Source organism: Petralouisia sp., assembly GCF_056822245.1.
In genome coordinates, this window is record NZ_JBQIOP010000028.1 from 1 (window position 1) to 53,373 (window position 53,373).

Genomic DNA, 53,373 nt, shown 5'->3' on the forward strand with positions numbered 1-53,373 from the left:
GAAAGTATGTGAAAACTAAGGAACCGCCGTATACGGAACCGTACGTACGGTGGTGTGGGAGGTCGGTAGATAAAATAATTATCTACCTCCTACCCGATTTCACAGGAAAGTGCGTCCTGTGAAATAAAAACGCTCCGCGTGGATCGCACTGCGGCGGTAAGGAATTATGCTGCAGAAGCAACCCGCCGCAGGCGGAAAATCCTGCTTTGCAGGATTCTTTTTTAGGAGGAAATTTTCATGAGAGAATATGCAACACAGATGGAAGCAGCCCGCAGGGGCATTGTAACAGAAGAACTGAAAAAAGTAGCTGCAAAAGAGCGGATGACGCCGGAAGAGCTGATGCCGTTGGTGGCAGAGGGAAAAGTGGCAATCTGCGCCAATAAGAATCATACATGTATCGATCCGGAAGGAGTAGGCTCCATGCTGCGCACCAAAATCAACGTGAATCTTGGGGTATCCAGGGATTGCAAGGATTACGACGTGGAAATGGAAAAGGTTATGGAAGCAGTCAATATGGGGGCTCATGCCATTATGGACCTGTCGTCCCACGGGGATACCATTCCATTCCGGAGAAAACTGACCTCAGAATGCCCCGCTATGATTGGAACGGTGCCGGTGTACGATTCTGTCATTCATTATCAGAGAGATCTTGCCACATTGACGGCTAAGGATTTCATTGATGTGGTCAGGCTGCATGCAGAGGACGGCGTGGACTTTGTAACGCTTCACTGCGGCATTACCAGAAAAACCATTGATCAGATTAAAAAACATAAACGGAAAATGAACATTGTATCCAGAGGGGGCTCTCTGGTATTTGCCTGGATGAGCATGACAGGGGAGGAAAATCCCTTTTACGAGTATTTTGACGAAATTCTGGAAATCTGCCGGGAATATGATGTAACCATTTCTCTGGGAGACGCCTGCCGCCCGGGCTGTCTGGCGGACGGCTCGGATGTGTGCCAGATTGAAGAGCTGGTGCGTCTGGGCGAATTGACCAAACGGGCCTGGGAGCAGGATGTGCAGGTGATGGTGGAAGGGCCGGGACATATGCCGATGGATCAGATTGCAGCCAATATGAAGATGCAGCAGACTATCTGCATGGGCGCGCCCTTTTATGTGCTCGGGCCCATTGTGACAGATATTGCGCCGGGATATGATCATATTACCTCAGCCATCGGCGGAGCCATTGCAGCCCAGAATGGCGCAGCTTTTCTGTGCTATGTTACGCCGGCGGAGCATTTGGCGCTGCCCAACGTGGAAGATGTAAAGCAGGGAATTATGGCTTCAAAGATTGCAGCCCATGCGGCAGACATTGCAAAGGGCGTCAGAGGGGCCCGGGAACTGGATGATAAAATGGCGGATGCCAGGCGCGCTCTGAACTGGGAGGCTCAGTGGGAATGCGCCATGGACCCTGAAACAGCAAAGAAAATTCGGGAGGACCGGAAGCCGGAGCATGAGGACACCTGTTCCATGTGCGGAAAGTTCTGTGCTGTAAGGAGCATGAATAAAGCGCTGTCCGGAGAATATATTGATATATTATAACAGGAGGGCATATGAAGGTAAATATTAGAAAACTGGCAGTTGCAGGCATGATGACTGCCTTAGGCGTCAGCCTGTCAGCATTTTCCATTCCCATCGGGGCTTCCAGATGTTTTCCCATCCAACATCTTTTAAATGTACTGGCCGGGGTGTTTCTGGGACCTTCCTATGCCGTGGGATTTGCCTTTTCCACCGCTCTGATTCGGAATCTGATGGGAACCGGAAGCCTTCTGGCATTTCCGGGCAGCATGGCCGGGGCTTTTCTGGGAGCTGTGCTGTTTCGGTATACGGGAAAAATATGGACGAACTTTTTGGGAGAAATTATGGGTACAGGAGTTATCGGAGGAATGCTCTGTTATCCGGTGGCCAGTTTGCTGTTGGGAAATCAGGAAGCTGCGCTGTTTACGTATGTGCTTCCCTTCTTTATCAGTACGGCCGGGGGATGTGTGCTGGCGGCAATTTTGCTGGGCGCCATGTACCGGTCCGGCACAGTTTCTTATCTGCAGGGAATACTGAAAGGGGCAGAGCAGTGAAAGCGAGGAATCCGGGAGAAAATTTGTTTGAATACGCGCCGGAGCAGATAGCGGAAGTATTTGTGAGAATCCGGGCCCGTAACTATCTGGTTCATATGATTCCCAATACGGTGTCCGCTCCTCTGTGCGCCGACGGTCTGGCTGCGTTGGGAGCCCGGCCCCTGATGGCGGTAGCTGCAGAAGAAATGGCGGAAATTGTATCTCAGGCGGACGGCTGCGTGATTAATCTGGGGCAGATGACGAAAGAAAAGCAGAAAGCAGCCAGGATCGTGCTGAAACAGGCGGCAGAAGCAGGCCGGCCTCTGGTGTTAGATCCGGTGGGGTGCGGAGCCTCCCGGTTCCGGATGCAGGCAGTGCAGCAGCTTTTGGCGCTGCCCTGGCAGGGAATCCTTAAGGGAAACCGCTCAGAACTGTACAGTATTCAGCAGCAGAAATTAACCAGAGAAGGGATAGATTCTTTAGAGGAACGTTCCCTGCTCCATCAGATTTCCACGGGCAGGGTATATCTGGTTACCGGAGAAACCGACGAGATTCTCTGGAAAGATAAAATGATACAGATTCCCCACAGGGCAGCGAGCCATTGGAACATGGTAGGCACCGGATGCCTGGCAGGAGCAGTGACAGGCGCATGCTGCTGCGCAGCCGGAGAAATGTGCAGAGAATCTATGGGGAAGATATCTTTGGAATCTCTGAAATTAGCCGCTGTATCAGCAGCTTTGGGTATGGCATTCGCACTGGAGCAGGCAGGAGCAGCCGAAGGATACGGGACAGCCAAATCCGCGCTGCTGAATGCCCTGGGACAGCTGTCAGCCAAACATTTTTCAGACTGGCTGCAGACTCTGAAATAAAAATTATGACCTGAAATAAAAAGCAAACCGTAACGAAAGGAGATCGCAATGAAAAAGTGGCTGTACCTGATTGCAGACTTTTCTTATGGAGAAGCCAGAATAGAAGCCGCCCTGAAAGCCGGCATAGATTATATTCAGCTGCGGGAGAAGGACATTTCTTCTGCAGAATATCTGCTGCGGGCCAAAAGAATGCGGGAAATAACCGATAAATACCGCACCAGGCTGATTATCAACGATCGGCTGGATATCGCCCTGTTAAGCGGGGCAGACGGAGTCCATTTGGGACAGGAGGATGTTCCGGTGAAGGACGCCAGAAAGCTTCTGGGTGCCCGGGGAATCATCGGAGCCACCGCTAAAACGCCGGAGCAGGCAAAACAGGCCATGGAAGCCGGAGCGGATTATCTGGGCAGCGGCGCATGGTTTTTTACAGAGACAAAGAAAGATGCCGTTCCCATTTCAGAGGAGACATATCTGCAGATTCTGCAGTCCGCGCCCATTCCAAATGTGGCAGTGGGAGGCATTAATGCAGAAAACGGCAGAAAACCCCTTTCTCTGGGAGCCGGCGGCCTGGCAATTTCTGCAGGGATACTGAAAGCAGAGGACCCGGAAGCGGAAGCCCTTAAGATACGGCAGCTGTTAGAGCAAAGAGAATCTGCAGAAACGGAGGACTGAAGGTGAAAACAGTGCTTACAATCGCAGGAAGCGACTGCAGCGGCGGCGCCGGCATTCAGGCAGATTTAAAGACCATTGCGGCCCACGGCCTGTATGGAGAGAGCGTAATTACAGCGCTGACAGCGCAGAATACATTGGGGGTAGCGGATATTATGCCGGTATCCCCTGATTTTTTGGAAAAACAATTGGAATGCGTATTTACGGATATAGCGCCGGACGCTGTGAAGCTGGGTATGATTCCGGGAATTTCCCAGATGAAAGTCATAAAGAAAAGCCTGGAACACTGGCAGGCAAAGCATGTGGTGATGGACCCGGTGATGGTGTCCACCAGCGGCAGAAATCTGATGGAGCCGGAGGCTCTCGCTTATTATCAGAAAGAACTGCTGCCCCTGGCAGAGATTTATACCCCCAACTTGCCCGAAGCAGAACTGCTGCTGAAAACAACTGTAAAAACAAAGGAAGAAAGGGTTGCGGCGGCAAGGGAGTTTGCGTTACAATACAAAGGTGTGTTATATTTAAAAGGCGGCCATGACCAGCTTTTTGCAGATGATTTACTCTGTCTGGAGGGAGAGCCTCTGTGGATTTTTGGAGAACATATTGACAATCCCAACACCCACGGGACAGGATGCACTCTGTCTTCTGCTATTGCCTGCGGACTTGCCCGGGGGCTTGGAGCAGAAGAAAGTGTAAGGAAGGCCAAGGAATATATTACCGGGGCCATTGCAGACGGAATGAATCTTGGAAAGGGAAACGGCCCGCTGAACCATATGTACCGAATCAACCGCTGTCTGCCTGAAATTTAACAGGCGGTACAGAGGATGCTGAGCAGCGAAGAAACTGCAGCAGTGCATGATGGTGATTACAGGAAAGGAGATTTTGCAGATGAAGAAGAAATTGCTATTGTTTGGATTGGGAATCTGTCTGCTGTTTACTGCCTGTTCCGGGAAAAATGCAGCGGAAAATACAAAGCAGCAGGAAGAAAAAACAGATGATAAGCAGGAAACAAAGCCAGAGAAGGAAGAGGAAAAAGAAGAAAAAGAGGAAACGGACTTTCCGGAAGAAGCCGGCGTGGAATTGACCAAGGCTCCGGAAGTGTCGTTTGTAGATTATTCGAAAAATATTACCGATGAAAAAACGGGTACGCTGCTTCTTTCTGTTACGGAAAACTGCCCTGTGGTTTCCATTCCGGAGAATGAGGCTGCGGCCGAGAAAATAAATATGGCTTTTGATCAAAAGCATTCAGAAGCGCAGGCTTATATTGAGGAAGATACAGAACTGGCAAAAAACGCTTATGAGGGATTGTCAGAGGAGGAGAGGAAGGACTGGTCAGGCTACGGATACGGCGCCACTTACAAAATGGTCTATGCTTCTACCAGGATCTTGAGCATTGAAGCCCAGAATTATCAGTGGCAGGGAACGCCTCATCCCAATACCTGGACTTCTTCTTATTGTTTTGACGCCTCCACCGGAAAACTTCTGTCCCTGTCAGATATTTTTACAGACAAAGCAGAGGCCGGAAAAATAGTGGAAGAACATATTTTGAAAAAAATTACAGAGGACCCCTATAAAGACGGCTTGATGGAGGATTATGAAAGCTTTGTGCCGGATGTTCTGACAGAGGATGTATTTTACTTGAATGACAAGGGCCTGGTGGTGATCTGCAATCCCTATATACTGACTACTTATGCGGCAGGAATTATTGAGATTGAAGTGCCTTATGATGCATTGAAGGATGTAATGAACGAGAAATATATACTGGACTGATAAGGGAATCATTATGGAGAAATCGAATCTGACAACCTTGTGTTATGTGGAGCAGAACGGAAAATACCTGATGCTCCACCGGGTAAAAAAGGAACGGGATGTCAATAAAGACAAATGGATTGGAATCGGCGGACATTTTGAACCGGGAGAAAGCCCGGAGGAATGTCTGCTTCGGGAAGTGAAGGAGGAGACCGGTCTTACGCTGACCGGTTATTCTTTCCGGGGAATCATTACCTTTTCTGCAGCGGGATGGCCGGTAGAATATATGTGTCTTTATACCGCGGACAGTTTTGAGGGAACACTGACAGAATGCAATGAGGGGACCCTGGAATGGGTAGATAAAGAACAGGTGCTTTCTCTGAATATCTGGGAGGGAGATAAAATATTCTTCCGTCTGCTGTTGGAGGACGCGCCCTTTTTCTCATTGAAGCTCAGCTACGAGGGCGACCTGTTGACCCAGGCGGTACTGAATGGACAAAGACTGACCTTGTGATGCTCAACATAACAGATAGGGTTCTACGGCCCGCTTCCAGTGGTCTGCCAGCCGTTCCAGATTCCAGGCGGCATTGGCAGGACTGGTGGAAGGAAGTTTGTGTATGGCGGCATACCGGGAAAGATCTGCCGGCAAATGGGAGCTGCCGGAATCTGGAGATAAGCCTGCCAGTGAATGGGAGCTGCCGGAGCCTGCGGATGGGGCCGCCAGCATGGGCACCGTGTATTTTTTGTAAAGTTCACATGCTTTGCTGCCGTTTCCAAAGACTGCCTGAATGGAAGTCTGCCTCAGCAGGCCGGGAATGTCGGCAGGAACCACATTCCGGATGCTGCTGTCGGAAGAACCGATGATATCGCAGCTTAAAATAACGTCCCAAAGGGCGATTCCATGAGACAAAAGAAGATGCTTTTTCTCCGAAACAGACGAAGGAACCGGCTCGCCGGTTATGACCGCCAGAACCTTCCAGAACCGGTTCTGGGGATGGCCGTAGTAGAAATGCTTTTCTCTGGATTTTACAGAAGGGAAGGTGCCCAGAATCAGAATTCTGGAATCTTTCTGAAAAACAGGATCAAATTCATGGGTGAGCCTCTGATATTCTGACATGGGCAGTTCCTTTCTGTGTAGTTTTTTGTGATACCTGGCGCAACAGTCCTTTTACTCGCCGTGTTTTAATGAAAACCGGCTGATCAGTCCTTTTAAATTCTGTGCCTGGGCCGCCAGTTCTTCACTGGAGGAGGCGCTTTCCTGTGCAGTCATGGAATTAGTAGTAACTGCCACAGACATTTGTTCAAATCCTGTGTTAATCTGTTCAATGGCCGCTGCCTGTTCTCTTGCCGCTTCTGCAATCTCTGCAATAATGTCGTTGATTTCACTGGTATTGCTTACTACATGGGTAAGGGACTCGGCTGTCTCGTTGGCAATATTTGTGCCGTTTTCCACTGTTTCAATGGACTTCAAAATCAACTGGGCAGTGTTCTGCGCTGCTTTTGCGCTTTCTTCCGCAAGGCTTCGCACTTCCTCTGCCACAACAGAGAAGCCTCTTCCGGCTTCACCGGCCCGCGCCGCTTCAATGGCGGCATTTAATGACAGCAGGTTGGTCTGTTCTGCAATATCTTCAATGTTTCTGATAATGTCGCTGATCTTGGAAGATCCGGCTTTGATATCAGCCATGGCATTGATCATGGACTGCATCTGCAGGTTGCAGGTTTCTACGTTTTTCTCAGCTTCCAGGGAGCGGAGATTTGCCAGAGAGGCATTTTCTGCCGTAAGCCTTACCTGTTCGGAAACATTTGCAATGCTTGCGGTAAGCTCTTCTAACACGCTTGCCTGGTCGGTGGTGCTGTCTGCCAGGTTTTTAGCCCCCAGTGAGGTGCCGTCTGAGTGATCCGCCACAAGATCGGCAGCGCTGTTCATCTGCATCATGGTTTCATTGAGGGAGCCCACAATGGTGTCGATGGATTCCTTTAAGCTGACGAAATCTCCGGTGAAGCTGGCCTCTGTCTGAATGTCCAGATTTCCGTCCGACAACTGTGCAAGTACCCTGGTAATATCAGAGATATACAGATTCAGGCTTTGAATGGTCTCATTCAGGTTATTGGAAAGAATGGTAAGCTCATTTCCGGTGTTGATGATTTCAACCGGTGTTTTCAAATCGCCTTCCGCAAGCTTAACCAGACGTTCTGTGACAGAATCCACCGGATGAATAATGTCTTTGATTTTACGCGCCGTCAGGGAGATATTTACAGCTAAAAGCAGGATGCCGATGATACTGTTGACAAGTACGGAAATCAAAACGATAGATGTAAATTCCCGATGGGGCGCAGTAATAATCAGACGCCAGTCCCCGTGGCCTTTGACCGGGCAGTAAGCGGCAAACATACTTTTCCCGTTCTGGCGGTAAGTGATTGTGCCTGATTGCTCCGTGGAAAGGATTTTCTTGGTTGCCTTAGCCAGAGAAGGATTTTTCCCGTCTGTCTGGGTGACAGCATTGGACTGATCTGCAATTTTCTGCTGATCCTTATGGAAAATAACAGTGCCTTCTTTATTTATAATATAGGCGTGGCCTGTTTTTCCGAATGTGATTTCTCCGATTTTGTCATTGACGGAATCAACCAGATCCACAATATAGACAGTGCCCACAATTTTGTCGTCATTGTAAACCGGCGCGCCGCTGATAATAATGATATCGCCGTTGAGGCGGTTGATAATCGGCTCGCCCACAAAGACATCTCCTTTGGATGCTGTCTGGAAATGAAGCTGGTCGTTAAAGTCGAAATCCCCGTAATTGGAATAGCCCTGTCCGTTTAACTCCACAAATCCCACTTCATCATAGTTATTCTGGGAACGGACATTTTCCATGGCTTCTAATTTTTCCTCCTTGGAAGCGCTAGTGTCCCGGATGGTTTCTAAAGAAGCCACATTCAGCGCATTTACTTCCAGAGTGTGCAGCGTCTGCTCCACCGCGGAAGAGGTTGAGTTCAGCGCCACATTCGCCATTTCATGAAGCGTGTTCATATTGCTGAAATACATAAACACGCCGGATACAATAATCAGCGTAATGACTGACAGCAGAAACAGCCGGGTAACCTGGGTAACCAGAAGCTTCTGAAGACTCTGATCCTGATTCTGCTTCTTTTCCGGTTTTGCCGGGTTGGAAATCTGTTTTTTCATCTTTTTCATCTTTGGCCTCCTGTTTTTTATCAGTTCCTGGCTGAGTGAAACGCCGCGGCCCTACGAACGGAACTGTTCAAATTCTTTGAATTCAGAATAGCATTTCAGGGGTGTGCTGTCAATGTGAAATCTTGCTCAGGAAGTGTTTTTCAGCAGTTGCAAAGTTTGGAAAATCCCTATATAATCAAGCTGTAACGGAAGGGAGAAAAGCAATGGTAAAAAACAGAGGAAAACGGCTGACCAGATATGCAGAAGATTATGTGGTGTTTGATTTGGAGACTACAGGAGTTCGTCAGGGACTGGATCGGATTATAGAGATATCTGCCGTAAAGGTGCGGGGCCATAAAGTAACGGAAGAATATACAACACTGGTAAATCCTGAAATGCATATTCCGAAAGGGGCCACGGCAGTCAACGGCATTACGGACGATATGGTAAGGGATGCGCCGAAGATGAAAGAGGCGGTGGAAGGATTTTTGGCTTTTATTGGAAACGATATTCTGGTGGGCCACAATATTCATACCTTTGATTTGAATTTTATCTGTGACGCAGCCATGGAAACCCTTGGGGCAGAAGTGAAAAACGATTACGTGGACACCTTATACCTGGCAAGAAAATGCCTGCCGCAGCTGTCCCATCACAGACTGGTGGATGTGGCGGAGCATTTCGGGCTTAGCACTAAGGGAGCCCACCGCGCCCTGAACGACTGTATGATGAATCAGGGCAGCTATGAAGAACTGGGGAAAATCCTGCGGACCATGCAGCCGATATCTTCCGACGTCCGCTGCCCCCTCTGCGGTGGGGAGATGGTGAAGCGAAAAGGAAAATACGGGGAATTTTATGGATGCAGCAGTTTTCCAGGCTGCCGCGGGACCCGGAAATTATAGCGGCTTTCGGGATTGCCGCAGAGCCGGAAAAACATATAGTTTTCCAGGCTGCCGCGGAACCCGGAAATTATAGCGGAATTTTAGGCTGCCCCAGGACCGGGAAGATAGGAGAATATCATGTTTGGAAGAAAGAAAAAGCAGCATTCGGAAATACAGCCTTATAATCCCATAAAGCAGACGCCTGTCATCCGTGCCAGCATTTGCACCGGAGAGCAGGTGGCCGGATTTAAGGATAAAGAAAGCGGGAAATTTGAGGAAGCCATGTTAATCCGGGGCGAAGGGGATTTGCAGGAGTTCTGCAGCCGTTTCGGAGTAAACCGGGAAGATATTAAGAAAGTGTGGTAAGAGATGAAATCATTAGTGATTGCAGAAAAACCAAGCGTGGGCAGGGATATTGCCAAAGTGCTTGGATGCAGCAAAGCCGGCAATGGATTTATGGAAGGAAAAGACTATGTGGTAACCTGGGCCCTGGGCCATCTGGTGGAGCTTTCCGATCCGGAAAGCTACGGAGAACAGTGGAAAACCTGGAACATGGAAACGCTGCCCATGATGCCCCAGAAACTGGAAATCCAGGTGATAAAGAAAACCGGAAAACAGTACCAGACTGTAAAAACCCAGATGTACCGCAAGGATGTGGGCCAGATTATCATTGCCACAGACGCAGGCCGGGAAGGGGAACTGGTGGCCCGTTGGATTATTCAGAAAGCAGGGGTGAAAAAGCCAATGAAACGGCTGTGGATCTCTTCTGTGACCGATAAGGCCATCCGGCAGGGATTTGCCCATTTAAAGGACGCCGGGGAGTACCAGAAATTATACGAAGCCGCCGTAGCCCGTGCCGAAGCAGACTGGCTGGTGGGGCTTAATGCCACCCGTGCCCTTACGGTCAAGCATAATGCGCAGCTTTCCTGCGGCAGAGTACAGACGCCTACCCTTGCCATTATTGCCGGGCGGGAGGCCCAGATTCGGGGATTTAAACCCCAGCCCTATTACAGCCTGAAGGTAAAGGGAAACGGAATCTGGTTTCAATGGAGATCCGGGCAGAATCACACAACCACCGATTCCCGGGAGGAAATTGCCAGAATCAGCGATAAAGTGAGAAACAGCTCCGGCGTGGTGGAGGATGTGAAGAAAAAACAGCAGAAGTCTTACGCGCCCCTTTTGTATGATCTGACTTCTCTGCAGCAGGACGCCAACAGGCTCTATGGCTTTTCCGCCAAGCAGACTCTGGATTATATGCAGCGCCTCTATGAACATTATAAAGTGGTAACTTACCCCAGAACCGATTCCCGGTATCTGACCCAGGATCTTGTGGAAACGCTGCCGGAGCGGATCAGGGCATGCCGGGGCGGAATTTATGGGCCGGTCTGCGCGAAACTGCTGAAATCTTCTGTAAAGGGAAATAAATCTTTTGTGGATGATAAGAAAGTGTCGGATCATCACGCCATTATTCCCACAGAACAGGGCATCAGCCTCAGTGAACTGGAATACGGAGAGCGGAAAATCTATGAACTGGTGGTCTCCCGGTTTCTGGCGGTTCTGCTTCCCCCCTGCGAGTATGAACAGACGGAAGTGACCGTACTCTGCCAGGGAGAACGTTTCACAGCCAGGGGGAAAATCGTCCGTCATCCCGGCTGGCAGGAGATCAGAAGCCTTCAGAAAGAGGAAGGAGCCTTCCAGGACGAACCGGAAGAGGACGAACTGTGGGGCAAAGGCCGCAAGGAGGAAGTGTTAGAGCAGATGCCGGAATTTGCCAGAGGGCAGAAAATTCTGTTTGGAGAGGGGAGCATCAGCGAAGGAAAAACAAAGCCGCCGCTGCCGTTTACCGAGGCTACCCTGCTTGCCGCCATGGAAAATCCTGTGAAATATATGGAAAGCGCAGACAAAAGCCTGAAAAAGACATTGGGAGAAACGGGAGGTTTGGGAACAGTGGCCACCCGGGCCGATATTATTGAAAAACTGTTTCACAGCTTTATGCTGGAAAAGAGAGATCAGTATATCCATCTGACCTCTAAGGGCAGACAGGTGCTGGAGCTGGCGCCCCGCGGCCTGACTTCTCCGGAGCTGACGGCAAAGTGGGAGCAGGAGCTTTCCGACATTGCCTGCGGAAGAGCCAAAAAGAAAGATTTTGAGGCGAAAATCCGAAGCTATACGGCAGATATTGTCAAAGACATTGCAGCTTCCTCCAAAACATACCGCCATGACAACCTGACAGGAAAGAAATGTCCGGAGTGCGGCAAGCTGATGCTGGAGGTCAATCACAAAAACGGCCGGATGCTGGTATGTCAGGACAGGGAATGCGGCTATCGAAAGACTTTGTCGAAAATCACCAATGCCCGCTGTCCCCAGTGCCATAAAAAAATGGAACTGATCGGAGACGGGGAGCAGAGACGTTTTACCTGCGCCTGCGGGTATCGGGAGAAACTTTCCGCCTTTGAAAAGCGGAAAAAGGAAAGCGGCGGCGGAGTGTCCAAAAAGGATGTGAACCGCTATATGAACAAGATGAGACAGGAGGCAAAGGAACCGGTTAACAATGCGTTTGCCGATGCCCTTGCCAAAATAAAGTTATAAATAGTAAACCCTCATCATGCACTGAGTTCAAATTTCTGAACCATCTGATTCAGCATTTCCGCCTGGGAGGCCAATTCCTGGGAGGTGGCGGAGGTTTCCTGGGAAGCTGCGGAATTGTCCTGAATTCCATGGGCAATTTCCTCAATTCCCATGCGGAGCTGATTCATGTTTTCCGCCTGGGCCACTGCGCTGTCTGCAGTTTCTTTGATCATTTTATTCACGTTGCCGATGGCGCTGACGGATTCTTTCAGAGATTCCATGGCGCTGCCGGCAATGGCATTTCCTTTCCGGATTTCTTCCATAGAAATGCCAATCAGTTCCTTGGTGGTATTTGCCGCTTCAGAACTTTCTAACGCCAGTTTTCCGATTTCATCTGCAACTACAGCAAAGCCTTTTCCTGCTTCCCCGGCGCGGGCGGCTTCAATGGAAGCGTTTAAAGAAAGCAGGTTGGTCTGTGAAGCGATGTCCTCAATGGTCTGGATGATGCCCACAACCTGTTGGGAAGTTTCATGTATCTTGTCCATGGCGTTCATCATCTGTTTCATTTTTTCCTGATTTTCTTCAATGACGGCGGCAGCCTGTTCCGTTGCCTTTGCAGACGCTTCCGCCTCCCTGCGGCTGTTGTCCACCTGTTCAGCGACTGTGGCGGTGGTTGCCGTCAGCTGCTCAATGGAAGCGGCCTGCTGCTCTGCGCCTTCCGCCAGAATCTGGGAGGCGGATGCAAGTTCCGAAGCCCCCACAGATACGTGCTGGGAACTTTCATTGATTCCCACCATAACCTGATTCATGGAATCGGAAATATTTAAAAGGGCAGTTTTTATTTTCTGAAATTCTCCTGCGTAATCATTTTTCAGGCTGATGTTCAGATTTCCGTCGGCAACCTGTGACAGCACCTCCGCTGTCTCGTCAATGTATACAATATATTCCTTCAGACGGCTGACAGTTTTTTGGATGGACTGTCCCAGCTCTCCGATTTCATCCTGACTGGTAATATGAAGAGTTACATCCAGATCCCCGGCGGCAAGCTGCTGGGCCGTATGGTTCAAATCCATGATGGGCCTTGTGAGACTGGCAGAGCTTTTTCGGATACTGAATGCAATCAGGGCAATGCCTCCTGCGAAAATAAGAATCAGAGCCAGAACCATGGCAAACAGCGTCGCATAATATTCAGAGGACGGCAGGCTGCTCAATACGATATATCCGGTATCTCCGGCATGCTGCAAAAAGCCGTATTTAGGAGTTCCGTCTGTTTTGAATCTTAAAAATACATTTTTACTGGAAGCGGCTGCTTTGACAGCGTTTTCTGAGATGTTGATGTCTTTGATATTCTGCTGAATCATATCGTTCTGGGGATGGTACACAATCATGCCGTCTCCTGATAACAGCAGAATGTATCCTTTGCGGCCGATTTTATATTCACTCATGAGTTTTGTCATTTGATCCAGAGTGATATCCATGCCCACTGCGCCCAGAATATCTCCGGTCACATCGTCATACACCGGCGCGGCTGCGCTTAAAACCATTTTTCCATTGGTGGAATCCACATAGGGTTCTGTTAAAATGGTCTGTTTTGTTTCAATGCAGCTGTACCAGCTTCGGCCTGTAATGTCCCAGTCCTCCTCATTGGTCAGACCGTCAGACTGAAGAAAGGAGCTTGCGTCCAGATCGGAAATCCATACAGCCATAACGTTGTCGGAATCGGAGGCTGCAATATTTGCCAGATTATTTAAAACAGCCTCTTTCTGCGCTGCCTGGCTGATGTTGCCGCCGGCTTTTGTCTCTCTCATAACCTGCTTGATTTCCGGATTTGCGGCAAGCTGTTCCACGCTTTTTGTATATTGTTCCAAAAATCCGGTTAACTGGTTTGCAGTTGCCCTGGATTCCTGAATCAGTTCCGTTTTTCTTGCTGAAATGCTCAGCCATGCGACCATGCAGATTGCAACCGCAGCGATCAGCAGAAATACCAGAATAACGCTTCCGCCAATCTGACGGAGTATTTCATCTGCAATTCGTTTCTTTGAAATTGACGACTTCTTTTGTTGTTTCATAAAAACCTCCCAAATATAAACCAATCCATTCTGTTCTATGGTTTTATTATAGACCTATTTTCCGGTTAGCACAATGAAAATTTCAAATCTCTGAAATTGCAGATCAAAACGGAGCGTTGGCACTGGTTTATTCTCAGCAGCTGCAAGTACCATTTATTTCGTTGAAAGGGTACATAGAAGAACGGGCGATTAATATCGCTAATTATATAATTGAGGAAAATGCTACCGTAAAGCAGACAGCGAAGAAGTTTGGAATCAGCAAGAGTACGGTGCATATGGTATTACTCCGGCGGTTAAATATCCAGTATCTTACTTGCCCAAACCTTCATCTGCTTTGTTACATCAATGACATTGGATTTCAGAAATCCTTTCATATTTTCAGCGTCACATCCACATAAAACTCCGAGCCGCTGTTGGAAGCCTGTGCCGATCCACCGTATTTTTCCGCGGCGGTAGCGATGGAAATAAGTCCGGTTCCTTTCCCGCCATGCTTTGTGGAACGATAGCCATCCTTCCCCTTTTGTACCCTGCCGTCAAAACTGTTGGTGGAAACGATGTACAGCCTGTTGCCGTGGCGAAGCTCCGTGGTCAGACAGAAATAGCGCCTGTTTTCCGGTATGGTAAGGCATCCGTCAATGGCGTTTTCCATCAGGTTTCCAAACAGGGAGGCCATGTCAAGCTCGGTGGCAGGCAGAGGTTCCGGCAGCTCAATGCGCCAGTCCGTATCTATGCCTGCAGAAACAGCCATTTCGTAGTAATAACCAAACAGCGCATTCAGTGCTGCATTGGCGCAGAGATTTACAGGCGTGTTTTCAGAAAGGCTGATTTCATATTCTGCAAGGTGTGCCCGGATGTTGCCGATATCGCCTTCTTCCGCAAGGGCGGAAAGCAGGTGTACGGAATGGCGGAAGTCGTGGCGCAGCCTGGCAGTCTGGCGCATATGCTCCTGCAGTGTCCGGTACTGATGGGACTGCATCTCAAGGAGCTGAGTGTGTTCCTTGAGTCTGGCATGATCCAGTATGACCGTCGTACCCCAGTAGAAAAGCAGATAGATTGCTGTAAGGAATGCAAACAGACACCCCTCTAACAGTGGGAAAAGGTAGAACATACGCCCTGTATGGAGAGTGCGGTAGGACTTGGGGACAGCAAATATATTGAAGATAAGTAATATCGCAGACAATGCGACTGTCGAGTACCATATTTTGGGGAGGTTCAGGCAGTCAACCATCCGGAAAAAATATCGGCAGGCCGGCCATGCGAAAGAGGCTGCGACCAGGCAGGAAAGCCCAAGCCGGAAAAAAGCCGCTTCCATGGAGAAATCTGCAGCGCCCGACAATGGGTGCAGGTAAGAGTCAAAGGCATAGGCAAACTGCGCAGGGAAGGTCTGTACGGCACAGACGCCCACATAGACGGCAAGGCATTTTGACAGGCTGGCCGTTACGGTGCGGCGGTATAGGAAAAAGAACAGGATAAGGGACGGCAGGAGGATGACGTTTGCATCAACCCGCAGCATGGCACAGAGAAATGAGCAAAGAAAAGCGTATGGGAGCAGGACAGCCGTGCATAGTGCGGCCGTCTTAAATGGTGTATGCCTCATCTGGTTCTTCATTGTATAATAGCAGGATGCTGCAAAAGGCAGCAGTATCAAAAACTGTGGCAGCGCCGACAGCCATCTGTTCATATCCATGTTCGGTCTCCCTTTCTGATGCCGTTTGGCACAGAACGTCCGGCAAAGTGCGCCTGGCGCTCACGTATCTTCCTGAAATTGTAATCCCTCGCTGCCTGCTCAATTTTCAGGCGGTCCCGTACACGGATCGGAAACTGTGCACCATTTTCCAGTATGCAGCAGTTATCTCCAAATTCAAGGATGTAATCGGCATTTATGGTGATTCCTTTGTTGACGGGAAGAAAGCGGGCGTCTCTGCCGGTCAGATCCAAGAATTCCGTCATGGTCATGCGGCAGCGCAGCTTTCCCCCATCTGTAAGGACGATGTCAAGGTAATGTGCGTCTGTGGCAACGGATGCAACTTCGTCAAGGAATATCTGGACGGTTTTCCTGTCGCTTATCACCTCTATGTATTTCTGCGGCGGGGGAAGCACTCCCAGAATATCCGTGAGAACCCCAAAGATGCGCTGTGGAGAGAAAGGTTTAGTGATATATTCAAAGGCGTGGCAGGAAAAGGCGTCCGGCATAAAGTCCATACTGGAGGTTAAAAAGACGAGGACGCACTTGTTATCTAAGCTTCGCATCTTCAGTGCGGCTGCAACGCCATCTATGCCGTCCATGTATATGTCCATAAAGACGGCAGAAAAGTCACCGTTTTTAAATGCCTCAAGGAATGCCTCCCCATTTAAGAATGGAACAATTTCCATCTGACAGCAGCGCCGTGCGCCAAAGTCGCGGATAAGCTCTGCCATCTCGTCCAGACATTTCTGTTCATTATCCACTAAAGCGATCTTCAAATCGGTTTCACCTCAATTCCATATAAAAATCTAATATTAACATAGCACAAAAAAAGTCATTTTTCAAACCTGTCAAACATCAATTTTCAAATTATAAAAACCCGATTGATGTTCTTGCCAGAAAATTGACGTTCTTGCCAAAATGCTTTTTTTATTTGCCGGAAGATGTATAATAGGGAAAGTTTTGTACATATTGACAACGGCGTTTCATACGATACGTTCACAAAATTTAGGAGGAATTCTATGAAAAAAAGATTATTTTCTGTCATGATTATTGTATGTATGGCAGCTATACTTGCCGGCTGTGCAAAAGGAGGTGAAGCGGCAAAGTCTCCCGAAGATCTTTATCGGGACGCGGTCAGAGATGCGGCTTTTGCCGATGATGACGAAATATTGCCGTTGGTATCGCTTGTGGAAAGTGACCCAATGACTACATGGCAGAATGGCAAGGCACTGCTTCTTACCTGGCACAATTACCCTGAAAGTTATCCCGAGGGCGAAACAGTTACTATTCAGTGGGGGCCGGTGTGGGTGTTTACCGATAAAGAAATAGCCTCCCATGCTGAGGAATTGCAAAAGGCAGATGATGCAGAGGCACGGTTAAAGCAGATCATTTCCTTTGCTCCTGATTCTGAACATTCCACTGTAACAGGTCTTTGGGTAGACCCAAAAAACGTAAAGCGCCCGGCTTATCAAAGCGATCCAACCATTGAGGATATGTCCAACAGCTTTGATGAAAACGTTGATGAGGATTTTAAGTCCTGGTTTGATGATAACACGCTGTGGTCGTATTTTTATGGTGAATATCCGTGGACAAGGCTTGGATATACCTACGATTGGGCGGATAATGACACGGAATACGGAATGACGGAATTCATTGTGGAGGACGGCGCCCAGGTGACAGTGGAATTCACCGAAACTACAGAGGAATTTTTAAACAGAATTACTAATGACAAGGAAGAATAACAAAAGGCAGGGTTTGCTCATATGAATGGATTTATTATCATTATTCTGGCAGCTGTGGTTCTGGTCAGTGCTTATATGATTTATGGTCGCTATTTGGTAAAAAAGTGGGGAATTGATCCCGATGCAAAGACGCCCGCTTACACCGAAGAGGATGGGGTGGACTATGTGCCCGCAGACACAAATGTGGTCTTTGGCCATCAGTTTGCGTCGATTGCCGGCGCTGCCCCAATTACCGGCCCTATTCAGGCTGCGGTATTCGGCTGGCTTCCGGCATTGCTTTGGATTTTGATCGGCGGTGTGTTCTTTGGTGCAGTGCAGGACTTTGCCGCCATGTACGCGTCGGTAAAAAATAAAGGGAGATCCATTGGTTATATCATCGAAAAGTATATCGGCAGGACTGGAAAACGTCTGTTTTTGATATTTGTGTGGCTGTTTTCTATTTTAGTCATCGCTGCTTTTGCAGATGTCGTGGCAAGTACGTTTCAGGGATTTGATGAAAAAGGGGTGAAAATAGCAGCAGATGGGGCGGTGGCGACTACATCCATACTGTTTATTGTATTTGCGGTTGGGCTCGGATTTTTTCTGAAAAACACCAGTTTCCATGCAGGAATCAACACGCTTGCGGCAATTCTGCTATTGGTGGCTGCCATTGTGATTGGAATAAATGCGCCAGTTTATTTCAGCCGTGAGTTCTGGCTTATGTTTGTATTTGTTTATATTTTAATTGCCTGCGTTACTCCGGTGTGGGCACTGCTTCAGCCGAGGGATTACTTAAACAGCTATTTGCTGATTGCAATGATGCTTATGGCATTTATTGGAATTATTGTTTACCGTCCGGCAATGAATCTGGCGCCGTTTACTTCTTTTAGGCTCGTCAATGAAGAGGCGGGGACGGTCTCTTATTTGTTCCCGGTTCTGTTTGTGACGATTGCCTGCGGTGCGGTATCAGGGTTCCATGCATTGGTATCTTCCGGAACCGCTTCCAAGCAGATTAAAAATGAAAAGGCAATGCTTCCGGTATCGTATGGTGCAATGCTGCTGGAGAGCTTTCTGGCTGTAATTGCACTGGTCAGCGTTGGTTTTGCGGCAACAGCCGAAGGGCTTCCTGCGGGAACGCCTGCACAGGTATTTGCCACATCAATTTCTATTTTTCTGACAAAATTAGGGTTGCCGCAGAGTGTTTCGTATACGTTAATCACATTGGCGGTATCTGCGTTTGCTCTAACCAGTCTGGATTCGGTTGCCCGTGTGGGAAGGCTTTCCCTGCAAGAATTTTTTATGGAAGAAGACAGGGAAATGGGGCGGGCTGCGAAGGTATTTGGAAATAAGTGGACGGCAACCGTTCTAACCCTGGCGCTGGCATTTCTTCTTGCAAAAGTCGGTTATGAAAGCATCTGGCCGCTGTTTGGTTCTGCAAACCAGTTGTTATCCGCACTGGCGCTCATTTCCTGTGCCGTATTTTTAAAGAAAACCAAGCGTCAGGGTATGATGCTCTGGGGACCGATGTTTCTTATGATGGCTGTTACTTTCACGGCAATTGTTCTGAAAATCAAGGAATTGGTTACTTCTCTTTGCAGGGAGTTTGATTCTGGGAATGTGATTCAGCTTGTATTCGCCATTTTGTTGCTGATTCTGGGCGTCATGGTGGCGGCAGAAGGGCTGCAGAAACTCTTTTGTCCAGGCTTTCGGAAGCCCCAAGAAATAAAATCTGAAGATTCCGAGAAATTATAATACACAATTAAGGAGGAAAATTATGCTCAACAAGAAAAAACGTGCTGCCTGTGCCGCAATTTTGCTGGCAGCTTCTTCTGTTTTCTGCGCATGTGCGCAGACAAAACAGGACACTGCTGCAATTTCCAACAATGAAACAACCACTGAAAAATCAGCGGAAACTGTGATTGAGGAAGATATGTCAGAAGACAACGAAAAGGTTTCTTTTAACACGGATGTAAAAGATGCAACTGAATTCACGGCAGAAGCAAATAACGCCGTTTATGAGCTGCTGGACTTTTCCGATGAACAGGAGCGTGAGTTTGCACAGAAAGGTTTCCTTTCGGCTCCGGACAACCTTGTCATCAAGTCACAAGACGGAACCATAGTATGGAGTCAGGATGCCTATAGCTTTGCCAAGGATAACGATGCTCCGGATAGCGCAAATCCAAGCCTCTGGCGTAATACACAGCTCAATGCGCTTTATGGATTGTTTGAAGTGACAGATGGAATTTACCAGGTTCGGGGATATGATATAGCGAATCTTACGTTTGTCCGCGGAGAGAAAGGATGGATTGTATTCGACTGCACTACAGGCATAGAGACTGCTGAGGCAGGGCTTGCATTGTTCAGGGAGAAATTCAGTGATGCCAAAATCTCCGCTGTCGTCATCAGCCATGCCCATATCGATCATTACGGGGGCATCGGTGGCTTAGTAACACAGGAAGATCTGGCAGATCCCTCGCTAAGCCTGGAAGAACAGGCAGCCTCCGGTAAGACCCTCCTGATTGTGCCGGAAGGATTTGAAAAAGCAGTTATGGAGGAAAACGTCTTTGCTGGAAACGCTATGAAGCGCAGAAGCAATTACCAATACGGCTCACTTCTGGAAAAAGGGGAGCGGGGCAGTCTTTCCGTGGGAATCGGCCTTACTACGTCTGGCGGAACAACTTCATATTTATCTCCAACCTATGAGGTGACGGATGATATTTTTGAGGCAACGGTAGACGGCGTTGATATGGTATTTCAGCTCACCCCGGGTACAGAATCCCCGGCAGAAATGAATACATACCTGCCCGGGTACAAAGCACTCTGGATGGCGGAAAACTGCACTGGCACCATGCACAACCTCTATACACTGCGCGGTGCAGAGGTGAGGGATGCCAATGCATGGGCACAGTATATTATGGAAGCAAAGGCACAGTTTGGAGAGGAAGCGGAGGTTGTGTTCCAGTCGCATAATTGGCCGCATTGGGGCAATGACGTAATCAATGAATACCTTCTTAATACAGCGTCTGTCTATAAATATATCTATTCCCAGACGCTTCAGTACATCAATGAGGGCTATACTTCAACTGAGATTGCAAATATGATATCTTTACCCGCAGATTTGGAAAAGGTCTGGTACACACGTCAGTATTACGGCACATTGGAACATAACGTAAAGGCTGTTTACCAGAAATATATGGGGTGGTATGACGCAAATCCGATTCACTTGGATGAACTTGAGCCTAGTGAATGTGCCAGGAAAATGGTGGAATATCTGGGTGATACGGACGCGGTCCTCGCAAAAGCAAAGGAAGATTTTGACAAAGGCGAATACCAGTGGGTTGCCCAGATTACCAATACTATCGTCTGTGCTGATCCGAACAATGAAAATGCCCGTTACCTCTGTGCAGATGCTTTGGAACAGCTTGGATACCAGGCCGAATCCGGGGCATGGAGGAATGCTTATCTGACCGCCGCCTATGAGCTGCGCCATGGAACAGGCGGCTATCCTCAAACAAGCGCAGGAGGAACAGGCGCTACATCACTCGGCATGAGCACGGAGACAATGTTGGATTATCTCGGAATCTGTCTTGATGCTAAGAAGATGGAAGACCAGAATCTTACCATCCTTCTGCAAATCACGGATGAAAACAGCCAGTACCTTGTACAGATAAACCACGGCGTGCTTTTATATTCTAAGGATACACAGAGTGTAGAACCAGATGTAACCATCAAGACAAAACGCGTTGGTATTCTGGGAATTGCACGGGGGAGCAGTGAATTGATGGATGCTAATTTTGAATCTGTGGAAGGAAACAAAGATGTTATTGAAACGCTCACTGGAAATTTAGCAGAGTTCCCATCATATTTTAATATTATAGAGCCATAACAGCATGATAAAGCAGTGTGAATACGTAATCTGAATTTTGGTTCACGATCTCTTTGGTGGGAAATCCCCGTTATTTGCCGGCATGTGAAAATGCTGGCAAGCATCATCCTTGCAATGGCAACGATTTGTTATGATGACAATATTGTCAAAATAAGTGCCGGTGTCATAACTGAAGCTAATCCCTCATACATTATAAAAAAGCAATGTATGAGGGATTTTCGTTGAAAGGATATATAGAAGAGCGTGCCGTTAATATTGCCAATTATATCATCGAGGAGAATGCTACTGTGCGGCAGACGGCAAAAAAGTTTGGAATCAGCAAGAGTACGGTACATAAAGACGTAACAGAACGTCTTGCGCAGATTAATCCTGCCCTGGCGGCCCGGGCCAGGAAAGTTCTGGATGTCAATAAGTCGGAGCGGCATATTCGGGGCGGACTGGCAACCAGGGAGAAATACCTGCATCAGAAAGGAATTGTCTGAAAACATGGGAAAAGCATGGAAAGCGCGTCAGAAAAAAAGAATCATGGGAACTCTGTTTTTTTCTTAAGAGGTTAAAATACATCAATTAAAATGATTAAAATTATCACTATACAAGAGTGAAAATGTGTGTTAAGATAAAACCCGTGAAAAGCGAAGAAGAGGAAGAGTAGCTGCAAAGAAACCAGTGTCTTTCGTCTCTATGATCCCTTTTGAGAGCGGATGGTAGAGACGGAAGATTTTTTGGTTGAACCGGTTTTGCCTGTCTGCCCCCTGAAAATATAAAAATGGAGGACTGAGAATGAAGAATTTTGAGAAGTACGAAAGACAATATTTTATGCCGCCTGAAGTTACTTATGACTGGGTGAAAAAGGAATATATCAAAGAGCCCCCCATCTGGTGCAGCGTGGACTTGCGGGACGGGAATCAGGCATTGATTGAGCCCATGAGCCTGGAAGAAAAGCTGGAATTTTTCCAGCTGCTGCTGAAGGTGGGATTTAAAGAAATTGAAGTGGGTTTTCCTGCGGCTTCTGAGACAGAATATAATTTCATGCGGGCATTGATTGACCGGGATATGATCCCGGAGGATGTGACGGTACAGGTTCTGACCCAGGCCAGAGAGCATATTATCCGCAAAACTTTTGAAGCGGTAAAGGGCGCGCCCCATGCAGTGGTGCACCTTTATAATTCCACTTCCCTGGCACAGCGGGAGCAGGTATTTAAAAAGAGTAAAAAGGAAATTCTGGACATTGCAGTCAGCGGCGCCAAGCTGCTGAAAGAGCTTGCAGAAGAAACAGAGGGAAATTTTACCTTTGAATACAGTCCGGAAAGTTTTTCAGGAACAGAGGTGGATTACGCGCTGGAGGTGTGCAATGCAGTGCTGGACGTATGGCAGCCCACACCGGAAAAAAAGGCCATTATCAACCTTCCCACCACTGTGGAAAACGCCATGCCCCATGTTTTTGCAGGGCAGGTGGAGTATATGAGCAAGCATATGAAATTCAGGGAACATGTAATACTTTCCCTCCATCCCCACAATGACAGGGGCGTGGGAATCTGCGATGCGGAATTCGGCATTCTGGCAGGCGCAGACCGCATTGAGGGAACATTATTCGGAAACGGCGAGCGGACTGGAAATGTGGATATTGTGACCCTTGCGATGAATATGTTTTCCCATGGAGTTGATCCAGGACTGGACTTCAGCAATATGTCCAATATTGCAGAAACCTATGAACGCTGCACCAGGATGCAGGTTTCACCCAGGCAGCCCTATGCCGGAGAGCTGGTGTTTACTGCTTTTTCCGGTTCCCATCAGGATGCGATTGCAAAGGGCATGGCATGCCGGGAAAATCATCCGGAGGGCTCCTGGGCCGTGCCGTATCTGCCCATCGATCCAAAGGATGTGGGGCGTACCTATGATTCCGATGTGATCCGCATTAACAGCCAGTCCGGAAAAGGCGGCGTAGGATATATTCTGAAGCAGAATTACGGAATTACCATACCGGACAAGATGAAAGAAGAAGTGGGCTATACCGTAAAAGGGGTGTCAGACCATCGTCATATGGAGCTTTCTCCCCAGCTGGTATATCAGATTTTTGAGGAGCATTATGTCAGCCATACGCCTTATTTTCATGTTACAGAATGCCATTTTAAGCAGAAAAACGGCATTGTGGCAACTGCAGTTTTAGAGCATGGCGGCCAGAGACGGGACATTGCCGGCAATGGAAACGGCCGTCTGGACGCGGTCAGCAATGCATTGAAGCAGTATTTTAACATCAGCTATGAACTGTCTGTGTATGAGGAGCATTCCCTGTCCAGAGGCTCTTCTGCAAAAGCAGTGTCCTATGTGGGGATTTCCTGCAATAACCGTCTGTACTGGGGCGTGGGCATTGACGAAGATATCATCAAATCTTCCATAGAGGCTCTCTGTGTGGCAGTCAATAAGCTGGAGCCTATACAGCAGACGGAGCAGTGCCGGGATGAGCGGCTGAACCAGATTATGAATTATATTCAGGAGCATTACCTGACGGTGACTTTGGATGAACTGACAGAGAAAATGCATTTGTCCAAGCCATATCTTTCCAAATATATTAAGGAAAAATCTGGAAAGACTTTCGGGGATATTGTAAAGAATGTACGGATGAAAAAGGCCCGCACCCTGTTGAAAAATACCAGTATGACTGTGGAAAATATTGCTGACAGCGTAGGGTATCAGAATGTGGAGCATTTTAACCGGCTGTTTAAGAAAAAATACGGTATGACGCCGGTACAGTTCCGCAATTCCAGACAGGGAGGAAAAAACTTTGAATAAAGAAACAGTGATTGTCCTTGATTTCGGAGGGCAGTATAATCAGCTGATTGCCAGGCGGGTGCGTGAATGCAGCGTGTACTGCGAGGTAAAGCCGTATACAATAAGTCTGGAGGAGCTTCAGGCGTTAAATCCCAAAGGAATTATTTTTACCGGAGGGCCTAACAGCGTATATGAGGAAACCTCGCCCGGCTGCTCCAGGGAAATATTTGAACTGGGCATTCCCATTCTTGGCATTTGCTATGGTTCCCAGTTAATGGCCCATGTACTGGGCGGAAGGGTGAAAACGGCTCCGGTCAGCGAGTACGGCCGCACAGAGGTGGAGGTGGATACCAAAGACGTGATGTTTCAGGACGTTTCACCTAAAAGCGTCTGTTGGATGAGCCATACGGATTATATTGCCCAGGCGCCGGAGGGATTTCATGTTACTGCCCATACGCCGGTCTGTCCGGTGGCTGCCATGTCATTTCCGGAAAAGAGATTATATGCCGTTCAGTTTCATCCGGAGGTAATGCATACCGAAGAAGGCAGGCAGATGCTTGAAAACTTCGTTTACCGGGTCTGCGGCTGCACCGGAGACTGGAAAATGGATTCCTTCGTGGAAACTGCCATAAAGGATCTGCGGGAAAAAATCGGCGGCGGCAAGGTGCTCTGCGCCCTGTCCGGCGGCGTGGATTCTTCCGTGGCAGCGGTGCTGCTGTCGAAAGCTGTCGGAAAACAGCTGACCTGCGTCTTTGTGGATCACGGACTGCTCCGCAAAAATGAAGGAAACGAGGTAGAGGAAGTTTTTGGGGCGAACGGCGCGTATGAACTGAACTTTATCCGGGTCAACGCCCGGCAGCGTTATTACGAAAAATTAAGAGGCGTCACAGAACCGGAAGAGAAACGCAAAATCATCGGAGCGGAATTTATCCGGGTCTTTGAAGAAGAAGCAAAGAAAATCGGCGCGGTAGATTTTCTGGTTCAGGGAACGATTTATCCCGATGTGATTGAGTCCGGTCTTGGCAAGTCCGCTGTGATTAAATCCCATCACAATGTGGGAGGCCTGCCGGATGTGGTGGAGTTCAAGGAGATCATTGAACCTCTGCGGATGCTTTTTAAAGATGAAGTGCGTAAAGCGGGACTGGAGCTAGGCATCCCGAAACACCTGGTATTTCGTCAGCCCTTCCCGGGCCCGGGCCTTGGCGTCCGCATTGTGGGAGAAGTTACAGAAGAGAAGGTAAAGATTGTCCAGGAAGCAGATCACATCTACCGGGAAGAAATTGCCCGGGCGGGACTGGAGCAGAATTTGGGACAGTATTTTGCAGCGCTTACAAATATGCGTTCCGTGGGAGTGATGGGGGATTTCCGAACCTATGATTATGCGGTTGCGCTGCGGGCGGTGAATACCTCTGACTTTATGACAGCCGAAGCTGCACAGATTCCCTGGGAGGTATTAAATAAGGTTACAAATCGGATTGTGAATGAGGTGAAGGGGGTTAACCGGGTGCTGTATGACTGTACGGGGAAGCCGCCGGGGACGATTGAGTTTGAGTAGTACGCGGTAGGCTAAAAAGCCTTTATTTACGGGCTTTGTCGGCATCGATGACTCTGGATTGCATTATTATTGCATTTTTATATTTTCCTGTGATACGACGCAGTAAACTGGTTATGTGTATAATCAGCGATGCTTTCGGTAGCAGGAGTGAAGTTAATAACTCCGCCTAACAGTTTGGCAACCTCAAAGTTGCTGTTAGGATATAGATGTCCATAGGTCCCTAAAGTTGTCTGGATTTTTTCGTGTCCCAGACGGTCTTTGACGATCAATGGATTCACCCCCATGCTGATTAAAAGTGCTACATGTGAATGTCTTAATGCATGGATTTTAATGCGGTGAACACCGGCAAGCCCTGCCAGCTTTTCCAGGGCTCTTGGCAGGGTATGCTTGCTGGTGGGAATCCCACTATAGCTCAGTACAAAATTACAGTCTTTCAGAACTTTCTTCTGCACTTCCCTCCAATCTTTCAGTTCCCTTATGGTATCTTCATCAAGCACAACGGTCCTGATGCTGGCAGATGTTTTGGGATCTACAAATTTGTATTCATTCATAGATTTGTAATATAACGTTTTTGTCACGCTGAGTAATCCGCTTTCAAAATCGATGTCATCCCACTGTAATGCAGCAGCCTCTCCAATTCGTAATCCTGTTGTGAACAGGAGCCAGAAACAGATAAACAAATAATGTTCGTAGTAATCTCCTTTGTATAAAAGAGAAATTACTTTCTGGAATTCTTCCAATGTCCAAAAATCCACTTTTACTTTCTTATATTTAATATTGCCGACCATACGTGCGGGATTTTTCTTGGCAAGGCCGAGGATGATTGCACGGTCAAATGCCAGAGAAAGCATACCTTGTATAATTCGTACATAATTAGGACTGTAGTCTTTTGCCAGTTTTAGCTGCCAGGTTTGTACATGAATCGGTTCTATTTCGTTTACCTTTTTCCGATAAAAAAATTTAAAGTGTTTTTCGATGGTATTTAAACGGTTTCTATAGGTACTCTCTTTGACTTGTGTTTTATACCATGGAAGATAAATTTCTTCAATAAATTGTTTAAATGAGGGTTGCTTCTTTTCCATTGCCAGTTCATCTTCAGCAGCGATGATGAGTTTGGAATATTCTGCACGGGCCTCTTTTTTTGTAGAGAAACCACTTCGATATTTCTGAATCTGCTTTCCAGTTACAGAATCATAGCCCAGATTTGCTCTGAAATAGTAAGTTCCATTGTTTGCCCTTTTAATTGGATCCTTTGCCATAAAAATTCCTCCTTTGCATAAACACACAAGAAGTACTATTGGTTTTGTTCGTCTGGCAATTTAATCCCCAGAATTTCTTCAACGGCTTCTTTGGGTACCCTGTCTAATTTTCTTGACTGGTAATAAGTATGTCCACGTTCAATCATAAGAATTTTGGCCTGTCTTATAATGTCTGAAGAGAAAGATGGACCATACCCCAGTGCAATCAGATCTTTTTTTGTAACAGTAATCATATACCTCCCTTCTATGAACAGGGTAATCATAATACCTGTTCATTATTATAACAAATTTTGAGTAATTGTGTAGGCAGAATGACTTCTTGCTGAAAAATAAAAGTATCTTATCAGGAAACCGTTTCCTATGCCTTGTTTCAGGCACGTAGAAGGCGTTACTATGTAAACATCAAGCAGCAGGTGTGCAATTATGCGACACTATCTACAACACCTATATACATTTCCAGATAAGGTATGAAGTTATCAAGGTACAAAGGCGTAAGACTTAGTTTTGTCTTAGCAATTTCATTAAGTAATTAACTGAGATTTTTTCAGATTGAACAGATTATGTACTTTTTATTAAAAATTTTTCTATAAACTTGAAAAAAGAGAGGTGGGATACGTGATATTTCAATATTTTAATTGAAGTCATATATGCAAAACATAGTATTTAAGAACATACAATATATTGTGCATGAAGATTGACATATACTATATCATGTGCTACTATACTGCTATAGTTAATTTTATGCGTACCCATAGGGGGAGTTTTGGATTTGTATAAATCCGAAGACTCAAGGAGAGCAGTAAGGCTGCTTATTCCGCATAAGTTGTTTATGATTGTATAAAGTGTCACTATCTGTCCTTATGGGGCAATAGCGGCACTTTTGTTTTTTCGGTAATATTATCAGGGATATGAGAATGGATAGCGGAGGAATACTTCTCTTTTCATTCTTTTTTTATGCCCAAATGAAAGGCAGGATTGCCACAATCAGCTTTGGCTGTTTATGGATAAATAAATTTAAGAAAGGTGGTACACACATGAAAGAAACAAAGATTTATGCAGATGAGTTTTGCACTACATTTGCAAGCACAACGGAGATGCTGGAATTTCTGGCTGAGAGGGCAAAGCAGTCCAAGTGGATTCGAAAGCCTACCAGGATGCTAAAACTGGTTCCATTGGAAAAGGAGGCAGAAACCATTGAAGAAGCCTGTGAAAAAGAACTGGAAGGAATAGTAGAGGATACAGAAAAGAATACCCAGTTGGTATTAAAAGTGAACAAGGATTTTTATCCGGTTCGTGACTGTGCTATTCATACAATTCTGAAAAGAGCCGGCATTAATGGAACAGGATTAAAGAAACTGGAGAAAGCTACTTATGCAAAGGTAGTAAACTACTGTCTTCAGGTAGCGAAAGGAGATGCCTTAATCAAGGTGGCAGATGGAAAAGTATCTGCAGTACATGGCGGTGATGATCATGATTACTGTGTACTGGATATGCAGACAATCTTCAATATGACAAGTGATTATCTGAAAGCACATTTTAAGGGAAGTACTTATCTGGAGGGATCTGGAAGTTTTGACCATTCCATTGTGTCCGCTATGTGGACTTTAGGAGGAAATCAGGAACTTTTGGATACTTATCACCAGGCTTTGGAGGATCATGGAATTGAGGATAAGAGCCTTGCTCCTGCACTGCGCCTGACTACTTCTGATGTAGCAGTAAGTGGTGTGAATCTGTATCCCATGATGCTCTCACAAACCAGTAACCGTGTCATTAACCTGGGCAGTCCTATCAAACTGTCACATGATAGAGGGGCGACCTTACAGGATTTCCGGAATAATCTGGACAAAATTTTTTCCCGTTATCAGGAAGCAGTTAAAGGAATTGTTGGTTTGATGGATATAGATATCCAAAACCCTGTAAACTGTCTGCATCTGATTATGAAGGAACTCAAAATCAATCAGAAAATTCGAAATGAAGTAGTAGATCTTTTTGTGGGACAATATGGGGAAGAACCATGCACAGCTCATGATCTTTATTTTGCCATGCACGAAGCTGCTTTCTTTGCTGCTTGTGAAGGATTTTCTGCACCACGGATTTTAAAATTGGAAGAAGATATTGCAAAAACACTGGCCTTTGACTGGAAAGGGTTTGATGTATATGGAACGATTAAATTATAAGGAGGAAATGAGATGAATACAGCATTAAATTATCAGCCGGAAGTTCTTGTTGATACAGCAGATTTGAGCCGAGAAGATTGGTTGGATTACCGGCGTCTTGGTATTGGTGGAAGCGATGCAGCGGCAATCATGGGCTTATCCCCATTTGCGACAATCAGGGATTTGTATTTCGATAAAATTGGTGTTACGCCAGTAATCGAAGAAGAGGAAGAAAACTGGGTAGCGAAAGAAGTGGGACACCGCCTGGAAGATTTGGTTGCCATGATTTTTGCCAAGAAGACTGGACTTGAAGTTTTCCCTGTACGAAAAATGTTCCGGCATCCGCTATATCCGTTTATGTTAGCGGATGTGGATTACTTTATCCGTTTTCCAGATGGCAGCATTGGGATTTTGGAATGTAAAACCTGTAATTACAATGCAAAAGACAAATGGGCAGATGATGGGATTCCTGAAAACTATGTTTTGCAGGTTCGTCATTATCTTGCAGTCATGAATATGAATAAGGCATATATTGCTTGCCTTTATGGAAACAATGAAAATGAATTTGTTTACCGGTGTCTGGAACGAGATAGAATGGAGGAAGAAGAACTCATTGACCAGGAGAAATACTTCTGGGAGGAATATGTGGAGAAGAAAATAGAACCACCGTATTCCGGAAAGCCAGATCTCATTTTGGCTAGTATCCGGAAATATAATGGTTACGCAGACAAATCAATTCCTGAAATCAGCATATCTAGCTTGGAATCACGCAGTCTTGAAAAATATCTCAAATTATCTGAAGAAAAATCCCAATTGGAAAAGAGAAAAAAGGAGATTGAAGCGGAACAACGTGCATTGAGTGTACCGTTTGTCGAGCTTCTTGGACAAGGGTGTAAGGCAGTGATCGAGGATGGGAGTTTCCGTTACCGGATTACTTATAATCCTACGATACGCACCCAGATTGGAAAAGAAAATATGGAGAAGCTGAAAAATCAGCATCCGGATATCTACGAAGAATACACAAGCACTACAGAAAGCAGGATTTTCCGGATTAAAAAGGAGGTTGCATAATGTTACAAGGAAAAAAGGCATATATCTGTTCTCCGCTGTCTGCCCCGAATCCAGAGGGAGTGCAGCATAATATGGAATTGGCAAAATACTATCTCATGCAGATGAAAAGGCTGTATCATTGCCGTACTTTTGCTTCACATGCTCATCTTCCGTTAATGTTGGATGACCGTATCCCAGAAGAGCGTGAGACTGCAATGCAGATTGGAGCTTTGATGCTGGATTTATGTGAAGTATTAATTATTTGTGGCTCCTGCATTAGCGAAGGAATGAGAAGAGAGATTCAGACAGCATTCGAGAAAGGAAAGGACGTTTATTGGTATGATTCCAAGATGAAACCAGGCGAATTGATGAAAGTAGAGAACTGGAGGAGTATAGACGATGAGGTGCAAATATATACGTAAGATTTTTCAAAATGAGGAAAACGGATATACGGTTGCATTATTTTCCACGCTGGATCATGAGGTTCCTCTTTCTGCCAGAGATAAATTTTGGGCAGACAAAAAAATCATTGCGTTTACTGCAAAAGGATATGACCTGCCTCTTACGGATGAAATCGAAATAGAAATGGAAGGCGAGTGGGAGACAAATTCCCATGGAACACAATACAAGGTAGAAACTTTTTTGGAAGTTGTACCTAGAACAAGGGAAGGTATCTTAGGATACCTTTCTTGTGGTTCTTTAAAGGGAATTGGTCCCAAAACGGCAGAACGGATTGTCGATCGTTTTGGTCTGGATACCTTGGAGGTAATGGAAAAGTATCCACAGGAATTATTAAAGATTCAGGGGATATCTCAGAAAAAACTGGACCGTATTGTGGATTCTTTTGGAAAAAACAAAGTATTCCGGGAATTGATGACTTTTTTATCACCGTTTCATGTTACGCCTAAAAAAGCAAATATGATTCTTCAGAAGTTTCGGGATCAATCCGTAGAAATCATTCGGAAGCAGCCTTATATACTCTGCTCAGTCAAAGGGTTTGGTTTTCTCACTGTGGATGCCATTGCAAGGCAGTGCTGTGCTGCAACAAATGATCCTATGCGTATTTCCGGATGCGTCAGCTATGTGTTGCGGGAAGCCATGAAGCAGAACGGACATTTATATCTGGAGCAGGAAATTCTGGTGAAAGATGCATTGAAGGTTCTGAATAAAGAACCGGATCTTCAGCCGGTGACGGAAACAGAGATTTTAAAAGTGTTATATCGTCTGGTCATGCAGGACAGTATCGTAGTAGAAGAGAATAGGGTTTACATTACCAAACAGCATCAGGAAGAAGAGGATACAGCCTCTATGATTGCAAGAAAATTGCACGAGCAAATTCCAGCTCTTACGATTGAAAAGGAACTGGAGGAAGCACAGGAGGATTTAAACATAACATTATCCGAACAGCAGAAAGAAGCAGTGCGTATGGTTTTTGCAAACCCGATCTGCATTATTACTGGAGGACCTGGAACCGGCAAAACAACGGTTTTGAAGGTCATTTTGTATATCTATCAGAAAAAATGTGGGAATGAAGTCAAACTGATGGCACCGACTGGACGTGCTGCAAGGAGAATGGCAGAGAGTACTGGAAATGGAGATGCAACTACTATGCACATGGCACTGGGGCTTTTTGGTGACGGTGATTATGAAGCACTTACGGATAAACTATCCGCAGATTTTATTAATGCGGATGAGGTATCTATGGTAGATATGCACCTTGCCTATGAATTTTTTTACAAGATAAAGGCAGGGGCAAGGGTGCTTTTGGTCGGGGATGTCCATCAGCTTCCTTCAGTAGGAGCTGGGGATGTGTTCCGGCAGCTTATCTTGTGCGGGAAAATACCGGTTACTGTTTTAAATCTGGTATATCGCCAGGGGAAGGACAGCAACATCCCCATAAATGCTCAACTTATCAATGAAGGAAAGACAAACCTGCAATGGGGGGATGATTTCCAGATGGTTGAATGTTCAGGAGCAGATGCGGCGGCACAAATTGTTAAAAATATCTATCTCAAGGAAATTCAGATGTATGGTATGGAGCAGGTACAGATACTTTCTCCATATAAAGTGAGAAGTGCAGCCGGTGTCTTGGAACTGAACCGCAGTCTGCAGGACGAGGTAAATCCTCCTGTATCCGGAAAAAGGGAGCTTCATCTTGGCGGTGAGATGTTTCGGGAAGGTGACAGAATCCTTCAAAACAAGAATACAGAATTTGCCAGTAACGGAGATTTGGGTACATTGGTACAGATTGCTGAAGATGAGGACAATAACCCTCTGGTTCAAATCGTATTTACAGATGGCCGCAGGGTGAAGTATGAGGCAGAGCAGGTGGAAATGATTGAACATGCAAACGCCATAACCATACACAAAAGCCAAGGAAGCGAGTGCCAGGTGGTCATCATTCCGTGGCTAAAAGCTTTTTATCCCATGCTGAAGCGGAACATCTTTTATACGGGAATCACCAGGGCAAAACAGCGTGTTTATATTGTTGGGGAATGGAAAGCCGTTTGTCAGGCAATCCACACAGATGATACGGGAACCAGAAAGACGATGCTGGCAGTAAAAATACAACAGTATTGTGAACGGTATCAGAGACAGGAAAACAGACGGATTCCTGCAACAATTTGCAACCGGGCTGTGTAAAAAAATAGCAAAATAGTTCAATGTTGAGAATTGGCAGGTTATTACTTTATGAAGGGATGTCCTGCCGGTTCCAAAGAAAGGAGCAGGCAATGAGCGAATTATTATATAACAAGTCAAAAGCAGTAGAAGAACTGAATAAAGTGGAAGGATTTTATCCTCTGGAACTTGCCAGAGTTATTTCTAATGAAGGGCAGGAGGAACAACGGTATCTGGATGTGAAATATCGGAAGCTGTGGTTCCGTCTGGTAAATCCTACAGGCAAGATTATCAGCCGGATTGTTCACTTTACTGAAAATATGGCAGTCGTAGAAGCCAGAATTTATCTGGATAAGTGTGATCAGGAAGATAATTATATTGCAAATTCCTTTTCACAGAAGTTTCGTACAGCAGATACACAGTTTGGGGATAAATTTCTTGAAATGGCAGAAACAGCGGCAATTGGGCGAGCTTTGGCAGATGCGGGGTATGGCCTGCAATTTGCTGATGTAGGGGAAGGAAATGATCCAATGCAGGTAGATGCAGGAATTCCTGTAAATCAGGGAACACAGATGCAGACTGCGATGCCAGCACAAACCCCTGCATCAGGAATGCAGCAGACTCCCAATCAGTCAGCAGGAACCATGCCATCATTTCCGCCTCAAGCAACTCCGGGGCAGCAGATGATGGAACAGTTTTATCAAGAAGCACAAGCCAATGGAAATACGATTGGCGGGGGAACGGGTACAGGACAGATGACAAATCCGGTAATGATTCCGGCAACTGGATCTGTACCAGTTATGCAGCAGATGCCTTCTAAGCCGCAATTTCTGGATCCCAATATGCCAGTGGAAGAACTGGTGAAAAGGATGAGTTATGAGCAGGCAATACAAGTAGCCGTAACAGGACAGGGAAAATTTAGTGGAAAAACCATGGGACAGGTTGCAATAGAAAGTCCTTCCAGCTTGCAATGGTTCGCAGAACAGTATCATGGACAGAACCATTTCATACCGGCGGCAGCCAAAGTAATTCTTGCAAAGGCATAGCAAATAGCCGGCTTAACATTCTTTCCACAGCCAATAAAGGCTGTGGAAGAAAGGAGGAACCATAGAGTGTATGATATGTCAGGCTTTAGCTACGATATCACAGATGTCGTGCATTTACTGCAGCTTAGAGTACGGCATAAAAATTCTTCGTCAATGGATGTGAATTGTCCATTTTGTGGAGAAACAAAAGGGAAAATGAATGTTAATCTTCAGAAAAATGTGTTCCGGTGTAATCGGTGTGATGCTTCCGGCGGAATGCTGGAATTATACAGAAGACTGCATGGTGTTTCCAGTGCAGAGGCAAACCGACAGATCCGGGAAGCTCTGGGAAAGGGGGAATACCGAACGGATTATCAGGTGGTTCATAAAGAAGAGCCTGTAGAAATTTTCAATGCCGAGTTAGCGGATGCAGATGTCATTGACCGAACATATCAAGAAATGTTGTCGTTATTGACCTTAAATGATAAACATCAGGAGGATCTTAAAAAAAGAGGGTTGACGAAAGAACAGATCGAGATACAGAGGTATCGTAGTGTACCGTTGTTTGGAATTAAAAATATGGTACAAAAACTGTTGGAATCCGGACAGACGGTAAAAGGTGTGCCGGGATTTTATGAAGATCAAGATGGGAAATGGACAATTAATTTTACTTCTAAAAATTCTGGGATTTTGATACCGATTCGATCCATGGAAGGAAAAATACAAGGATTTCAGATACGGTTGGATCAGGTAATGGAGGGACGGAAGTATATCTGGCTTTCCAGTGTGAAATTCCAAAATGGAGTATCATCAGGGAGTCCGGTACATGTCATAGGAAGTCTGGACGCAGAACAGATCTATTTAACAGAAGGTGCATTAAAAGGTACGATAGCCCACTATTTATCTGGAGATACGTTCATTTGCGTTGCTGGTGTCAATCAGTACAGAAATTTAAAGCCAGTTTTGGAAACGCTGAAAAGCAGGCATCTGCAGCACCTATATGAAGCTTATGATATGGATAAAAAAATGAAGGTATATTGTGATGGGGATTCTGAGAAATGTGATGCCTGTCAACGTAAACCAGCCACTTTTTATTGTCCGCATAAGATGCAGAAACGGCAGATTCTACAGAACGCTTGTAGAAAGGTGTATGAAATCTGTAGTGGATTGTCTATTTCCATGAGCCGTATGGTTTGGGACATGGATTCTTATGGTGAGTGGAATGGGCAGATCAAAGGAATTGATGATTATTACTATGTATTGAAAAATACGGGGTGAATATGGACCGGGCAAGTTGTCCGGTCTTATGGAAGAGGAGGATTCGATGAAACGAAAGAAAATTTACGGCATATTTATGCTTGTAGCCATTGCTGTTTTTTTATTTGCAGGAGGAAGGATACTGCAAATTTATTTGAATTATCAGGAAAGTCAAAAAGTCTATGAGCAGATGAAAGAGTTTACACAAAAGATAGAGAATCAAGACCTGTCACCAGAAGCGGTTCCAGGGGAAACGCCAGAGGAGGTCGCAGAGCAGGGATTCCTACAGGTGGATTTTAACAAGCTGGAAGAAATCAATCCAGATGTCATTGCATGGATTGAGATTCCTGGCTTGGAAATTAGTTATCCGGTAGTCCAGGGTAGGGATAATGACTATTATCTGCATCACCTGATTACGGGAGAAAATCATAAAAGTGGCAGTATTTTTATGGACTTTCACAACCAGGAGGATTTATCAGACAGAAATTCCATTATTTATGGGCATAATATGAAGGATGGGAGCATGTTTGGAACCCTGGATCAGTATCAGTCACAGGCACTTTATCGAAACTATCCCTGTTTTTATATGTATGTGCCAGGATATATTTATGAGTATCAGATTTTTTCCTGTTATGCAGCACCGACGGATCATCCAGCATATACTTATGATTTTCCTACTTCTGAGGACTATGAAGTTTTTCTGGAAACACTACAAAGAAGTGCTGAGTATAACACAGGGATGACAGTTACCAAGGAGGATCAGGTAGTGACCCTATCAACTTGTGTAAATACCCGAAAGGATTATCGCTATTTAGTACATGGAAAACTGAAACAGAAAATAAAAATGGAGGAATAACAGATGTTAGATTTTGAATATGCAAAGGTATTGGCAGAGGTTGTGCTGGATACAACTTGCAGCGAAAAAGAAAGAGAAGTACGGCTGGAGTGTTTAACCCAAATATTTGGCAGAGCAAATGCTTATTTAAAGAAAGGCTTCTTACCCGATGTGGTAGAGGCTTTTTTTGTGCGAAAAATGGAAGGTTTGCCACTGGTATCGACAAAGCAGGATATGCAGGATTTTTTGAAAGTCAGTACACCCCATTATTTTGGCGGGAAATTTACAGTTAGTAATATTCCGTATTATTCAGAGGAAGAAGAACTGCTACTTTGGTCAGAAACATCACTTCGTGGTCCATTGATTACAGCCGGATACGAACGCTATATGGAACTGTTTAAAAAGATTTTGCCTCAAAAGGCAGAACAGATTAATTTTTTATAGGAGAAGGAATATGTACATACAAAAGAAAGATTTAAAATATCAGGATTGGGCGTTTGCCCAGCGGAAAAATCTGCCTTATGAAGAAAAGGTAAAACTGGCAATACGCCGCATTGAAGAATGGAATGAGTTTTGGGAAGGACAGGTATATTTAAGTTTCAGTGGAGGCTTAGATTCTACTGTTTTGCTGGCTTTAATTCGGATGACTTTGGGAAAGGAAGTGCCGGCAGTATTTTGTAATACAGGGCTAGAATATCCGGAAATTGTTTCATTTGCCAGAAAAGCAGCATTATATGGGGCATTTGAAGAAATACGTCCGAAAAAGAATTTCCGGCAGGTTATATTGGATGAAGGTTATCCTGTAATCAGCAAAGAAAATGCTGCTAAAATAAGAAAATTGCGACATGGAAATTTATCAGAACGTTACCGTAATTATCTATTAAATGGTGACGAAAGAGGAAAATTTGGTATGTTGCCTAAGAAATGGCAGAGATACATAGATGCTCCATTTGAAATTTCTGAACGTTGCTGTGATATTATGAAGAAGAAACCATTCAGGCAATATGTGAAAGAAAAAGGAAGGGTTCCTTTTATTGGAATTACCCAGGACGAGTCCTTTCGCAGGGCTCATCAGTATGAGAAAACAGGCTGCAATGTATATACAGATTCCATGGTTAAAAGCCAACCGCTTGGACCATGGACAAAGCAAGATATATTTCGCTTTGTCTATGAACACCTAGGAAAACAAATTCCGGTAAAAGGTGGAACTTCATATCCATTTGAAATTTGTAGTGTATATAAGGAGGTCAAAAGAAACCTACAGGGATATTATCAGCTTACGGGAGAACAAAGAACTGGCTGTATGTACTGTTGTTTTGGTGTTAATCAGGAAGAAGAACCCAACCGCTTTCAGAGAATGATGCTAACCCATCCAAAGTGCTATGCTTTTGTATGAAAGCGGTGGAGAAAGGTGGGCTGGGATTAAAGGATGTGCTGCGATACATGGAGATACCGTATGAAACTTGGGAATCCGTTGGTCAGATGTGCCTGAATTTTGATGAAGATAGAATTGCATAGGAAAAGAAAGCACCTGTCTGTAGCAAAATGCTGCAGACAGGATATTTTTTTGAAAAAAAGTTGCTTTGTACGGAAGCTCTGCGTACAAGAGAAGTATAAAGAAAAAAGGAGAGATGATTTTATGATAAAAAAAGTTCGGATTGCGGTAGACCATGGCAATAGAAATATGAAAACCTGTTCCCAGGTATTTACGACAGGGCTTACCATTCAGGATAAAAAGCCTGCCAGAGGGGAAAAGTTCCTGTTCTATGAGGGAAAGTATTATGTGCTGAGTGAAAATAGGATTCCTTATCAAAGAGATAAAACGCAGGATGATCGGTTTTTTATCCTTACTCTATTTGCAATCGTAAAAGAGCTGGAGGAAAACCCTCAAATTCAACCAGGGGATGTCATTCAGGTGGATCTTCCGATTGGGCTGCCACCCAAGCATTATGCAGAACTTTGTGAACGGTATGAAGCATATTTTAAAAGACAAGGGAAAATCCATGATATCAATTACTGTGGTAGTACATATCATATCACCATTGGAGAGGTAATGGCATTTCCGCAGGACTATGCGGCTATGATGACTATGATTGAAAAGCTGCAGCAGATTCCCAAAGTAGTAGGAATTGATATAGGAGGATTTACTACAGACTATCTTCTGATGCGGAAAGGTAATCCGGATATGGAAGCCTGTGATTCCATGGAAAAAGGCGTGATTACCATGTATAACAAGATTATTTCAGGGATTAACAGTGAATATGATATTTTGTTAGAGGAAAGTGATATTGACAGTATCCTTCAGGGAAACACAGAGTTTTATGAAGAGGCTGTAGTCCGTATGACAGAAGGTATGGTGCAGGATTTTGTAAAAGATCTGCTGAACAGTATTCGAGAAAGAGGTATAGATACCAAAGCAGCATATACGGTATTTATTGGAGGCGGGGCAAAGCTATTGAGCCATTTCCTGGAACAATCAGACCGTCTGGGGAAATATACCTTTATTGAGGATATTTCTGCCAATGCCAAAGGATATGACAGACTGTTTCAGATTATGTAGAGGAGTGTGATAAATGTGGAGAAAAAGAATCCCTATAAATTCACACTTGGATTTGATAAAACAAAGCCGACACATGTACGTGCGGCAGAGATTTTAAATTCCGTAAGGGATAAAGCCGACTTAATTGCATCAGCAGTGGTTGCTCATATAGATGGCGGCAGTACAGAAAAAGGGGCTGTATTGAACCAAGAAGCTTTGCAGATTATGATGTTGGAATTGGTAAAGCAAGAAGTGGAAAAAGCAATGCAGAATTATTTTTCAAAACAGGAGAATGTTCAAGTGGAAGAAGAAACAGAGGAAGATGTAATAGAGAAACAGAAGATATCAGAATTTGTCCTTGCACCTGAAGTTGCCAAAAGCGTTAGAGATGCAATGAGTGCATTTAGAAATAGATAGAAAATAAAAAAGAAGCATCGGATTTTTGAGTGCTTCTTTTTTGTTGCACATTTATGCCAGTTCACAGGAACCTCACAGATTCCGCACAGGTTTCTCACAGATTTCATCCGTATAATCAAAAATCAGATATTGTCAGAAAAAAGCTTAATTGAGTGTATCCTTTTCTTTCAATGCAGAAAGAAGCCCACGCAAGGTGCGTAGGGCAATTTGCCGCTCGTCTTCAGAGCAGTTTTGCAGTTCTTTCATAATCTGATAGGTAGTAGTGTCTGGTTCTTTTCGCTCATCCTGAACAGCTGCATCAATTGAAATATCCAGAAATTGAGCAATCGGGATTAAAGTTGCAAGTTCCGGATTGCCATTACAGGTTTCAATATCCGAAATGGTTCGGGTGGACACACCGGCTTGTTCTGCAAGTTTTGCTTGTGACAGACCACGCCTTTCTCTTTCACTTCTTACCATATAGCCTAATTTTTTCTTGACGGTATCCATCAGCATCCGCATCACCTCACTTATTGTTTTATTTTATCGTAGATTGATAGTAAGAGAAACGCATTATAGTGCATGAAGATACGCAATATAATGTGGATTGCGGGGCAGGAGAACCTACAAAGGAGGAGCATCCATGCTACAAGGAAAGACAAGGCATTTGTGTAGTGATTCGTCAAAAAAATCTTGTTTTTGCAGGGGTGCCAAAAGGGTTATTTATATGCAGTATATGCGTTAATCTATGAAGTCACTGTGCAGGATGATGCATGGGATAAGAAAGATGTCGAGCCAGAAGAAATGTGGTTCGGCGTTTTCTTTTACCAAAATAAAAATATCTTTCACAGATGCAGATCTCCACCTCTGAAATTTGGAAACTTATTGATTTCAAATTTCGGAGGTAGAAAATGAAAGAAGAACAAAAATATAATGGATCTAAAACAAGAAATTATTTCACTGCTTACTTGTTGGCATCTATAAGGGGAAAAAGACTTCGGTATCTGGAAAAGCAGCAGAAAATATTATTTGCAGAGGAAAATCTGGAAGATAAAGAATATACAGATGCGGATATTTCTCCAGAGGAAAGGCTGGAACTGGAGCAGAAAGAACAACTGCTTATGGAAGAAGCACAGGGGATATATCCAGAGTGGAACGAGATGACGGACATAAACCTTATGGAAGCCATGTTTTCATTGCAGGAGGAAGAACGAAAGCTTATCTATCAGCATGTCTTTGAGGAGCGTACTTTTAAGGAGATGAGCATCTTAAATCAGATGACGGAAGAACGCTGTAAAGGTGCATATTATTGGGCTATCCGCAAAATACGAAAGAGAATGGGAGGAAAGAAATCATGAATTTTAAAGAATTGTTATATCGGGCAAGACAAGGGGATGAAGATGCTATTCTGGAAATATTTGAAATGTACCGACCACTCTTGATTAAAAATGCCTTGGTAGATGGAATCTTTGATGAAGATCTGTACCAGGAATTGACAGCAGAATTGTTGAAGTGCATACGGTATTTTAGGGATGTAGATTAGAATTATAGGAGGTGTAGCGGTATAATCCATACACCTCCCTAGCATATTCTACCATTTTTAGTAAATGGATTACATAATTATAATTGCCAATTAGGCAATAAAAAACGCAATTGAAACAAGAATACTAGACGGGATAAACTAAAATCCCCTAATATAGTAAAAAATAGTAGGAGGAAGTTTCGATGGAGATGAACCAAAAAGAATGTGGAATAGTGTGCAAAGAAAATGGTACGGAGCAAATAGAAAAAGTAACAGAGGAAGAATGGAAATTATTAAAACAATATAGAAATTTGTGTGAAGAAAATAAATTAACCATCAACATTTTGATCCAGCGATTATTAGCACACGAGAAAGGCAGGGAATAAGTTGATTAAAGTAGCATTATGTGATGATATTATTGACTATAATAAAAAAATGGAGAGTTATATCGAAAAATATGGAAATGAAAATCATGTAGAAGTCAAAATTACTTCGTATGGAAGTGGCAGTCAGTTATTATTGAATTATCAGAAACGAAAGTTTGATGTTATATTTTTGGATGTGTCTATGCCTGAAATGGATGGATTTGAAACAGCAGAGGAGATTCGGAAGAGTGATACTGATGTTTCAATCGTTTTTTGTACTTCTTATTATACAATCACTAATGCAGGGAAAGGCTTTGAAGTTGCGGCAGAAGATTTTTTATCAAAACCTTTACTGTATAGAAAAGTTGAGAATATCTTAAACAAAATATATAAAAAGAAATTGTTGAATGCAGAGGAAAAATTATTTTTGAAATGCCACGATGGATTGATTACGCTGCAACTTTCCGATATAATCTATATACAAACAGAAAACAAGCTGTTGATCTTACATACAATTCATGGAGATGTGCAAAGTAGCCAAAGAATGAGTGAACTGGAGAAGCGGTTAAGCAAAAAGCAATTTTTTCGCTGTCATAATAGTTATATGGTCAATTTTGATTATGTTGAAGGGGTTAAGAAAGATAGTGTGTTAATCAAAGATAAAGTTCAGAAGTTAAAGACTATTCCAATAAGTAAATATAAGAAAGAAGAGTTCATGAGAGCATTAGCTAGATATGTGGGAAAATGGGAAAACTGAAAATCTATGTCAAAAATATGTTGATTTATACAAAGAATATTGTTGTATGGAAAAAAATGGATTATAGTCCTCATATACTAAACAGAAAGGAGAAAAAACATGGTTAATACTGAAACAACAGAAGAGTTCGTAAAAGAACTGGATTTAACAGAGGAAGAAATAGAAAGTTATACCGGATGTTCTGAAAGAACGCAGAGATGTTTAACTGATTGCCCATGGCCATTTCCAGGGGCATACATTAATGAAGCTAGTTAAAACAAAGAACCGTGTAGCCTATCGGATATGATAGTCTGTGCGGTTTCTTTTTTGGAGGAAAGTATATGTATACAATTACTTTAGAAGTAAGCCAAATATGTAATTTGCGTTGTACATATTGTTATCTTGGAAGAAAGACAAACCAAAAGATGTCCGAACAGATAGCATACAAAGGATTGGAAATTGCATTTTTAAATGCGGAAAATCATAGAGATCGAAGATTATGGGTGGATTTTGTAGGTGGAGAGGCACTCTTAAGTCTTTCATTTTTAAAGCATTTGGTGGATTATATAGAGGGGCAGGCATTAAAAAGAAATATTTTAGTGACATATTCTATCACGACAAATGGAACTATTTTAAATGATGAGATTTTAGCATGGCTGATTAAATATAGAATTCATTTAAAAGTAAGTATTGATGGAGATGAGGAAACCCATAATAAAAACAGAAAGAGGATTGATGGTGTTGGAAGTTATTCTAATATTATTGAAAACTGTATGTATTTCAAAGAATACGAGAAGAGAACCAAGCAATATATTCAGGCAGCACATGTTGTTACACAGAATAATTATGGGGAAACATTTGAATCTGTTTGCCATTTAGTTGAAAATCTAAATGTTAGCATAGTGGATTCTTCTATTGATGTTATGAATAGATGGACAACCGATCAGTTGGATGGTTTGGCTGATGAATGGGAAAAAGTATTACGTTACTATTTAAAAAGGAAAAAAGCAGGAAAAGCATTTCTTTGGGGACCAATTTTAGATTTGAAGAAATACGGAGAAAATAATGGAGAATCAGGATTTTGTGGTGTAGGTCTTATTCAAATATATATAAAGGTGGATGGGAGAATCTTTGGTTGTGCGGCAAATTTAGAAGATAGTGGGTGCATTGGAGATGTTGAAAATGGATTGTCTAAGGAATGTATCAAAAGATTGAGGAAAATAGGAAAAGAAGGTAATATGTGTTCAAAATGCAGCTTTTCTGTGAAGTGCCAAAGCAAAAATTGCATCATGAACAGTTTGGCATATAGTGGAACAGTAGGTGAACATAATCCTGATATGTGTTATTTTGAAAGGAAAAAGAGGAATCTATGGGAGATATATGCTCCTCAATTATAATTTTTTGAAAATAAAACTTGAAATATGGGTAAAAATACGCTATTTTTATTATAAATACCAACTTATGAAGTGACTGGTAGTAAGTGTTTTATTATATTGATGTGGTGGTGAAAATGAATATAATTAGGCGAAAGAGAAAGGAATTGGGGATTTCTCAAAAAGAATTAAGCGAAAAGTTAGGTACGAGTCAACAGACAATCAGCAGGATTGAAAAGGCAGATATTGAAAATATTCCCTGTAGCTTATTGGTGAAACTGGCAAATATATTTGACATACCAATAGATATTTTGGTATATGGAGATAATAGTGATTTGTGTAAAAGTCAAATTGAAGAATTATGGGATGTTTTTCAAAAGTTAGATGAGATAAATAAAGCTACGTTATTGTTGATGGGAAGAAGGCTAAATGAAGCACAGATGGAAAATATGCTGAAGAAGCAGATAGGTGATATGAGTGATAAAAATAGCGATATGTGATGATGAAAAATATTTTGTAGATACAGTTGAAAAAATGCTAAAAATTTATGCAGAGAAAAATGGTAAGGACTTTTGTATAAAAAAATATACAAAGCCGTTGCAGTTAATGGAATCTTTAAAAGAAGAATTTCAAATTTTCTTTTTGGATATAGAGATGCCTGCGATGGATGGCATGGAGTTGGTGGATATTATCCGCAGACATGATGAAAAATCAATTATTCTTTATGTATCATCTCATAATGAATTTTTAGGGGTTGGATATAAGTATGATGTCCAAAATTTTATTACAAAACCAATTACACAAGTACAGATTAATTGTGAAATGAATAGAGCATTAAGAAAACTAGAGTCATATGAGCAAAAATACATAGCAGTAAAGAATGAGAAAGGATACTTTAAACTATTTCTTTCCGATATAGAATACATTGAAACCGTGAAACGAAAGGTTTTATTTCATCTACGAAATGGAAATCAGGAAGATGGATATTTTAAAATGAGAGATTTAGAAGAACGCTTGGAAAAATACTATTTTGTACGTTGTCATAATGGTATTATTGTAAATGTCGATTGTATTGAATCATTACATGATCTTACCATTACACTTTATTCCGGAGCTAAAATTTATATTACACGTTCTAGAAAACAAAACCTAATGAAAAAAATGGCAGAACGGGGAGGAAGTGTGTAGTGTGTATGCACAGAGTATTATAAAGAATCTTTTTTCAATAATTAATATTTTTCTGATTACATATTTGTTAATTGATAGAAAAAACAATCAAGAGTATCGAAAGAAAAATTGGTATTCCTATGTTTTGTGTATTGGAAGTATTTTTCTGGTGCGGGTAATGGAGAATGGGGTATCCATACATATCGTTTATAATTATATTACGATTGTGATTATTGTCATGTTTATAGGACATTTTTTATTTCAACGGAATATGAAATATTGTATTTTGATAGGCAGTATTTTCTTATCTATTTCGTTATTAGGGCAATTACTAAGCAGTATTTTCCTATATCCATATAGTGGAAATAGAGTATTAGCTGAATTACCAGGAATATACCAAGTGGTGATGATGGTAATTGCAGAAAGTGTTATTATTGCCGGATGTTTGACATTAAAGAAAATTATAGAAAGAATTCCACCGCATTTATCAAGCATTAATGTGATGACAATTTTCATCCCGTTATTGCTTAATATTATAGTTATGGCAGTATGTACCGATAACCTATATAATGATAAAAAGGTAATTATTGGAAACATATGGTCAGTTATTACAATATCAATAGTTCCTATTGTTATGTTTTTAGGAACTGTCTGTAACATAGTGATTTTGGAGAACTACTTAAATGTAAAAAAAATCGAAAATGAAAAAAAGCTTCAAATAAGTGAGATGAGCTTGCAGTATGATTATTATATGAAACAATCGAAAGATATGGAAAATATCCGCAGGCTTTCCCATGATATAAAAAATCATTTGGAGGCATTGAAAGAAAATATAGAGCCAGAACAAAAAATAGAGTATATTAATGGTATTGAACGTAAATTAAATAAGTATCAAAGTTACTATAAATCAGGGAATACTTTTATTGATAATTTGCTTCATACGAAACGATTGGAGGCTATCGAAAAGGGAATTGAATTTAAGGTGTTTGCCGATTTTACAGAGTTTCGACAGATAAGAAATGAGGATTTATGTGTCATAATTTCGAATACAATAGATAACGCATTAAGAGAATGCCGGTTAATGAAAGAAGAAAATCCTATGGTAGAGTGTTTAGTACAGTTAAAGGCTAAAAAAGTAAAGGGGTTCTTGTCAATTTTATGTGAAAATAGCCTAAGAGATTCACAAGTACGTTATCTGCGAGAAAATGCAACACTGGAAACATCAAAGGAAGATAAGAAAAATCATGGGTTTGGTGTCAAAAATATTAAAAGTGTGGTGAAAGATTATGGAGGAGAAGTATCATTTAGTGTTTTAGATGATATGTTTTCTGTTTCTGTGATTATTCCGATAGAAATATAGTGTGACAAGATGGTGCTTATGGAAAATAAGTGCCATTTTTATTGGTCCAGGCAGGGCATAAAAAATGCAAACTAAACAAATTATATGTTTTTTCTTGAAGCAGGATGTAAAATAAAGAAAAAAGAAGAGGAGGCATGGGTATGCGAAAAAAAATGAAACTATTTATTGCCATGGTATCAGTGGGGGCTTTATTGGGAACAATGCCAGTTATGGCAGCGGAACAACCAGAACTTCCAACGAAAGTGCAGGATATTGCGAATGGTTCTGATGAACTTTACGGGGAAGGAGTTCCGATTGAGCATGGCACAAATCCAGATGAAAGATTTTCGTCTGGTGGGGTAGATCATACACATCAGTATATTGTTGCAAACGCACTTAAAATTCTGAGCAATGATAAAGGAAATAGTGCATTCAATGGTGAGCTGAACTCATCTATTCTTATGGAGGCAACCGACTGGCCGGATAAACTTGGAAATGAAACAGATGCAGGAACTTTTGCAGGACACTTTTATGATCCTGATACTGGAAAAAACTGGCTTGGTCAAAAATCTCCGACAGCTAGGACAAGAGCAGAGTCATATTTTCAGGCAGCAGTAAATGCGTATCGTGCAGGAGATGTACAATTGGCTATGTCAAACTTAGGAAAAGGCACCCATTATGTATCAGACTTAAATGAACCGCATCATGCATCGAACTTGACAGCAGTAAACAGCAATCATTCCGCTTTTGAAAAATATGTTGATAAAAACCGTAAATCTTACACAATAGCAGGAAATTCGTTTGGCTCATCCGTATATACAACCGCATTAAATACATCAACAGGAGATTTGATGTATTCCGCAGCAAAACATGCGAAAGGGCTTGCGGCGGATGCTCAAAAGGAAAGTTCCTATGATAGTGCAGGCAGACAATCTGTGCAGCATGCTATACAGACGGTAACTCAATATATGTATAAATTTGGAAAAGAAGTTGGAATCTATTAATAAGAGTTTTTCAGGTCTTGGTATTAAGAATATCGAGGCCTGTTTTTTATGCCATTTAGACACTAAAATACGCAAAATAATCAAAATATATGGCAAAATAGGAGAATTTGATTAAAATTGTTTTTAGTATATTCAAGAAAGGAGTAGACAGATATGTATAATTTCACATTATATATGACAACAGATTGTAATTTTAAATGTCAGTATTGTTATGAAGACTACCATAACCATTATCAGTTGAATGAAAAAACACTTGTGGACTCTTTGGAGTTTATGATGAATTATGGGGATAGGGGGAAAGTCTTGATTGATTTTTTAGGCGGTGAGCCTTTGCTGAAGAAAGATTTAATTTACCAGGCAGTAGCCTATATCAAAGATAATTATCCGGAAAGGGAAGTAAAGTATTATATTACTACCAACTGTTCTCTGATGGAGGATCGGTTCATTGCATTTATGAAAGAAAATCATTTTACAGTACGCCTTAGTTTTGATGGGAATAAGGAAACACATGATTTGAACAGAGTTGCGAAAGATGGAGTTTCTTGCTATGACAAAATTTTTGAGAATATCATGAAGGTAAAGGATAGTGGATTGAATTTTTCTGTAAGAATGACGGTCACAGAAAATACCATTCCGTATATGTTCGAAAACATCTGTTACCTGCATGAGCATGGCTTGGATAACATTTGTATGATTATGGATGTATATTTAAAAATATCTGATGAACTGAAGGTAGAATTTGAAAAACAGGTGGGACAAATTTTGCAGTACTATTTGGCTGAGGCAGCAGCGGGCAGAGTTTTTACTATAGATCAATTTGATGGAAAAATGTTTAATATGTTGTGTAACTTTGGAAACTGCTTTGGCATGTGCGATGCTGGAATTGGAAATTTCAAGATTTTTTCGAACGGTCAGATATACCCATGCGGATTTCTTACAAGTAATGAAAAATATTGTATAGGCAATATCAAGGAAGGTGTTGATATAAGAAAGGCAAAATTAATAGCAATGTCGAACTTTGATAAAACCGATCCGAAGTGCAAGGGATGCACAATACGAGATTTTTGTCATGGTATGAAATGCGGATATATGAATTTTATCAATACAGGGAAGATTAATGTACCATCGGATGCAGAGTGTATTTTTGAACATATCTTTTATAAGGCAATGGTGCAGATTCTTGAATATTATTTACAGCAGCCGATTGAAATAGTTAGAGAAAAATTAGGAGTGTATATAGACTATATCCAGGAGGAAGATTTAAAATTCAGTGAGTTCGGAGAGAAGATTGCCAAGAGGTTAAGTGATGAAAGGTAAACAAAGCCGCCCATACCTTGGATTTTTAAAAGAGTATGCTTTTAGGAAAAAGCTACTACCTTCCTACATTTTAACGATAGCGATAATTGTGTTAACAGCGGGGGTTTCTTTGGTGCGTCCGGAGCTGCAGGGAAAAGTGATAGATGATTTGGGGAATCCGCATAGTACCAGTTTATCTGCGTTTATGTTCCTTCTAGCTGTGTTCTTGGGAATGTTGCTACTGAATTATCTTATGAATTATGTACAGCGTTATGTTGTGGCTGTCATATCGGAAGAGATAGCTGCAGATATGCGACAAAAGGTAGAAGATAAATTATCAACAGTAAGCGTGAATTTTTTTGAGAAGATAAAGCTAAGTGACATTTTGCTGAAAGTAGATAAAGATGTTTCAGCAGTGAAACAATGTGGAATTACAAGTATTATCACATTGGTTTCCAATATTGTTATCCTGGTGGTTGTTCCTCCATATATGTTTTCTATCCATAAGGGAATTGCCGTATCCAATATTATCTTACTTGTCAGTGTTCCTTTTATTAGTAGAATCCTGGGGAAATTGATACAGGAAACCAGTGGTCAAGTATTGGAAGGATATAACAGCATCACGAATATTCTGACAAACACCTATGATAATTGGTTTATTACAAGACTCTTTCAATGTGGGCAATATGTGCATGATATGTACTTTGAAAAAAATCAGAAATACAAAAAAGAGACGAATCGCCAGAACTTGTTGTATATATTGAATACATCTACGATACTTGTGATTCAGTTTATAGGAACAGTCATAATTTGGGTAGTCGGTGCACAAGAAGTATTCAAAGGGAATATGACCATAGGTACCATTATGGCCTTGATGAACTACCAGACAATTATTATGAATCCTATTATTGGAATTGCACAGTTTGCTAACGAGTATCATACAGCCGTAGTTTCCTTAAAGGATATCAATGGTCTACTCCAGTATCCGGATCAGAAACAAGGAGACGGAAAGAAAGTAACAACAGTTAACAACATTTCCTTAGAAGAGATGAGCTTTTCTTATCCAGAGTCAAATAAGCAGGTATTTGACCGGCTCAATTTGAAGTTCGAAAAAGGCACTCTTTACGGAGTTCATGGAAAAAGTGGACAAGGTAAAAGCACTCTGTTCAAAATTATAACAGGAGTGTATCAACCGACAAAAGGAAAAGTAGTTGTGAACGACACAGATTTGCAGGAATTAGATATTAACAGCTATTGGGAAAATACAGGATATGTTATGCAGCGTACACAGTTCTTCAATGATACAGTAAGACGGAACATGGGATTACTACATATTGTTTCGGAGGAAGAAATGGATACAGTGGCAAAGTGCTTGGATTTGTATGATGAAATCCATACTTTAGAAATGGTATGGGATACCGAGATAAAGATAGATCCGTGCAATTTCTCAGAGGGACAAATGCGGCGTTTGGATATTATGAGGAATATTTTGAAAAATTCACAAATTCTGATTTTTGATGAAGCGACAGCAAATATTGATGAAAAACGAAGAGGGCGTTTTTATCAATTATTGCATGTGTTATCAAGGGAGAAAATTATTATTTTTTCTACGCACAATCTGGAAGAATTGCGAGAAGCAGATATTATTGTGGATTTGGAGAAGCTACATATAAGGCAGGTGAGTGAAAAGTGAGGATAGGTGTGTTGGATTCCAATGGATCTTTTGATAATCCTTTTTTTCAGGATAAGAAAATTGTAAAAATAGACTGCAAGTGGAAAGGTCAGGAATACAGTAAAGATACCTTTGGATTTACCCATGCGGAATATGTCTGTTCTTTTATTTTAAAGGAAAACCCAGAAGCTGAAATTGTTCTGTTACCCATTGTAAGGAAGAACAAAAAGAGTACGGTTCTGGATATGATAGAAGGTATTGAATTACTGATAGAGGAACAGGTAGACATAATTAATATGAGTATGGGAGATGAGTACAAATATCACAAAGAAATAGAGGAAGTGTGTAGAGCAGCTACAGAAAAGGGGATTTTGATTGTGGCTGCATATTCCAATCAGAAAGCAAAAGCAACCTATCCAGCTTCCTTCCCCTTTGTAATGGGGGTAAGATGCCTGGATATGGAGAACCCGGTACAAGTGCTTCAATATGATGAAAAGAAAAATGATGTAATTTTTTCTTGTGGGCTTTTCTTTTTATATCACTTAGGAATACCGGTGCTGCATCCAGGAAATAGCCTTGCCTGTGCTGTGGTAACAGGCTATTTGAGTAACTATGAGAAACAGTATCAACAGGCAATTTTACAGATTACTTTCAATACTTTGAATAACTATTATCCATATCAGACATTGAAGCAGAAACAGTGTTATTTTCTAACGAACCGTATAGAAGAACCTTTAGAGCAGCGTTTCATACGGGAAGTAACGAGAACAGAGAGATGTGATACTTTTGAAAGTGGAATGGAAAAATTGAGAAATATAAAAACAGCAGAACAGTATCCGGTGCTATTTATTGATCACAACAATTATCAGGAAATATGTGAGTATAAAGAGAGAATCAGGGTATATGCCATGGAACATCCGGAGACAGAAATTGTTTTGCGATATCCCTTATTTAATATGGTGGAAAGATTGGATTTCCAGAAGAAAACAAATAGAAATTTGAACCAATTTACAGTTTAGGAGGCAGGAAAATGTATACATTGTCATTAGAGATCATAAATAAGTGCAATTTGAATTGTACTTACTGCTATCTGGGCGAGAAGAAAAATACATACATGAGTTTAGAAACGGCTCAAAAGATAATCGATATTGCTGTGCATGAAGCAAATAAACAGCATGATCGGACACTTATGGTTTACTTTATTGGAGGGGAACCCCTTATGGCATTTAATCTGATGAAAGATGCGGTAGATTATACGAAGAAAAAATGCCAGGAAACAAACTTAATATGCAAGTTCAGTACTACGATAAATGGAACGTTAGTTACGGATGAAGTAATTGACTTTTTTGTGGAAAATACATTTGAGGTGAAGGTGAGTTTAGATGGTCCTGAGTATGTTCAGAATTTGAACAGGAGAGACTATGCAGGAAATGGAAGTTTTGAAAAAATCATGAAGAATCTTCCGTTATTGAGAAAATATGAGCAGGAAACAGGAAATCAGATTTCTGTAGCCAGTGTTGTGACAAGTAATAACTATCAATATTATGCAGAAAGTTTCCAATTTTTGCTTGATTTAGGAATTAAAAAATTAGAATCAGGAATTGATTATTATTGCTCCTGGAGTGATGAGCAGCTACAGAGGTTACGAGAACAGATAGAGAAGGTATTTGGCTTATATAAAGCATATATACAAAAAAATCAGGAAGTAATCTTCTGGAATCTTTGGGAACAATATCTGAAATCCTTCCTGATTCCATGTCCATTTTACGCATGTAAGGCAGGTTTGACAACTTGCTATGTAACAACGGATGGTGGGATTTATACTTGTGCGGAACTTCCAGAATTTAAAATCGGTTCTGTAGAAGCCGGGTTGGATGTTCCGAGGATTCGAGAGATTATTTACCTAGAGGATCAAGAGGATGCAATGTGTAAAGAATGTCAATATATTAGACATTGTAAAACAAGAGGCTGTCAGGTGGCAAATTATGAAATTCACCAGAATGTATATAAACCTATAAAAGTGAATTGTGAAGTGACGAAGTGGATGTATCATCTGATTCAAACAAACTTAACTGAAAAACAGCTTGAAAAGCTGAAACAAGAATATGAAAGGAGATATTTACGCCATGGAAAGTAAAATGAATGAGTTTATTAAGATTACAGAGGGAGAAAAAGTGGCTTTAATTGATCCGATAGGAAAAGTCTGCCTGGGGGTAAGTAGAAGATTTGCAGACAATTTAGATAAACCAGAGTTTCAGGAAAAGTTATTCCCTGTATGGAAGCAGCAAACTGAATTTATAAAGGAAATAGAGAATAATCATGAGAAAATCAATACGGTATATTTGATGGTAACCAGGAAATGTAATATGAATTGTGATTTTTGTGCGATCAGTGCAAACGACAAGCTTCGTCCAGAAAAAGAATTTAAGCTGGAGGATATACAGAATAAGGTGATTCCGTTCTTTCAGAAAAATAAACCACATAAAATGATTCTTACAGGTGGAGAGCCACTGATTAAAGATCAAATTGTGAAAATTGCAAAAGCATTAAGAAATGGTTTGACTTGCCCAATTACACTGCAGAGCAATGGTCTTGCTATTACCGAGGAATTAACAGAACAACTCAAAGGATATATAGATGAAATTGATTTCAGTACCATGCACATGTTTGGAACACCTGAAAAGGAGCAGCAGCTAATTAATCATATCGAGATGTGTCAGCAAGCTGGAATAAAAGTTGTCCTTAGTTTTATTTATGAGAAAACCAATGAAGTGGATTTGTATAGATTGATTGATATAGCTGCTAAATATGACATTGATGTTCTTTTTAATATTGTTTCATCTGTGGGTAGGGCGAAAGAAAACTCTGAAATTTTAACAGATATGGAACATCTTGATATGAACCTGAAGATAGCAAAATATATATTGAAACAGGGATACGAGAATAAAAAAATAGGGGGAGCCTTTTATCAAAGAATTCAGGTAAGAAATTCTTGTGGGGGTTATGGAAAAGTTATGGCAATTTTCCCAGAAGGCGATATTTACATGTGCCAGTGTATGGAGCAGAACCAGGTTCGAATGGGAAATATACTGTCCGATGAGCCACAGAAAATTTTACAGGAATTAGAAAATTTATTGAAAAAAGATGAAATTAAGAGATTGTTCTGCGCTGAACATAAAGAAATATGTAAAGAATGTGATTACCGCTATATATGTGGTGGACGTTGTATGGCATCAGAAGAACCCTATGATTACCGGTGTATTTTTTTAAAAGCAGTATTAAATTATGTATTGTTTCACTATGATTCTAAAGAAAATAGAAAGAAAAATTTAGAAATTTATATTGAGTATATGTCGGCGGTAAAGAGAAAATGGGAGAAAGAAGCCAACTAGGAAGAAAAAAGAGCAATTTAGACAAGAAATATAGATAAAAGGTATGTGAAAGTGTATACATATAGACATAAGGAGGTGAGTTCTATGGAAGAATTCAATACAGAAAGAAAATCCTCAGAACTTAACAAAGAGGAAGTAAGTGTTTACACTAATGATTGTGGTAACACAAGGTATGAATGCGTAACGGATTGTTTTGGGGTGTTGGCTCTAGTTACACCTATGGAGTAAGTATCGGAAAGTAGAAAGGAGATAATATTCTTATGGATGAATTAAAAGAAAGAGAAGCTCAAGAATTATCAAAAGAAGAAATTGACGTATATAAGGCAGATTGTGGAGAAATTCAAAATCATTGCAAAAAGGACTGCTTTGGTGGTGGATCATTTCTGAATCCGGATTATTAAAAAGGAGGGTTATTGTCATGGAAGAAAAGAGAATAGAAGTAACTGAAAACGAAGAGTTATTAAAAGAAGAAGTTGATATTTATGAATTGCCGGATTGCGATATCGTTCGTAAGAAATGTGAAAATGATTGCATTGGTGGCGGCGCTTTTTTAAATACAACTAAGTAATACATAGAAAAATATGGAAGGCTATTCGAGAAAATAAAATCGAGTAGCCTTTCATTGATATTACACCACTTTACAACTATTATAAATAGTGCTCCTTTTGCTGAACAAGGTATTTTAAGGCTTTCATAAGGGCAGATGATTTTATTATACTTTCGCTCTTTTT

Annotated in this window: 52 protein-coding genes and 2 pseudogenes; 46 read left to right on the forward strand and 8 right to left on the reverse strand. The window is 42.6% G+C overall.

Annotated features, from left to right (window positions below):
- Nucleotides 1-237 precede the first annotated feature (237 nt).
- From thiC to ACTO17_RS12045, 7 genes and pseudogenes are all read left to right on the forward strand, one after another.
- Nucleotides 238-1,542 carry a phosphomethylpyrimidine synthase ThiC gene (gene thiC, locus ACTO17_RS12015; protein WP_172535447.1) on the forward strand — a complete coding sequence of 435 codons (1,305 nt, stop codon included), beginning with the start codon at nt 238-240 and terminating at the stop codon, nt 1,540-1,542.
- An 11-nt stretch (nt 1,543-1,553) separates the two neighbouring features.
- Nucleotides 1,554-2,072: an energy coupling factor transporter S component ThiW gene (gene thiW, locus ACTO17_RS12020; RefSeq protein ID WP_172535446.1), complete on the forward strand. Its 519-nt coding sequence runs from the start codon at nt 1,554-1,556 to the stop codon at nt 2,070-2,072.
- A complete protein-coding gene (locus ACTO17_RS12025) occupies nt 2,069-2,920 on the forward strand; it encodes a hydroxyethylthiazole kinase (RefSeq protein WP_482558101.1) in 852 nt (283 codons plus the stop codon). The genes thiW and ACTO17_RS12025 overlap by 4 nt, the downstream gene beginning before the upstream one ends.
- A 48-nt stretch (nt 2,921-2,968) precedes the next feature.
- Nucleotides 2,969-3,592 (forward strand): thiamine phosphate synthase, encoded by a 624-nt coding sequence (gene thiE / locus ACTO17_RS12030; RefSeq protein WP_482558102.1) that lies wholly within the window; start codon nt 2,969-2,971, stop codon nt 3,590-3,592.
- Between the two features lie 2 nt (nt 3,593-3,594).
- A complete protein-coding gene (gene thiD, locus ACTO17_RS12035; protein ID WP_482558103.1) occupies nt 3,595-4,395 on the forward strand; it encodes a bifunctional hydroxymethylpyrimidine kinase/phosphomethylpyrimidine kinase in 801 nt (266 codons plus the stop codon).
- A gap of 79 nt (nt 4,396-4,474) precedes the next feature.
- Nucleotides 4,475-5,356 carry a DUF3298 and DUF4163 domain-containing protein gene (locus tag ACTO17_RS12040; protein WP_482558104.1) on the forward strand — a complete coding sequence of 294 codons (882 nt, stop codon included), beginning with the start codon at nt 4,475-4,477 and terminating at the stop codon, nt 5,354-5,356.
- Between the two features lie 10 nt (nt 5,357-5,366).
- Nucleotides 5,367-5,846 (forward strand): annotated as a pseudogene (locus tag ACTO17_RS12045) (NUDIX hydrolase); the annotation flags it as partial.
- 6 nt (nt 5,847-5,852) lie between these two features.
- Here ACTO17_RS12045 and ACTO17_RS12050 read toward each other — a convergent pair.
- Both ACTO17_RS12050 and ACTO17_RS12055 read right to left on the reverse strand, forming a co-directional pair.
- Nucleotides 5,853-6,452 carry a DNA-deoxyinosine glycosylase gene (locus ACTO17_RS12050; RefSeq protein WP_482558105.1) on the reverse strand — a complete coding sequence of 200 codons (600 nt, stop codon included), beginning with the start codon at nt 6,450-6,452 and terminating at the stop codon, nt 5,853-5,855.
- A 51-nt stretch (nt 6,453-6,503) separates the two neighbouring features.
- Complete coding sequence (locus tag ACTO17_RS12055) at nt 6,504-8,528, reverse strand: methyl-accepting chemotaxis protein (protein WP_482558106.1); 2,025 nt, start codon at nt 8,526-8,528, stop codon at nt 6,504-6,506.
- Between the two features lie 203 nt (nt 8,529-8,731).
- Here ACTO17_RS12055 and ACTO17_RS12060 point away from each other — a divergent pair, with 203 nt between their 5' ends.
- The 3 genes from ACTO17_RS12060 to ACTO17_RS12070 all read left to right on the forward strand — a co-directional run bounded on the left by ACTO17_RS12060 (nt 8,732) and on the right by ACTO17_RS12070 (nt 11,974).
- Nucleotides 8,732-9,406, forward strand: a complete 675-nt coding sequence (locus ACTO17_RS12060; RefSeq protein ID WP_172535439.1) for a 3'-5' exonuclease — start codon at nt 8,732-8,734, stop codon at nt 9,404-9,406.
- Between the two features lie 117 nt (nt 9,407-9,523).
- Nucleotides 9,524-9,751, forward strand: coding sequence for an aspartate dehydrogenase (locus ACTO17_RS12065; RefSeq protein ID WP_482558107.1), 228 nt, complete (start codon nt 9,524-9,526; stop codon nt 9,749-9,751).
- Between the two features lie 3 nt (nt 9,752-9,754).
- Nucleotides 9,755-11,974 carry a DNA topoisomerase III gene (locus tag ACTO17_RS12070; RefSeq protein ID WP_482558108.1) on the forward strand — a complete coding sequence of 740 codons (2,220 nt, stop codon included), beginning with the start codon at nt 9,755-9,757 and terminating at the stop codon, nt 11,972-11,974.
- 14 nt (nt 11,975-11,988) lie between these two features.
- Here ACTO17_RS12070 and ACTO17_RS12075 read toward each other — a convergent pair whose 3' ends face one another.
- The gene (locus ACTO17_RS12075; RefSeq protein WP_482558109.1) at nt 11,989-14,022 is read right to left on the reverse strand and encodes a methyl-accepting chemotaxis protein; all 2,034 of its coding nucleotides are present in this window, start codon (nt 14,020-14,022) and stop codon (nt 11,989-11,991) included.
- A 161-nt stretch (nt 14,023-14,183) separates the two neighbouring features.
- Between ACTO17_RS12075 and ACTO17_RS12080 the strand changes: the two are divergent.
- Nucleotides 14,184-14,318, forward strand: a pseudogene (locus ACTO17_RS12080) (sporulation transcriptional regulator SpoIIID); the annotation flags it as partial.
- A 74-nt stretch (nt 14,319-14,392) separates the two neighbouring features.
- Here ACTO17_RS12080 and ACTO17_RS12085 read toward each other — a convergent pair.
- Together ACTO17_RS12085 and ACTO17_RS12090 are read right to left on the reverse strand one after the other, a co-directional pair.
- Nucleotides 14,393-15,709: a sensor histidine kinase gene (locus tag ACTO17_RS12085; protein WP_482558110.1), complete on the reverse strand. Its 1,317-nt coding sequence runs from the start codon at nt 15,707-15,709 to the stop codon at nt 14,393-14,395.
- Nucleotides 15,700-16,485, reverse strand: a complete 786-nt coding sequence (locus ACTO17_RS12090; RefSeq protein ID WP_482558111.1) for a LytR/AlgR family response regulator transcription factor — start codon at nt 16,483-16,485, stop codon at nt 15,700-15,702. The genes ACTO17_RS12085 and ACTO17_RS12090 overlap by 10 nt, the downstream gene beginning before the upstream one ends.
- Nucleotides 16,486-16,728: 243 nt before the next feature.
- Between ACTO17_RS12090 and ACTO17_RS12095 the strand changes: the two genes are divergently transcribed.
- The 6 genes from ACTO17_RS12095 to guaA all read left to right on the forward strand — a co-directional run bounded on the left by ACTO17_RS12095 (nt 16,729) and on the right by guaA (nt 25,640).
- On the forward strand, nt 16,729-17,451 hold the full coding sequence (locus ACTO17_RS12095) for a hypothetical protein (RefSeq protein ID WP_482558112.1): 723 nt from the start codon (nt 16,729-16,731) through the stop codon (nt 17,449-17,451).
- 21 nt (nt 17,452-17,472) lie between these two features.
- Nucleotides 17,473-19,182, forward strand: coding sequence for a carbon starvation CstA family protein (locus tag ACTO17_RS12100; RefSeq protein ID WP_482558113.1), 1,710 nt, complete (start codon nt 17,473-17,475; stop codon nt 19,180-19,182).
- Nucleotides 19,183-19,204: 22 nt separating this feature from the next.
- Nucleotides 19,205-21,316, forward strand: coding sequence for an alkyl/aryl-sulfatase (locus ACTO17_RS12105; RefSeq protein ID WP_482558114.1), 2,112 nt, complete (start codon nt 19,205-19,207; stop codon nt 21,314-21,316).
- Nucleotides 21,317-21,537: 221 nt separating this feature from the next.
- Complete coding sequence (spoIIID, locus tag ACTO17_RS12110; RefSeq protein WP_482558115.1) at nt 21,538-21,798, forward strand: sporulation transcriptional regulator SpoIIID; 261 nt, start codon at nt 21,538-21,540, stop codon at nt 21,796-21,798.
- Between the two features lie 298 nt (nt 21,799-22,096).
- Nucleotides 22,097-24,106 (forward strand): 2-isopropylmalate synthase, encoded by a 2,010-nt coding sequence (locus ACTO17_RS12115; protein ID WP_482558116.1) that lies wholly within the window; start codon nt 22,097-22,099, stop codon nt 24,104-24,106.
- Nucleotides 24,099-25,640, forward strand: a complete 1,542-nt coding sequence (gene guaA, locus ACTO17_RS12120) for a glutamine-hydrolyzing GMP synthase (protein ID WP_482558117.1) — start codon at nt 24,099-24,101, stop codon at nt 25,638-25,640. The genes ACTO17_RS12115 and guaA overlap by 8 nt, the downstream gene beginning before the upstream one ends.
- Nucleotides 25,641-25,717: 77 nt before the next feature.
- Here guaA and ACTO17_RS12125 read toward each other — a convergent pair whose 3' ends face one another.
- Entirely contained in the window at nt 25,718-26,899 is a 1,182-nt protein-coding gene (locus ACTO17_RS12125) for a site-specific integrase (RefSeq protein ID WP_004223860.1), read from the reverse strand.
- Between the two features lie 35 nt (nt 26,900-26,934).
- Nucleotides 26,935-27,132, reverse strand: coding sequence for a DUF3173 domain-containing protein (locus ACTO17_RS12130; protein ID WP_005342226.1), 198 nt, complete (start codon nt 27,130-27,132; stop codon nt 26,935-26,937).
- Between the two features lie 801 nt (nt 27,133-27,933).
- On the opposite strand from ACTO17_RS12130, the gene ACTO17_RS12135 reads away from it, so the two are divergent.
- The 11 genes from ACTO17_RS12135 to ACTO17_RS12185 all read left to right on the forward strand — a co-directional run bounded on the left by ACTO17_RS12135 (nt 27,934) and on the right by ACTO17_RS12185 (nt 38,797).
- Nucleotides 27,934-29,076 (forward strand): hypothetical protein, encoded by a 1,143-nt coding sequence (locus tag ACTO17_RS12135; protein WP_005342227.1) that lies wholly within the window; start codon nt 27,934-27,936, stop codon nt 29,074-29,076.
- A gap of 12 nt (nt 29,077-29,088) precedes the next feature.
- The gene (locus ACTO17_RS12140; protein ID WP_004223854.1) at nt 29,089-30,126 is read left to right on the forward strand and encodes a YqaJ viral recombinase family nuclease; all 1,038 of its coding nucleotides are present in this window, start codon (nt 29,089-29,091) and stop codon (nt 30,124-30,126) included.
- Nucleotides 30,126-30,527, forward strand: a complete 402-nt coding sequence (locus ACTO17_RS12145; protein WP_005342229.1) for a DUF7768 domain-containing protein — start codon at nt 30,126-30,128, stop codon at nt 30,525-30,527. The genes ACTO17_RS12140 and ACTO17_RS12145 overlap by 1 nt, the downstream gene beginning before the upstream one ends.
- Nucleotides 30,505-32,748, forward strand: coding sequence for an SF1B family DNA helicase RecD2 (gene recD2, locus ACTO17_RS12150; RefSeq protein ID WP_172537382.1), 2,244 nt, complete (start codon nt 30,505-30,507; stop codon nt 32,746-32,748). The genes ACTO17_RS12145 and recD2 overlap by 23 nt, the downstream gene beginning before the upstream one ends.
- Nucleotides 32,749-32,837: 89 nt before the next feature.
- Nucleotides 32,838-33,770 carry a hypothetical protein gene (locus ACTO17_RS12155; RefSeq protein ID WP_172537383.1) on the forward strand — a complete coding sequence of 311 codons (933 nt, stop codon included), beginning with the start codon at nt 32,838-32,840 and terminating at the stop codon, nt 33,768-33,770.
- 75 nt (nt 33,771-33,845) lie between these two features.
- Complete coding sequence (locus ACTO17_RS12160; RefSeq protein WP_482558126.1) at nt 33,846-35,027, forward strand: CHC2 zinc finger domain-containing protein; 1,182 nt, start codon at nt 33,846-33,848, stop codon at nt 35,025-35,027.
- 46 nt (nt 35,028-35,073) lie between these two features.
- The gene (gene srtB / locus ACTO17_RS12165; RefSeq protein WP_482558118.1) at nt 35,074-35,862 is read left to right on the forward strand and encodes a class B sortase; all 789 of its coding nucleotides are present in this window, start codon (nt 35,074-35,076) and stop codon (nt 35,860-35,862) included.
- Between the two features lie 3 nt (nt 35,863-35,865).
- Nucleotides 35,866-36,285, forward strand: a complete 420-nt coding sequence (locus ACTO17_RS12170) for a hypothetical protein (protein WP_482558119.1) — start codon at nt 35,866-35,868, stop codon at nt 36,283-36,285.
- A gap of 10 nt (nt 36,286-36,295) precedes the next feature.
- On the forward strand, nt 36,296-37,237 hold the full coding sequence (locus ACTO17_RS12175; RefSeq protein ID WP_256282732.1) for a phosphoadenosine phosphosulfate reductase family protein: 942 nt from the start codon (nt 36,296-36,298) through the stop codon (nt 37,235-37,237).
- Nucleotides 37,238-37,480: 243 nt separating this feature from the next.
- The gene (locus tag ACTO17_RS12180; RefSeq protein ID WP_138271367.1) at nt 37,481-38,401 is read left to right on the forward strand and encodes a ParM/StbA family protein; all 921 of its coding nucleotides are present in this window, start codon (nt 37,481-37,483) and stop codon (nt 38,399-38,401) included.
- Nucleotides 38,402-38,416: 15 nt separating this feature from the next.
- Complete coding sequence (locus ACTO17_RS12185) at nt 38,417-38,797, forward strand: stage III sporulation protein AF (RefSeq protein WP_243102546.1); 381 nt, start codon at nt 38,417-38,419, stop codon at nt 38,795-38,797.
- A gap of 144 nt (nt 38,798-38,941) precedes the next feature.
- Here the strand turns inward: ACTO17_RS12185 and ACTO17_RS12190 are convergent, their stop codons facing one another.
- Nucleotides 38,942-39,292, reverse strand: coding sequence for a helix-turn-helix domain-containing protein (locus ACTO17_RS12190; RefSeq protein ID WP_118331594.1), 351 nt, complete (start codon nt 39,290-39,292; stop codon nt 38,942-38,944).
- Nucleotides 39,293-39,687: 395 nt separating this feature from the next.
- On the opposite strand from ACTO17_RS12190, the gene ACTO17_RS12195 reads away from it, so the two are divergent.
- The 18 genes from ACTO17_RS12195 to ACTO17_RS12280 all read left to right on the forward strand — a co-directional run bounded on the left by ACTO17_RS12195 (nt 39,688) and on the right by ACTO17_RS12280 (nt 53,210).
- Nucleotides 39,688-40,134, forward strand: coding sequence for a sigma-70 RNA polymerase sigma factor region 4 domain-containing protein (locus ACTO17_RS12195; protein ID WP_119199830.1), 447 nt, complete (start codon nt 39,688-39,690; stop codon nt 40,132-40,134).
- Nucleotides 40,131-40,319 (forward strand): helix-turn-helix domain-containing protein, encoded by a 189-nt coding sequence (locus ACTO17_RS12200; protein ID WP_005342248.1) that lies wholly within the window; start codon nt 40,131-40,133, stop codon nt 40,317-40,319. Before ACTO17_RS12195 ends, ACTO17_RS12200 begins: the two co-directional genes overlap by 4 nt.
- 182 nt (nt 40,320-40,501) lie before the next feature.
- Nucleotides 40,502-40,684 (forward strand): hypothetical protein, encoded by a 183-nt coding sequence (locus ACTO17_RS12205; RefSeq protein ID WP_005342250.1) that lies wholly within the window; start codon nt 40,502-40,504, stop codon nt 40,682-40,684.
- A gap of 1 nt (nt 40,685) precedes the next feature.
- Complete coding sequence (locus tag ACTO17_RS12210; RefSeq protein WP_114002297.1) at nt 40,686-41,420, forward strand: LytR/AlgR family response regulator transcription factor; 735 nt, start codon at nt 40,686-40,688, stop codon at nt 41,418-41,420.
- Between the two features lie 99 nt (nt 41,421-41,519).
- Nucleotides 41,520-41,675, forward strand: coding sequence for a hypothetical protein (locus ACTO17_RS12215; protein WP_054337519.1), 156 nt, complete (start codon nt 41,520-41,522; stop codon nt 41,673-41,675).
- A gap of 65 nt (nt 41,676-41,740) precedes the next feature.
- The gene (locus ACTO17_RS12220; RefSeq protein ID WP_482558120.1) at nt 41,741-42,796 is read left to right on the forward strand and encodes a radical SAM protein; all 1,056 of its coding nucleotides are present in this window, start codon (nt 41,741-41,743) and stop codon (nt 42,794-42,796) included.
- A gap of 113 nt (nt 42,797-42,909) precedes the next feature.
- Entirely contained in the window at nt 42,910-43,272 is a 363-nt protein-coding gene (locus tag ACTO17_RS12225; protein WP_172538399.1) for a helix-turn-helix domain-containing protein, read from the forward strand.
- Nucleotides 43,250-43,960, forward strand: a complete 711-nt coding sequence (locus ACTO17_RS12230) for a LytR/AlgR family response regulator transcription factor (RefSeq protein WP_172538398.1) — start codon at nt 43,250-43,252, stop codon at nt 43,958-43,960. The genes ACTO17_RS12225 and ACTO17_RS12230 overlap by 23 nt, the downstream gene beginning before the upstream one ends.
- Before the next feature lies 1 nt (nt 43,961).
- Complete coding sequence (locus ACTO17_RS12235) at nt 43,962-45,299, forward strand: sensor histidine kinase (RefSeq protein ID WP_114002298.1); 1,338 nt, start codon at nt 43,962-43,964, stop codon at nt 45,297-45,299.
- Between the two features lie 140 nt (nt 45,300-45,439).
- A complete protein-coding gene (locus ACTO17_RS12240; RefSeq protein ID WP_226824568.1) occupies nt 45,440-46,282 on the forward strand; it encodes a zinc dependent phospholipase C family protein in 843 nt (280 codons plus the stop codon).
- Between the two features lie 153 nt (nt 46,283-46,435).
- On the forward strand, nt 46,436-47,599 hold the full coding sequence (locus ACTO17_RS12245; RefSeq protein ID WP_482558121.1) for a radical SAM protein: 1,164 nt from the start codon (nt 46,436-46,438) through the stop codon (nt 47,597-47,599).
- Entirely contained in the window at nt 47,589-49,271 is a 1,683-nt protein-coding gene (locus ACTO17_RS12250; RefSeq protein WP_482558122.1) for an ABC transporter ATP-binding protein, read from the forward strand. Before ACTO17_RS12245 ends, ACTO17_RS12250 begins: the two co-directional genes overlap by 11 nt.
- Complete coding sequence (locus tag ACTO17_RS12255) at nt 49,268-50,269, forward strand: S8 family serine peptidase (RefSeq protein ID WP_482558123.1); 1,002 nt, start codon at nt 49,268-49,270, stop codon at nt 50,267-50,269. Before ACTO17_RS12250 ends, ACTO17_RS12255 begins: the two co-directional genes overlap by 4 nt.
- An 11-nt stretch (nt 50,270-50,280) precedes the next feature.
- Nucleotides 50,281-51,387: a radical SAM/SPASM domain-containing protein gene (locus ACTO17_RS12260; RefSeq protein WP_118331601.1), complete on the forward strand. Its 1,107-nt coding sequence runs from the start codon at nt 50,281-50,283 to the stop codon at nt 51,385-51,387.
- Entirely contained in the window at nt 51,377-52,642 is a 1,266-nt protein-coding gene (locus tag ACTO17_RS12265) for a radical SAM protein (RefSeq protein WP_482558124.1), read from the forward strand. The genes ACTO17_RS12260 and ACTO17_RS12265 overlap by 11 nt, the downstream gene beginning before the upstream one ends.
- Nucleotides 52,643-52,726: 84 nt before the next feature.
- Nucleotides 52,727-52,870: a hypothetical protein gene (locus tag ACTO17_RS12270; RefSeq protein WP_482558125.1), complete on the forward strand. Its 144-nt coding sequence runs from the start codon at nt 52,727-52,729 to the stop codon at nt 52,868-52,870.
- A gap of 32 nt (nt 52,871-52,902) precedes the next feature.
- Nucleotides 52,903-53,043: a hypothetical protein gene (locus tag ACTO17_RS12275; protein ID WP_172538636.1), complete on the forward strand. Its 141-nt coding sequence runs from the start codon at nt 52,903-52,905 to the stop codon at nt 53,041-53,043.
- A gap of 17 nt (nt 53,044-53,060) precedes the next feature.
- Nucleotides 53,061-53,210, forward strand: coding sequence for a hypothetical protein (locus ACTO17_RS12280; protein ID WP_172538635.1), 150 nt, complete (start codon nt 53,061-53,063; stop codon nt 53,208-53,210).
- Nucleotides 53,211-53,373 lie beyond the last annotated feature (163 nt).

Coding starts and splice junctions, on each gene's coding strand:
- thiC (WP_172535447.1), top strand. CDS start 238: ATGAGAGAATATGCAACACAGATGGAAGCAGCCCGCAGGGGCATTGTA.
- thiW (WP_172535446.1), top strand. CDS start 1,554: ATGAAGGTAAATATTAGAAAACTGGCAGTTGCAGGCATGATGACTGCC.
- thiE (WP_482558102.1), top strand. CDS start 2,969: ATGAAAAAGTGGCTGTACCTGATTGCAGACTTTTCTTATGGAGAAGCC.
- ACTO17_RS12040 (WP_482558104.1), top strand. CDS start 4,475: ATGAAGAAGAAATTGCTATTGTTTGGATTGGGAATCTGTCTGCTGTTT.
- ACTO17_RS12050 (WP_482558105.1), bottom strand. CDS start 6,452: ATGTCAGAATATCAGAGGCTCACCCATGAATTTGATCCTGTTTTTCAG.
- ACTO17_RS12055 (WP_482558106.1), bottom strand. CDS start 8,528: ATGAAAAAGATGAAAAAACAGATTTCCAACCCGGCAAAACCGGAAAAG.
- ACTO17_RS12060 (WP_172535439.1), top strand. CDS start 8,732: ATGGTAAAAAACAGAGGAAAACGGCTGACCAGATATGCAGAAGATTAT.
- ACTO17_RS12065 (WP_482558107.1), top strand. CDS start 9,524: ATGTTTGGAAGAAAGAAAAAGCAGCATTCGGAAATACAGCCTTATAAT.
- ACTO17_RS12070 (WP_482558108.1), top strand. CDS start 9,755: ATGAAATCATTAGTGATTGCAGAAAAACCAAGCGTGGGCAGGGATATT.
- ACTO17_RS12075 (WP_482558109.1), bottom strand. CDS start 14,022: ATGAAACAACAAAAGAAGTCGTCAATTTCAAAGAAACGAATTGCAGAT.
- ACTO17_RS12085 (WP_482558110.1), bottom strand. CDS start 15,709: ATGGATATGAACAGATGGCTGTCGGCGCTGCCACAGTTTTTGATACTG.
- ACTO17_RS12095 (WP_482558112.1), top strand. CDS start 16,729: ATGAAAAAAAGATTATTTTCTGTCATGATTATTGTATGTATGGCAGCT.
- ACTO17_RS12100 (WP_482558113.1), top strand. CDS start 17,473: ATGAATGGATTTATTATCATTATTCTGGCAGCTGTGGTTCTGGTCAGT.
- ACTO17_RS12105 (WP_482558114.1), top strand. CDS start 19,205: ATGCTCAACAAGAAAAAACGTGCTGCCTGTGCCGCAATTTTGCTGGCA.
- ACTO17_RS12115 (WP_482558116.1), top strand. CDS start 22,097: ATGAAGAATTTTGAGAAGTACGAAAGACAATATTTTATGCCGCCTGAA.
- ACTO17_RS12125 (WP_004223860.1), bottom strand. CDS start 26,899: ATGGCAAAGGATCCAATTAAAAGGGCAAACAATGGAACTTACTATTTC.
- ACTO17_RS12130 (WP_005342226.1), bottom strand. CDS start 27,132: ATGATTACTGTTACAAAAAAAGATCTGATTGCACTGGGGTATGGTCCA.
- ACTO17_RS12135 (WP_005342227.1), top strand. CDS start 27,934: ATGAAAGAAACAAAGATTTATGCAGATGAGTTTTGCACTACATTTGCA.
- ACTO17_RS12140 (WP_004223854.1), top strand. CDS start 29,089: ATGAATACAGCATTAAATTATCAGCCGGAAGTTCTTGTTGATACAGCA.
- ACTO17_RS12145 (WP_005342229.1), top strand. CDS start 30,126: ATGTTACAAGGAAAAAAGGCATATATCTGTTCTCCGCTGTCTGCCCCG.
- recD2 (WP_172537382.1), top strand. CDS start 30,505: ATGAGGTGCAAATATATACGTAAGATTTTTCAAAATGAGGAAAACGGA.
- ACTO17_RS12155 (WP_172537383.1), top strand. CDS start 32,838: ATGAGCGAATTATTATATAACAAGTCAAAAGCAGTAGAAGAACTGAAT.
- ACTO17_RS12160 (WP_482558126.1), top strand. CDS start 33,846: ATGTCAGGCTTTAGCTACGATATCACAGATGTCGTGCATTTACTGCAG.
- srtB (WP_482558118.1), top strand. CDS start 35,074: ATGAAACGAAAGAAAATTTACGGCATATTTATGCTTGTAGCCATTGCT.
- ACTO17_RS12170 (WP_482558119.1), top strand. CDS start 35,866: ATGTTAGATTTTGAATATGCAAAGGTATTGGCAGAGGTTGTGCTGGAT.
- ACTO17_RS12175 (WP_256282732.1), top strand. CDS start 36,296: ATGTACATACAAAAGAAAGATTTAAAATATCAGGATTGGGCGTTTGCC.
- ACTO17_RS12180 (WP_138271367.1), top strand. CDS start 37,481: ATGATAAAAAAAGTTCGGATTGCGGTAGACCATGGCAATAGAAATATG.
- ACTO17_RS12190 (WP_118331594.1), bottom strand. CDS start 39,292: ATGCTGATGGATACCGTCAAGAAAAAATTAGGCTATATGGTAAGAAGT.
- ACTO17_RS12195 (WP_119199830.1), top strand. CDS start 39,688: ATGAAAGAAGAACAAAAATATAATGGATCTAAAACAAGAAATTATTTC.
- ACTO17_RS12200 (WP_005342248.1), top strand. CDS start 40,131: ATGAATTTTAAAGAATTGTTATATCGGGCAAGACAAGGGGATGAAGAT.
- ACTO17_RS12205 (WP_005342250.1), top strand. CDS start 40,502: ATGGAGATGAACCAAAAAGAATGTGGAATAGTGTGCAAAGAAAATGGT.
- ACTO17_RS12215 (WP_054337519.1), top strand. CDS start 41,520: ATGGTTAATACTGAAACAACAGAAGAGTTCGTAAAAGAACTGGATTTA.
- ACTO17_RS12220 (WP_482558120.1), top strand. CDS start 41,741: ATGTATACAATTACTTTAGAAGTAAGCCAAATATGTAATTTGCGTTGT.
- ACTO17_RS12225 (WP_172538399.1), top strand. CDS start 42,910: ATGAATATAATTAGGCGAAAGAGAAAGGAATTGGGGATTTCTCAAAAA.
- ACTO17_RS12240 (WP_226824568.1), top strand. CDS start 45,440: ATGCGAAAAAAAATGAAACTATTTATTGCCATGGTATCAGTGGGGGCT.
- ACTO17_RS12245 (WP_482558121.1), top strand. CDS start 46,436: ATGTATAATTTCACATTATATATGACAACAGATTGTAATTTTAAATGT.
- ACTO17_RS12250 (WP_482558122.1), top strand. CDS start 47,589: ATGAAAGGTAAACAAAGCCGCCCATACCTTGGATTTTTAAAAGAGTAT.
- ACTO17_RS12260 (WP_118331601.1), top strand. CDS start 50,281: ATGTATACATTGTCATTAGAGATCATAAATAAGTGCAATTTGAATTGT.
- ACTO17_RS12265 (WP_482558124.1), top strand. CDS start 51,377: ATGGAAAGTAAAATGAATGAGTTTATTAAGATTACAGAGGGAGAAAAA.
- ACTO17_RS12270 (WP_482558125.1), top strand. CDS start 52,727: ATGGAAGAATTCAATACAGAAAGAAAATCCTCAGAACTTAACAAAGAG.
- ACTO17_RS12275 (WP_172538636.1), top strand. CDS start 52,903: ATGGATGAATTAAAAGAAAGAGAAGCTCAAGAATTATCAAAAGAAGAA.
- ACTO17_RS12280 (WP_172538635.1), top strand. CDS start 53,061: ATGGAAGAAAAGAGAATAGAAGTAACTGAAAACGAAGAGTTATTAAAA.